The organism is Allobosea sp. LjRoot90, from assembly GCF_964254315.1.
In the GTDB taxonomy this organism is placed as follows: Bacteria; Pseudomonadota; Alphaproteobacteria; order Rhizobiales; family Beijerinckiaceae; genus Allobosea.
In genome coordinates this window covers 219561-274339 of the sequence record NZ_CAXUTF020000007.1, presented here as the reverse complement: position 1 = coordinate 274339, position 54779 = coordinate 219561, and the positions used below count along the sequence as shown (strand labels likewise).

Annotated in this window: 55 protein-coding genes, 1 tRNA gene and 1 pseudogene (2 of these 57 cut by a window edge); 28 read left to right on the top strand and 29 right to left on the bottom strand. The window is 66.1% G+C overall.

All coding sequences use genetic code 11. From position 1 onward, the window contains the following. Together gor and ACSQ3M_RS23625 are read right to left on the bottom strand one after the other, a co-directional pair. Nucleotides 1–667: the 5' portion of a glutathione-disulfide reductase gene (gene gor / locus ACSQ3M_RS23630; RefSeq protein ID WP_436152508.1), read on the bottom strand. The gene continues 707 nt to the left of window position 1, outside the view; only the first 667 of its 1374 coding nucleotides appear in the window; its start codon is at nucleotides 665–667; its stop codon lies beyond the left edge, outside the window. After that, entirely contained in the window at nucleotides 660–1937 is a 1278-nt protein-coding gene (locus ACSQ3M_RS23625; protein WP_436152507.1) for an O-antigen ligase family protein, read from the bottom strand. The genes gor and ACSQ3M_RS23625 overlap by 8 nt, the downstream gene beginning before the upstream one ends. A 293-nt stretch (nucleotides 1938–2230) precedes the next feature. Here ACSQ3M_RS23625 and ACSQ3M_RS23620 point away from each other — a divergent pair, with 293 nt between their 5' ends. From ACSQ3M_RS23620 to ACSQ3M_RS23600, 5 genes are all read left to right on the top strand, one after another. Beyond that, complete coding sequence (locus ACSQ3M_RS23620) at nucleotides 2231–3193, top strand: Bug family tripartite tricarboxylate transporter substrate binding protein (protein WP_436152506.1); 963 nt, start codon at nucleotides 2231–2233, stop codon at nucleotides 3191–3193. Between the two features lie 86 nt (nucleotides 3194–3279). After that, complete coding sequence (locus ACSQ3M_RS23615) at nucleotides 3280–3744, top strand: tripartite tricarboxylate transporter TctB family protein (RefSeq protein WP_436152505.1); 465 nt, start codon at nucleotides 3280–3282, stop codon at nucleotides 3742–3744. Nucleotides 3745–3757: 13 nt separating this feature from the next. Then, the gene (locus ACSQ3M_RS23610) at nucleotides 3758–5257 is read left to right on the top strand and encodes a tripartite tricarboxylate transporter permease (protein ID WP_436152504.1); all 1500 of its coding nucleotides are present in this window, start codon (nucleotides 3758–3760) and stop codon (nucleotides 5255–5257) included. A 170-nt stretch (nucleotides 5258–5427) separates the two neighbouring features. Beyond that, complete coding sequence (locus ACSQ3M_RS23605) at nucleotides 5428–6267, top strand: alpha/beta fold hydrolase (protein WP_436152503.1); 840 nt, start codon at nucleotides 5428–5430, stop codon at nucleotides 6265–6267. A gap of 263 nt (nucleotides 6268–6530) precedes the next feature. Beyond that, nucleotides 6531–7955, top strand: a complete 1425-nt coding sequence (locus ACSQ3M_RS23600; RefSeq protein ID WP_436152502.1) for an APC family permease — start codon at nucleotides 6531–6533, stop codon at nucleotides 7953–7955. 64 nt (nucleotides 7956–8019) lie between these two features. On the opposite strand, the gene ACSQ3M_RS23595 is transcribed toward ACSQ3M_RS23600, so the two are convergent. The 4 genes from ACSQ3M_RS23595 to ACSQ3M_RS23580 form a co-directional block, all read right to left on the bottom strand. Further along, nucleotides 8020–8514 (bottom strand): DUF2059 domain-containing protein, encoded by a 495-nt coding sequence (locus ACSQ3M_RS23595; RefSeq protein WP_436152501.1) that lies wholly within the window; start codon nucleotides 8512–8514, stop codon nucleotides 8020–8022. Nucleotides 8515–8665: 151 nt separating this feature from the next. Beyond that, complete coding sequence (gene rpiA / locus ACSQ3M_RS23590; protein ID WP_436152500.1) at nucleotides 8666–9376, bottom strand: ribose-5-phosphate isomerase RpiA; 711 nt, start codon at nucleotides 9374–9376, stop codon at nucleotides 8666–8668. Beyond that, the gene (locus ACSQ3M_RS23585; RefSeq protein WP_436152499.1) at nucleotides 9373–10824 is read right to left on the bottom strand and encodes an NAD-dependent succinate-semialdehyde dehydrogenase; all 1452 of its coding nucleotides are present in this window, start codon (nucleotides 10822–10824) and stop codon (nucleotides 9373–9375) included. Before ACSQ3M_RS23585 ends, rpiA begins: the two co-directional genes overlap by 4 nt. A gap of 136 nt (nucleotides 10825–10960) precedes the next feature. Continuing rightward, nucleotides 10961–11263: a hypothetical protein gene (locus tag ACSQ3M_RS23580; RefSeq protein WP_436152498.1), complete on the bottom strand. Its 303-nt coding sequence runs from the start codon at nucleotides 11261–11263 to the stop codon at nucleotides 10961–10963. Between the two features lie 265 nt (nucleotides 11264–11528). Here ACSQ3M_RS23580 and gph point away from each other — a divergent pair, with 265 nt between their 5' ends. The 3 genes from gph to ACSQ3M_RS23565 all read left to right on the top strand — a co-directional run bounded on the left by gph (nucleotide 11529) and on the right by ACSQ3M_RS23565 (nucleotide 13963). Beyond that, nucleotides 11529–12227, top strand: a complete 699-nt coding sequence (gph, locus tag ACSQ3M_RS23575) for a phosphoglycolate phosphatase (protein ID WP_436152497.1) — start codon at nucleotides 11529–11531, stop codon at nucleotides 12225–12227. Nucleotides 12228–12263: 36 nt separating this feature from the next. Then, nucleotides 12264–12338, top strand: a tRNA-Val gene (locus ACSQ3M_RS23570). 89 nt (nucleotides 12339–12427) lie between these two features. Beyond that, nucleotides 12428–13963 carry a patatin-like phospholipase family protein gene (locus tag ACSQ3M_RS23565; protein ID WP_436152496.1) on the top strand — a complete coding sequence of 512 codons (1536 nt, stop codon included), beginning with the start codon at nucleotides 12428–12430 and terminating at the stop codon, nucleotides 13961–13963. Nucleotides 13964–14032: 69 nt separating this feature from the next. On the opposite strand, the gene ACSQ3M_RS23560 is transcribed toward ACSQ3M_RS23565, so the two are convergent. Continuing rightward, nucleotides 14033–15466 (bottom strand): aldehyde dehydrogenase family protein, encoded by a 1434-nt coding sequence (locus ACSQ3M_RS23560; RefSeq protein ID WP_436152495.1) that lies wholly within the window; start codon nucleotides 15464–15466, stop codon nucleotides 14033–14035. A gap of 383 nt (nucleotides 15467–15849) precedes the next feature. Here ACSQ3M_RS23560 and ACSQ3M_RS23555 point away from each other — a divergent pair, with 383 nt between their 5' ends. Beyond that, on the top strand, nucleotides 15850–16593 hold the full coding sequence (locus ACSQ3M_RS23555) for an alpha/beta hydrolase (RefSeq protein ID WP_436152494.1): 744 nt from the start codon (nucleotides 15850–15852) through the stop codon (nucleotides 16591–16593). Between the two features lie 79 nt (nucleotides 16594–16672). Beyond that, a complete protein-coding gene (locus ACSQ3M_RS23550) occupies nucleotides 16673–17356 on the top strand; it encodes a lysophospholipid acyltransferase family protein (protein WP_436152493.1) in 684 nt (227 codons plus the stop codon). 153 nt (nucleotides 17357–17509) lie between these two features. Here ACSQ3M_RS23550 and ACSQ3M_RS23545 read toward each other — a convergent pair whose 3' ends face one another. After that, nucleotides 17510–18178, bottom strand: coding sequence for an EipA family protein (locus ACSQ3M_RS23545; RefSeq protein WP_436152492.1), 669 nt, complete (start codon nucleotides 18176–18178; stop codon nucleotides 17510–17512). A gap of 213 nt (nucleotides 18179–18391) precedes the next feature. Here ACSQ3M_RS23545 and ACSQ3M_RS23540 point away from each other — a divergent pair, with 213 nt between their 5' ends. Next, nucleotides 18392–19723: a sensor histidine kinase gene (locus tag ACSQ3M_RS23540; protein ID WP_436152491.1), complete on the top strand. Its 1332-nt coding sequence runs from the start codon at nucleotides 18392–18394 to the stop codon at nucleotides 19721–19723. 16 nt (nucleotides 19724–19739) lie between these two features. Here ACSQ3M_RS23540 and ACSQ3M_RS23535 read toward each other — a convergent pair whose 3' ends face one another. The 4 genes from ACSQ3M_RS23535 to ACSQ3M_RS23520 all read right to left on the bottom strand — a co-directional run bounded on the left by ACSQ3M_RS23535 (nucleotide 19740) and on the right by ACSQ3M_RS23520 (nucleotide 22023). Continuing rightward, a complete protein-coding gene (locus tag ACSQ3M_RS23535) occupies nucleotides 19740–20423 on the bottom strand; it encodes a response regulator transcription factor (RefSeq protein WP_436152490.1) in 684 nt (227 codons plus the stop codon). Between the two features lie 147 nt (nucleotides 20424–20570). Next, complete coding sequence (locus tag ACSQ3M_RS23530) at nucleotides 20571–21212, bottom strand: outer membrane protein (RefSeq protein WP_436152489.1); 642 nt, start codon at nucleotides 21210–21212, stop codon at nucleotides 20571–20573. Between the two features lie 189 nt (nucleotides 21213–21401). Then, a complete protein-coding gene (locus ACSQ3M_RS23525) occupies nucleotides 21402–21680 on the bottom strand; it encodes a hypothetical protein (RefSeq protein WP_436152488.1) in 279 nt (92 codons plus the stop codon). Between the two features lie 118 nt (nucleotides 21681–21798). Next, nucleotides 21799–22023, bottom strand: a complete 225-nt coding sequence (locus ACSQ3M_RS23520; RefSeq protein ID WP_436152487.1) for a hypothetical protein — start codon at nucleotides 22021–22023, stop codon at nucleotides 21799–21801. A 308-nt stretch (nucleotides 22024–22331) separates the two neighbouring features. Here ACSQ3M_RS23520 and ACSQ3M_RS23515 point away from each other — a divergent pair, with 308 nt between their 5' ends. Next, the gene (locus tag ACSQ3M_RS23515) at nucleotides 22332–22910 is read left to right on the top strand and encodes a L,D-transpeptidase (RefSeq protein WP_436152486.1); all 579 of its coding nucleotides are present in this window, start codon (nucleotides 22332–22334) and stop codon (nucleotides 22908–22910) included. A 97-nt stretch (nucleotides 22911–23007) separates the two neighbouring features. On the opposite strand, the gene ACSQ3M_RS23510 is transcribed toward ACSQ3M_RS23515, so the two are convergent. Both ACSQ3M_RS23510 and ACSQ3M_RS23505 read right to left on the bottom strand, forming a co-directional pair. Beyond that, nucleotides 23008–23298: a hypothetical protein gene (locus ACSQ3M_RS23510; protein ID WP_436152485.1), complete on the bottom strand. Its 291-nt coding sequence runs from the start codon at nucleotides 23296–23298 to the stop codon at nucleotides 23008–23010. A gap of 15 nt (nucleotides 23299–23313) precedes the next feature. Continuing rightward, nucleotides 23314–24234: a dihydrodipicolinate synthase family protein gene (locus tag ACSQ3M_RS23505; protein ID WP_436152484.1), complete on the bottom strand. Its 921-nt coding sequence runs from the start codon at nucleotides 24232–24234 to the stop codon at nucleotides 23314–23316. A 244-nt stretch (nucleotides 24235–24478) separates the two neighbouring features. On the opposite strand from ACSQ3M_RS23505, the pseudogene ACSQ3M_RS23500 reads away from it, so the two are divergent. Next, nucleotides 24479–24649: pseudogene (locus tag ACSQ3M_RS23500) on the top strand (L,D-transpeptidase); the annotation flags it as partial. Nucleotides 24650–24751: 102 nt separating this feature from the next. Further along, entirely contained in the window at nucleotides 24752–26599 is a 1848-nt protein-coding gene (locus ACSQ3M_RS23495; protein WP_436152483.1) for an ABC transporter ATP-binding protein, read from the top strand. A gap of 18 nt (nucleotides 26600–26617) precedes the next feature. Here the strand turns inward: ACSQ3M_RS23495 and ACSQ3M_RS23490 are convergent, their stop codons facing one another. Next, nucleotides 26618–26986: a gamma-butyrobetaine hydroxylase-like domain-containing protein gene (locus ACSQ3M_RS23490; protein WP_436152482.1), complete on the bottom strand. Its 369-nt coding sequence runs from the start codon at nucleotides 26984–26986 to the stop codon at nucleotides 26618–26620. A 169-nt stretch (nucleotides 26987–27155) separates the two neighbouring features. Here ACSQ3M_RS23490 and moaA point away from each other — a divergent pair, with 169 nt between their 5' ends. Continuing rightward, entirely contained in the window at nucleotides 27156–28157 is a 1002-nt protein-coding gene (gene moaA / locus ACSQ3M_RS23485) for a GTP 3',8-cyclase MoaA (RefSeq protein ID WP_436152481.1), read from the top strand. Here the strand turns inward: moaA and ACSQ3M_RS23480 are convergent. From ACSQ3M_RS23480 to ACSQ3M_RS23440, 9 genes are all read right to left on the bottom strand, one after another. Beyond that, nucleotides 28154–29101 carry a hypothetical protein gene (locus ACSQ3M_RS23480; RefSeq protein WP_436152480.1) on the bottom strand — a complete coding sequence of 316 codons (948 nt, stop codon included), beginning with the start codon at nucleotides 29099–29101 and terminating at the stop codon, nucleotides 28154–28156. The genes moaA and ACSQ3M_RS23480 overlap by 4 nt on opposite strands. A 142-nt stretch (nucleotides 29102–29243) precedes the next feature. Beyond that, complete coding sequence (locus tag ACSQ3M_RS23475) at nucleotides 29244–29885, bottom strand: CDP-alcohol phosphatidyltransferase family protein (protein ID WP_436152479.1); 642 nt, start codon at nucleotides 29883–29885, stop codon at nucleotides 29244–29246. Then, complete coding sequence (locus ACSQ3M_RS23470) at nucleotides 29872–30255, bottom strand: hypothetical protein (protein ID WP_436152559.1); 384 nt, start codon at nucleotides 30253–30255, stop codon at nucleotides 29872–29874. Before ACSQ3M_RS23470 ends, ACSQ3M_RS23475 begins: the two co-directional genes overlap by 14 nt. A gap of 20 nt (nucleotides 30256–30275) precedes the next feature. Beyond that, nucleotides 30276–31226, bottom strand: coding sequence for a phosphatidate cytidylyltransferase (locus ACSQ3M_RS23465; RefSeq protein ID WP_436152478.1), 951 nt, complete (start codon nucleotides 31224–31226; stop codon nucleotides 30276–30278). Then, a complete protein-coding gene (locus tag ACSQ3M_RS23460; protein ID WP_436152477.1) occupies nucleotides 31223–31861 on the bottom strand; it encodes a lysophospholipid acyltransferase family protein in 639 nt (212 codons plus the stop codon). Before ACSQ3M_RS23460 ends, ACSQ3M_RS23465 begins: the two co-directional genes overlap by 4 nt. Before the next feature lie 302 nt (nucleotides 31862–32163). Next, complete coding sequence (locus ACSQ3M_RS23455) at nucleotides 32164–32670, bottom strand: DsrE family protein (protein WP_436152476.1); 507 nt, start codon at nucleotides 32668–32670, stop codon at nucleotides 32164–32166. A 25-nt stretch (nucleotides 32671–32695) separates the two neighbouring features. Next, nucleotides 32696–33325, bottom strand: a complete 630-nt coding sequence (locus ACSQ3M_RS23450; RefSeq protein WP_436152475.1) for a hypothetical protein — start codon at nucleotides 33323–33325, stop codon at nucleotides 32696–32698. Then, complete coding sequence (locus ACSQ3M_RS23445; protein WP_436152558.1) at nucleotides 33322–34263, bottom strand: TAXI family TRAP transporter solute-binding subunit; 942 nt, start codon at nucleotides 34261–34263, stop codon at nucleotides 33322–33324. The genes ACSQ3M_RS23450 and ACSQ3M_RS23445 overlap by 4 nt, the downstream gene beginning before the upstream one ends. 153 nt (nucleotides 34264–34416) lie before the next feature. Then, entirely contained in the window at nucleotides 34417–36372 is a 1956-nt protein-coding gene (locus tag ACSQ3M_RS23440) for a hypothetical protein (RefSeq protein WP_436152474.1), read from the bottom strand. Nucleotides 36373–36857: 485 nt separating this feature from the next. Here ACSQ3M_RS23440 and ACSQ3M_RS23435 point away from each other — a divergent pair, with 485 nt between their 5' ends. From ACSQ3M_RS23435 to ACSQ3M_RS23415, 5 genes are all read left to right on the top strand, one after another. Further along, a complete protein-coding gene (locus ACSQ3M_RS23435) occupies nucleotides 36858–38042 on the top strand; it encodes an extracellular solute-binding protein (protein ID WP_436152473.1) in 1185 nt (394 codons plus the stop codon). Between the two features lies 1 nt (nucleotide 38043). Next, complete coding sequence (locus tag ACSQ3M_RS23430) at nucleotides 38044–39066, top strand: Gfo/Idh/MocA family protein (RefSeq protein ID WP_436152472.1); 1023 nt, start codon at nucleotides 38044–38046, stop codon at nucleotides 39064–39066. Next, entirely contained in the window at nucleotides 39063–40067 is a 1005-nt protein-coding gene (locus tag ACSQ3M_RS23425) for a Gfo/Idh/MocA family protein (protein ID WP_436152471.1), read from the top strand. The genes ACSQ3M_RS23430 and ACSQ3M_RS23425 overlap by 4 nt, the downstream gene beginning before the upstream one ends. A 233-nt stretch (nucleotides 40068–40300) precedes the next feature. Next, complete coding sequence (locus ACSQ3M_RS23420) at nucleotides 40301–41404, top strand: ImmA/IrrE family metallo-endopeptidase (RefSeq protein WP_436152470.1); 1104 nt, start codon at nucleotides 40301–40303, stop codon at nucleotides 41402–41404. After that, nucleotides 41401–41868 (top strand): PIN domain-containing protein, encoded by a 468-nt coding sequence (locus ACSQ3M_RS23415; RefSeq protein ID WP_436152469.1) that lies wholly within the window; start codon nucleotides 41401–41403, stop codon nucleotides 41866–41868. The genes ACSQ3M_RS23420 and ACSQ3M_RS23415 overlap by 4 nt, the downstream gene beginning before the upstream one ends. 6 nt (nucleotides 41869–41874) lie before the next feature. Here the strand turns inward: ACSQ3M_RS23415 and ACSQ3M_RS23410 are convergent, their stop codons facing one another. Beyond that, nucleotides 41875–43638, bottom strand: a complete 1764-nt coding sequence (locus ACSQ3M_RS23410) for a methyl-accepting chemotaxis protein (RefSeq protein WP_436152468.1) — start codon at nucleotides 43636–43638, stop codon at nucleotides 41875–41877. Nucleotides 43639–43863: 225 nt separating this feature from the next. On the opposite strand from ACSQ3M_RS23410, the gene solA reads away from it, so the two are divergent. From solA to ACSQ3M_RS23385, 5 genes are all read left to right on the top strand, one after another. Further along, nucleotides 43864–45003: an N-methyl-L-tryptophan oxidase gene (gene solA, locus ACSQ3M_RS23405; RefSeq protein ID WP_436152467.1), complete on the top strand. Its 1140-nt coding sequence runs from the start codon at nucleotides 43864–43866 to the stop codon at nucleotides 45001–45003. A 26-nt stretch (nucleotides 45004–45029) separates the two neighbouring features. Then, entirely contained in the window at nucleotides 45030–45932 is a 903-nt protein-coding gene (locus ACSQ3M_RS23400; protein ID WP_436152466.1) for a DMT family transporter, read from the top strand. Further along, nucleotides 45929–47104, top strand: coding sequence for a multidrug effflux MFS transporter (locus tag ACSQ3M_RS23395; RefSeq protein WP_436152465.1), 1176 nt, complete (start codon nucleotides 45929–45931; stop codon nucleotides 47102–47104). Before ACSQ3M_RS23400 ends, ACSQ3M_RS23395 begins: the two co-directional genes overlap by 4 nt. Nucleotides 47105–47214: 110 nt before the next feature. After that, nucleotides 47215–47814, top strand: coding sequence for a TRAP transporter small permease subunit (locus tag ACSQ3M_RS23390; RefSeq protein ID WP_436152464.1), 600 nt, complete (start codon nucleotides 47215–47217; stop codon nucleotides 47812–47814). Nucleotides 47815–47957: 143 nt separating this feature from the next. After that, a complete protein-coding gene (locus ACSQ3M_RS23385; protein ID WP_436152557.1) occupies nucleotides 47958–49622 on the top strand; it encodes a TRAP transporter large permease in 1665 nt (554 codons plus the stop codon). A 176-nt stretch (nucleotides 49623–49798) separates the two neighbouring features. Here the strand turns inward: ACSQ3M_RS23385 and ACSQ3M_RS23380 are convergent, their stop codons facing one another. Then, nucleotides 49799–50188, bottom strand: coding sequence for a porin (locus ACSQ3M_RS23380; RefSeq protein ID WP_436152463.1), 390 nt, complete (start codon nucleotides 50186–50188; stop codon nucleotides 49799–49801). A gap of 65 nt (nucleotides 50189–50253) precedes the next feature. Next, nucleotides 50254–50700 (bottom strand): Lrp/AsnC family transcriptional regulator, encoded by a 447-nt coding sequence (locus ACSQ3M_RS23375; protein WP_436152462.1) that lies wholly within the window; start codon nucleotides 50698–50700, stop codon nucleotides 50254–50256. 112 nt (nucleotides 50701–50812) lie between these two features. Here ACSQ3M_RS23375 and ACSQ3M_RS23370 point away from each other — a divergent pair, with 112 nt between their 5' ends. Beyond that, the gene (locus tag ACSQ3M_RS23370; protein WP_436152461.1) at nucleotides 50813–51124 is read left to right on the top strand and encodes a cupin; all 312 of its coding nucleotides are present in this window, start codon (nucleotides 50813–50815) and stop codon (nucleotides 51122–51124) included. Between the two features lie 72 nt (nucleotides 51125–51196). On the opposite strand, the gene ACSQ3M_RS23365 is transcribed toward ACSQ3M_RS23370, so the two are convergent. Together ACSQ3M_RS23365 and ACSQ3M_RS23360 are read right to left on the bottom strand one after the other, a co-directional pair. Then, the gene (locus ACSQ3M_RS23365; protein WP_436152460.1) at nucleotides 51197–52291 is read right to left on the bottom strand and encodes a TRAP transporter substrate-binding protein; all 1095 of its coding nucleotides are present in this window, start codon (nucleotides 52289–52291) and stop codon (nucleotides 51197–51199) included. A 242-nt stretch (nucleotides 52292–52533) separates the two neighbouring features. Further along, complete coding sequence (locus ACSQ3M_RS23360) at nucleotides 52534–53619, bottom strand: TRAP transporter substrate-binding protein (RefSeq protein ID WP_436152459.1); 1086 nt, start codon at nucleotides 53617–53619, stop codon at nucleotides 52534–52536. A 312-nt stretch (nucleotides 53620–53931) separates the two neighbouring features. Here ACSQ3M_RS23360 and ACSQ3M_RS23355 point away from each other — a divergent pair, with 312 nt between their 5' ends. Beyond that, complete coding sequence (locus ACSQ3M_RS23355; RefSeq protein ID WP_436152458.1) at nucleotides 53932–54351, top strand: thiol-disulfide oxidoreductase DCC family protein; 420 nt, start codon at nucleotides 53932–53934, stop codon at nucleotides 54349–54351. After that, nucleotides 54348–54779, top strand: partial view of a DUF4166 domain-containing protein gene (locus tag ACSQ3M_RS23350; RefSeq protein ID WP_436152457.1) — the beginning only. Its footprint extends 1248 nt past the window's final position; the window shows 432 of its 1680 coding nt (coding positions 1–432); the start codon lies at nucleotides 54348–54350; its stop codon lies beyond the right edge, outside the window. Before ACSQ3M_RS23355 ends, ACSQ3M_RS23350 begins: the two co-directional genes overlap by 4 nt.

The window sequence follows — 54779 nt, the reverse complement described above, 5'->3', positions numbered from 1 at the left end:
GGCCGAGGGCGTCGCGAAGACGCGAGCGCAGATCCTCGTCGAAGCCGCGCAGGACATTGTCGCCACGATGCAGCAGCGTCACCGCGACGCCGAGCCGCGCGAAGACACCCGCGAATTCGAGCGCGATATAGCCACCGCCAACGACGAGCATGCGCTTCGGCAGGCTCGGCAGATGAAAGATCTCGTTGGAGGAGATGCCGAGCTCGCCACCGGGGATCGGCGGCTCGAAGGCCGGATGGCCGCCGGTCGCGACCAGGATGTGACGGGCGCGGATCGTCTCGCCGCTCTTCTGCAGCTTGATCTCATGCGGCCCGGCGACCACCGCCCGCTCTTCCCGAATTTCGACGCCGGCGCCGTCGAGCCCCTTGCGATAGAGGCCGGAGAGCCGCGTCACCTCTTTGGCGACGGCGTCGCGCAGAGTCGGCCAGTCGAATTGCGGCTTGCCGATAGTCCAGCCGAAGCCGGCCGCATCCTCGAAATCGTCCGCGAAGCGGCTGGCATAGACGAAGAGCTTCTTCGGCACGCAGCCACGGATGACGCAGGTGCCGCCGATGCGGTCCTCCTCGGCGATCATCACGCGGGCGCCGTGGCCGGCAGCGATGCGGGCGGCGCGCGTGCCGCCCGACCCTGCGCCGATGACGAAGAGATCGACGTCGAACTCAGCCATGAGCGTCTCCCTGCCGCGGCGCGGCATCCATAGCGAACCAGAGAATGGTGGCGCCGAGCCCGGCGATCCACCAGCCCTGCCAGGCGCCGTGTCCGACAGTTGCGATCGAGAAGGCAGCCGCAAACAGGGCTAGACGAGGCGCCAGCTCCGCCGCGGGCAGTCGCCGGAGCCGAGCCAGCAACAACAGGCCGGCGAGCGTCAGCAGCCCGGCGCCGATCGCGCCAGTCTCCGCCCAGGCCTGCAAAGGCATGTCGTGAGGATGGCCCACTCCGAGCAATGTCCTGTTTCCGGGCGAAACCGCCGCAGCCACAGGGTGCTCGTGCATGGTCGCCGAGGCGCCGAAGCCGGCGCCGGCTAGCGGCCGCGCCCGCGCCACCTCGCCGAAGCTGTGCCAGATGTCGATCCGCGCACGGGCGCTGAGTACGTCGAGCCGATTGAGCACGGCGGAGGGCAGTGCCCGATCGACCGTCAGGCCGAGCACGGGCGCCAGCGCCATGGTCAGGATGAAGGCTAGCGCGGTCAGCGCCAGAGCGATGCGCGGCGCGATGGCCGAGAAGGCCCAACACACGACCAGCACTGCCGCGCCGAGCTTGGCGGCCTCGCTCTCGGAGCGGAAGACGAAGACGACGACGACAGCTGCCAGCAGAGCGGCCAGCGCACGGTCATGCCATCCAGCGGGGCGCGACCAGAGTACGTGGACGGCCGGGGCGGCGAGCAGGAGGAGGACGATGGCCGGGCGGTTGAAGACGAACGCCATCATCTTGCCGGTACCGAGCGCGGCGCGCTGCGACAGACCGGAAGCGAGCTCGATCATCAAAAGCGCTGCCGCGACGATGATCGCCAAAGCGAGCGCACGCATCACGGCCGGGCTCGGCCGCCACTGTCCCGAGGCCGCGATCGCCAATGCGAACACGATCGGCAGAACCAGCTCGCCCCACGCCTGTAGGGAGGCTGACGGCTTATGGCTCCAGCCGATCGAGATCAGCGCCCAGGCGAGGAAGGCGGCGATCGCCAATGCCACCGGCACCGTCAGCAGGCGGCGCAGGCGCGCGATGCTCGCACTGGCCGGCTCCGACAGCAGCGCTGCGCCGAGGAAGGCCGCTGCGGCGAGACCTAGCATCAGCGGCGCGGAGCGGTTCGCCAGCCACATGGCGAGCGGCATCAGCACGAGGCAGACCACGCCGGAGACGCGAAGGGCCCGGCTTGCCGCCGACTCGCCTGCATGTCCTGGCGAGGCATCGGAATGGGCTGATGGAGAGGTCTGACTCATGCGCTGGGGCTTACGCGATGGGACATGCCGCGCCTAGAGCGTGTTCCGCAGATCTGGACACCGCTTTTGCAGGGAGACTGGAACCAGCCGTGCTGAATGCGCGTCGGAGGCTTACGACCTTTGGTGACGTCTGCCGCGGTTACCTGTCGAATTTTCGTGCGCTCGCAGGCCTCTCAGGCGAAACATCTTGACTTGTGATTATGCAATCAGGCGCAATTGATCCGCGGTCCGATGCAGTGCCACTGGCGAGCGTCGACAATCGGCGCGTCAAAACGCGCCACTGGGAGGTAACTATGCTCACGTCCTTCTTCAAGCGCGGGGCTGTAGCCGCCGTCGCTCTGGCGGGCCTCACCACGGCCGCCTTCGCCCAAATGGAATTGAAGATCATGGCTCCTGCCGCGCCGGGCGGCGGCTGGGACGGCACGGCGCGCTCGATGCAGCAGGCGCTGACGGCTGCCGGGATCGCCAAGAGCGTTCAGGTCACCAACGTCACTGGCGCCGGCGGCACCATCGGCCTCGCCCAATTGATCGGCGCCAAGGGCGACGGCCACCAGCTGATGGTCAACGGCTTCGTCATGGTCGGCGCGATCCTGCTCAACAAGTCGCCGGTGAACCTGACGCAGATCACGCCGATCGCGCGGCTGACCGCCGAGGCGCTGGTCATCGTCGTGCCGACGGATTCGCCGGTCAAGAACGCCAAGGACCTCGCCGACCGCGTCAAGGCCGACCCGGCCAAGGTGACCTGGGCGGGCGGCTCGGCCGGTGGCGCCGACCACATCCTCGCTGCCCTCTTTGCGGAAGCCGCCGGCGGCGACGCGAAGAAGATCAACTACATCCCGTTCTCGGGCGGCGGCGAAGCGCTTGCCGCCATGCTCGGCGGTCGCGTTACCGCCGGCATCTCGGGCTATGGCGAGTTCGAGGGCCAGATCAAGGCCGGCAAGCTGCGCGTGATCGGCGTCAGCGCCAGCAAGCGCCTGGAGAATGCTCCGGATGCTCCGACCCTGAAGGAAGGCGGCGTCAATCTCGAGCTCTTGAACTGGCGCTCGGTCGTTGCTCCTCCGGGCCTCAGCGACGCGCAGAAGACCGAACTTTCCGGCGCCGTCGGAAAGCTGGTCAAGTCGAAGGAATGGGCCGAAATCCTCAAGGCCCGCGGTTGGGATGACGCCTATCTTGGTGCGGCTGAGTTCGACAGCTTCCTGAAGACCGAGACGGTCCGTGTCGAGAAGGTCATGAAGGATGTCGGCCTGGTGAAGTAAGGCCCTCCTGACACCTCAATCGAGGGCGGGCAGCCGCAAGGCCGCCCGCCCTTCGTCACCTTCGCTCCAGACAGACGGTCGCGCCCATGTCCCGCACCATCGACCGCCCCGCACTCATCGTCGGGTTCCTGCTTCTGGCGGTAGCGGCGATCGTCGCCTTCGACGCCTCGCGCCAGACCATCACCTCCAATTACGGTGTCGGCCCGACTGCGATGCCTTATGTCGTCTGCGCCGGGATGGTGCTGCTCGGCCTCGCGCATCTCTTCGTCGCGTTCAGGGACGGGCTGCCGAAACCGGAAGCAGCCGATGGGCGGGCGCTGCTCTGGATCGTGGGCGGGCTCGCCGGGCTGATCGCCTGCATCGCGCTGGGCGGCGGCTTCATCGTCGCCACCGCGATCCTGTTCTCCTGCACGGCGCGCGGCTTCGGGCGCGATGCGCTCCTCGTCGACATCGCCATCGGCCTCGTGCTCGGCACCGCGATCTACCTGCTCTTCCTCAAGCTCCTGACCCTGTCGCTGCCGGCCGGGCCGCTCGAAGCGCTGCTGAGCTGAAGGAGCTAAGCACATGGAAACCCTGCTCTCGCTCGCCAACGGCTTCTCCGTCGCCCTAGAGCCCTCCAAGCTGATGTTCTGCCTGATCGGGGTGTTCCTCGGCACGGCAGTCGGCGTGCTGCCCGGTATCGGCCCGGCGCTCACCGTGGCGCTGCTGCTGCCGGTCACCTTCAAGCTCGATCCGGCCGGCTCGCTGATCATGTTCGCCGGCATCTATTATGGCGGCATGTATGGCGGCTCGACCACCGCGATCCTGCTCAATGCGCCAGGCGAGAGCGCATCGCTCGCGACCGCGCTCGAAGGCTCGAAGATGGCCAAGGCGGGTCGCGGCGGCCCGGCGCTGGCCACGGCCGCGATCGGTTCCTTCGTCGCCGGCCTGATCGCCACGATCGGCCTCGCCTTCCTGGCGCCCTGGCTGGTCGAGATCGCGGTCAAGTTCGGGCCGTGGGACTATTTCGCGCTGATGATCGTCGCCTTCGTCACGGTGTCGGCGACTTTCGGCGATTCCCCGCTGCGCGGCCTGACCAGCCTGTTCCTCGGCATGATGCTCGGGCTCGTCGGCATCGACAAGCTGACCGGACAGGCCCGCCTGACCTTCGGCGTGCCCGAGCTGCTCAACGGTGTCGAGGTGACGACGCTGGCGGTCGGCCTCTTCGCGGTTGGCGAGGCGCTCTATGTCGCCTCCAAGCGCTGGCGCGAGCCGGAGGAGATCATCCCGATCAAGGGCTCGCTCTGGATGACCAAGCAGGACTGGAAGCGCTCCTGGGCGCCCTGGCTGCGCGGCACGGCCTTCGGCTTCCCGATCGGTGCCCTGCCGGCGGGCGGCGCCGAGGTGCCGACCTTCCTCTCCTATTCGACCGAGAAGAAGCTCTGCAAATACCCTGAGGAATTCGGCAAGGGCGCGATCGAAGGCGTCGCCGGACCGGAAGCCGCCAACAACGCCTCAGCCGCCGGCACGCTGGTGCCGCTCCTGACGCTCGGCCTGCCGACCTCGGCGACCGCCGCGATCATGCTGGCAGGCTTCCAGCAATACGGGCTCAACCCCGGCCCGCTGCTCTTCGCCGAGAAGCCGGACCTGGTCTGGGGTCTGATTGCCTCGCTCTTCATCGCCAACGTCATGCTGGTGATCCTGAACCTGCCACTGATCGGGCTCTGGGTTCGTCTGCTCGCGATCCCGCAGCCCTGGCTCTATGCCGGCATCCTGGTCTTCGCGACCATGGGCACGCTCGCGGTCAACCCCTCCCCGGTCGAGCTCGGCATGCTCTTCGGCTTCGGCTATCTCGGCTATCTGATGCGGCGCTACGATTATCCGGTCGCGCCGATGGTGGTCGGGCTGATCCTCGGGCCGATGGCCGAGGCGCAGTTGCGCCGGGCCCTGCAGATCAGCCTCGGCGACCCGATGATCCTGCTCGAGAATCCGATCTCGGCGACGCTGCTCGGCATCGCCTTCATCGCGCTGGTCGCGCCCTTCGTGATGCAGGGGCTGAACAAGTTCAAGGCCGCAGAGGACTAGGCTCAGGACTCATTGATCGCAACCAGAAGGCCACGGTTGCGGCGATCGGCGCTCGGCCGGCCCGATCCGGCGACGTGTGCGCTGCGCCATGTCGTTGCCGGGCTGCTCGACAGCCCGTCATCCACCACCTACGTCCTGCGTCGCATCGGCGGCGAGCTCGGAATTCAGCCATGACCCAATGGTCGACGGATCGCGCTACCTCGCGCGCCGGCACCATTATCGGCTATCGGCAGATCGGGGCCGGCCCCGGCCTCGTTCTGCTGCCGGGCGCCATGCAGAGCAGCCGCAATTTCACGCGGCTCGCCGAGCTTTTGGCCGACTGCTTCACGCTTTATTTGCCGGACCGACGCGGGCGAGGCCTCAGCGGCCCGCCGGGGGTGGACTACGGCATCGATACCGAGGTCGATGACCTTTCGGCGGTCCTAGCGCAGACCGGCGCGCGCGACGTATTCGCGCTGAGCTCAGGCGCCATCGCCACGCTGTGGACGGCGCTGCGCCATCCGCAGGCTTTCGATAGAATTGCGCTCTATGAGCCGCCGGTGCCGGTGGGTTCGCCATCGCCGCTCGACTTCGCGCAGCGCTACGAGGCCGATCTTGCGGCCGGCGACATCGCAGCCGCCATGGTCTCGGCGATGAAGGGGACCGGCGACCAACGCGACTGGTTTACCAACCTGCCCCGGCCACTGCTCACGATGATGATGCGGATGGCCCTACGTGGTACCGGCGAGGAGGCGGCGGCCATCCGCGAGTTGGTGCCGACCGTTCATTACGACATACTGCTCGTCGCCGCCACGGCGGGTAAGGTGCAGCGCTTCAGCGCCATCGGCTTGCCGGTGCTGCTGATGGGCGGCGACAATTCCAATCCCTATCTGCCTATGGCGCTCGACGCGTTGCAGCGCGAATTACCGCAGGCGGAGCGGGTCGAGCTCAAGGGCATCGGCCACATCGCGGCCGACAATGTCGGCAAGCCAAAGTTGGTCGCCAGCGAGCTGCGGCGGTTCTTCGCTTAGCTTGTCGAGAGCCTGACCTGGATTGATATCTTGATTTAGTCGCCGATCGTGCGCGCGACAGGCATGCGTGCCGCACGCGACGTCCGTGTGGGGCGCTCTAGCATCGCGCCAGTACGCCCAGGTAAACCGCTAATAGGTCCTGAGCCCAGCCTGACCACGCGGCGCGCAACCTGGAGCGCACGTTCCGGTTGCGTGTGAACAAATATGGCGTGACTGTGTTCTCCTCTTCACCGGCCTTGCGGCCCGTCGAGCGAGGATGAACCATGAGCGACACGACGCTACCTCCGTCCGCCGTCCAGACCGAAGGCGCCGAGCCCAGCCTCCATCGCGTGATGGGGCCGTGGCTGCTGCTGCTCTTCATCGTCGGCGACATTCTCGGCACCGGCATCTACGCGCTCACCGGCCAGGTGGCGAAACAGGTCGGCGGCGTCGTCTGGCTGCCCTTCCTGGTCGCCTTCGTCGTCGCGATGATCACCGCCTTCAGCTACCTTGAACTCGTGACGAAGTACCCGCGCGCCGCCGGCGCAGCGCTCTATGCGCACAAGGCCTTCGGTGTCCATTTCATCACCTTCATCGTCGCCTTCGCGGTGATGTGCTCGGGCATCACCTCGGCCTCGACCGCCTCGCGCGCCTTCGCCGCCAACATGTCGCACGCCTTCGGGCTGAACCTCACAGGCGGGATCGGCATCACCCTGATCGGGCTCGGCTTCATGGCGATCGTCGCGGCGGTCAACCTCCGCGGCGTCGGCGAGAGCGTGAAGGCCAATGTCGTGCTGACCTGCGTCGAGCTGACTGGCCTCTTGATCGTGATCTTCGTCGGCCTGTGGGCCATCGCGGCCGGCCAGGGCGACGTCTCGCGCATCACCCAGTTCAAGCCGGCCGGCGATGGCGGCATGTTCTGGCCGGTGATCGCGGCGACCACCCTCGCCTTCTTTGCCATGGTCGGCTTCGAGGACTCGGTCAACATGGCCGAGGAGACCAAGGACCCGACGCGGATCTTTCCGAAGATCCTGCTCGCCGGCCTCGTCATCACCGGCGTGATCTATGTGCTGGTCTCGATCTCGGCGATCACGCTGGTCTCGCCCGAGCAGCTCGGCGAGGGCGAGACGCCGCTGCTGAAGGTCGTCGCGGCCGGCGCGCCGAACTTCCCGATCTGGATCTTCGGCTTCATCACCATGTTCGCCGTCGCCAACAGCGCGCTGATCAACATGCTGATGGCGAGCCGGCTGGTCTACGGCATGAGCCGCGAGCACGTGCTGCCACCCGTACTCGGCAAGGTCCACCCGACACGGCGCAGCCCTTACATCGCGATCGGCTTCACCACGCTGCTCGCCTTCGCGCTGATCACCTTCGTCGGCGAGGTGCCGGCGCTGGGCGGCACGACAGCGCTGCTGCTGCTCTGCGTCTTCACCGTCGTCAACATCGCCGTGCTGATGCTGCGCAAGGACACGGTCGAGCACGAGCATTTCCGCACGCCGACGATCCTGCCGATTATCGGAGCGATCTCCTGCGCCTTCTTTGCCGGTCCCTGGACCGCGCGTGATCCGGTCCAGTACAAGATCGCCGGCATCCTGATCGGGATCGGCGTCGTGCTCTGGTTCGTCACCGTGATGGTCAACCGCGCCACCGGCGTGCGGCCGAGCGATCCGACGATGGAAGATCTCGGCGGAGGCGGGCCGGTGAACTGAACGCCAAGAAAAAGGCCGCCGGTTTCGCCGGCGGCCTTTTTCTATCGAGAGTGAGGTTTGCAGCTCAGAGCTGATGGCCGCGCTTGCGCATCTCGGATTGGAAGAGGTCGAAAAGCCGGTTGCTGGTCGCGGTGCTCCAGGGCTGCAGCAACGCGAAGATCTCGTCGATCACCTGCGGGCGATAGGAATTGTAGCGCTGGCCAACCGCGGAATTGAAGAAGGCGGCGACCTCCTTGAGGTCGGCTTCCGTCATCTTGCTGGCGAAAATCCGGGCCGAGCCGTCGACGATTTCGTCGCGGCGCAAATCGGCCTCGGCCTTGAGCGCGGTCAGAACCTCGTCCATGTCCTTCTTCAGCTCGGGGCGGGTAGCACCGAAGCTCTGGCGGACACCGGCGGTGAATTCGGCATAGATCGAGTCGAAAGACTGGGACAGGCCGGAGGAGATCACGACCTCGCGGGCGGCCTTGAGATGCTCCGGCGTCGGCGCCTGCTGCGCGAGCGCGGGCACCATGAACAACGCCAGCGAGAGAAACGCGCCTGCCAGGCTGTGACGGATCATGCGGTTACCCCTTCGTCGATCGCCCGGATGCGGCGATTTCATTCTCTTGACGCGGCAACGACCCTGACGGGACGCAGCCGCCGGCCGCTCTTAGAACATGTCCAGCCAAAGTGGAAACCACTTTTGGCCGGATCAGGTCGTCAAGCTAGTCTCAACGGCGCTCGGCGGCAGGATCGCCAAGGACGCGCACACCGTCGGCTCCTGCGAGGAACGCCGCTGTTGCGAGTCCGAGAAACAGGCCGTGCTCGACCACGCCGGGAACCTGGTTGAGCGCCAGGCCCAGCACCTCGGGCAGTTCGATCCGCCCAAGATGCGCGTCGAGGATGTAGTGGCCGCCATCGGTCAGCAGCACTCCACCATCGGGGCGCTTGCGCAGAATGAGCTCGCCTCTTGCGCCAGCCGAAGCGATCGCGGCAGCGACCGCACGACGCGTCACTTCGAGCCCGAAGGGCACGACCTCGATCGGCAGCGGGAAGCGGCCGAGCGTCTCGACCTGCTTGCCGGTATCGGCGATCACGATCATGCGCTTCGAAGCGGCGGCGACGATCTTCTCGCGCAGATGCGCAGCGCCGCCGCCCTTGATCAGCCGCAAGGCGCTGTCGAGCTCGTCGGCGCCGTCGATGGTGAGATCGAGTTCGGGCGTCTCGTCGAGCGTCGACATCGGGATACCGAGACCGAGTGCCTGCGCCTGGGTCGCCTCCGAGGTCGCGACACACAGCACATCGAGGCCGGCGGCAACCTTTGCCCCGAGCCCGTCGACGAAGAGCTTCGCGGTCGAGCCGGTGCCGAGGCCAAGGCGCATGCCCGGCCGCACCAGCTTCAGCGCCGCCAGCGCGGCGGCCTTCTTCAGATCCTCGCTCACGCGCCGAGCCCACCCATCAGCATGTATTTGATCTCGACGAACTCCTCGATGCCGTGGAGCGATCCCTCGCGGCCGAGGCCGGACTCCTTGACGCCGCCGAAGGGCGCGACCTCGGTACCGAGAATGGCCGAGTTGACGCCGACCATGCCGTATTCCAGCTCCTCGGCGACGCGGAAAGCGCGGCCGAGATCCCTGGTGTAAAAGTATGCTGCCAGGCCGAAGGGCGTATCGTTGGCCATCGCGACGACCTCGTCCTCGCTCTTGAAGCGATAGACCGGCGCGATCGGGCCGAAGGTCTCCTCGCGCGTCACCAGCATCTTGGTGGTGACGCCGGAGAGCACCGTCGGCTCGTAGAAGGTGCGGCCGAGCGCGTGGCGCTTGCCCCCAACCATGACCTTGGCACCGCCTGCGACCGCATCGGCGACGTGGCGCTCGACCTTCTCGACCGCGCGCTCATTGATCAGCGGCCCCTGCACGACGCCAACCTCGACGCCGTTGCCGACTTTCATCTTCGCGACCTCGCCGGCGAACCTGGCGACGAAGTCGTCATGGATGCCGTCCTGGACGAAGAGCCGGTTGGTGCAGACGCAGGTCTGGCCCATGTTGCGGAACTTGGCGATGATCGCGCCCTCGACTGCCTTGTCGAGATCGGCGTCGTCGAAGACGATGAAGGGCGCATTGCCGCCGAGCTCGAGCCCGACCTTCTTCACCGTCGTCGCCGCCTGCTGCATCAGGAGCTTGCCGACCGGCGTCGAGCCGGTGAAGCCGATGAAGCGCACCGCCGGGTGGCTGGTCATCACGCCGCCGATCGCGACCGCATCGCCGGTGACGATGTTGATCACGCCCTTGGGGAAGCCGGCGCGCTCGGCGAGCGCGACCAGCGCCAGCGCGGTCAGCGGGGTGTCAGGCGCCGGCTTGACCACGAAGGTACAGCCCGCCGCGAGACCCGGCGCGCATTTACGGGTGATCATCGCCGCCGGGAAGTTCCAGGGCGTGATCGCGGCGCAGACGCCGACCGGCTGCTTCGCAACGATGATGCGCGAATTCGGGAAGGGCGAGGGAATGGTCTCGCCATAGATGCGCTTGGCCTCTTCGGCGTAGAACTCGACGAAGGAGGCGGCATAGGCGACCTCGCCGCGGGCTTCGCTCAGCGGCTTGCCCTGCTCGGCCGTCATGATCTGCGCCAGATCTTCCTGGTTCGCCATGATCAGATCGAACCATTTGCGCAGGATGATCGAGCGCTCCTTGGCGCTCTTTTTCGCCCAAGGCTTGAAGGCACGCGAGGCGGCCTCGACCGCCGCAGTGGTCTCGTCAGCGCCGAAGCGCGGCACCTTGGCCAGCACCTCGCCCGTCGCCGGATTTTCGACCGCATCGACACCCTCGCCGATCCAGGCGCCGTCGACATGGCACTGCGCGCGCAGCAGCGAGGGATCCTTGAGCGTGAGCATGCGAGCCTCCGGCGTCATGAACGGGTTGCCCGGGCTCTAGCATGCGCGGCGAGCGCTTGCCGATAGCAAAACGCCGCATGCACGCGGTGCGCAGATTGCAGTTACCGTTCGGCCACCAGCCCGGCTGCGGCAGCGGCTATTTCACCATCGGCGTGCAGACGACCTTGTCGTCGAAGACGTAGCAGACGCTGAGCTCGCCGGTGCGGACATTGGCGCGGAAGATGCCGCCTTCACGCTCATGGCGCGAGGGAACGAGCACATAGTCGCTGGGCGCCTGCGGGCCGGCCCCCTCGCCCGCCGGGAAGCAGACGGTGACGCCGACGCCGCCTTCCTTGAGCTGGAACTGGCAGGCGCCGACTTCGCCCGTCGCCTTGTCGATGCGATAGACGCGGTTGAGGTCGGTCTGCGGCGCCGGCGCAAACTCGAACGGCGCAGCCAACGCCGCCCCGAGGGCGGGCAAGACGAACAGACCAGCGCCCAGCACCCGGGCAAGGGAGCGGCCAAAGGAGCTTTTGGGACAGCTCGACAGTTTCGGCACCGCTACGACCCCTTTTGACGATTCGCCCGAACCCTATCATGCCGGGCAAGCGGTACCACCGCGATTGCGGCAAGGTCACGACGAGATGAAACCGCTGTTGCCGAAGCGCCCTTGCCAAGCCGCGCCTCCCAGCCTTTATGCGGATGGCCACGCTACAGGATCGCCCATGTCCCTGCCCCCGATCGTCGTCTTCGATCTCGACGGCACCCTCGCCGAGACCGCTCCCGACATCATGCACACGCTCAACGTCATCCTCGAACGGGAGGGGCTGCCGGCGCTGCCGATCGAGCGGGCGCGCGAGCTGGTCGGAGCCGGTGCACGAGCGCTGATCGAGCGCGGCTTCAAGGTCAGCGGCCGGCCGCTCGACGCGCAAAAGCTCGAAGAGTTGTTCGAGGAGTTCCTGGTGATCTATGCCGGCTCCGTCGCGAAGGACTCTTACGTCCATGACGGCGTGACCGCCGCGCTCGATGCGCTTGCGGCCGACGGCTTCGTCTTCGCCGTCTGCACCAACAAGCCGATCCTGCACACAAGGCTGATCCTCGACCATTTCGGCATCACCCGGCGTTTCGCGGCGATTGCAGGGCGCGACAGCTTCCCCTTCTTCAAGCCCGATCCGCGCCATCTGACGCAGACCATCGCCGAGGCCGGAGCCGATCCGCAGCGCGCTGTCATGGTCGGCGATTCGCGCACCGATGTGAGCACGGCCCGCGCTGCAGGTATCCCGGTGGTTTGCGTGCCGTTCGGCTATACCGACGTGCCGGTGGAGAGCCTGGAGCCCGATCTGGTGATCCAGCACTTCAGCGAACTTCCGGACGCGGTGCGCCGGCTGACCAACCGCGAGCCGGCGCTCGCTGCGCATTCTTGACGGCGCAAGCTGTCCCCACTAGGAACAGCGCGGTCCGGGCGGCTAGCTCAGCGGTAGAGCACTCCCTTCACACGGGAGGGGTCACAGGTTCGATCCCTGTGCCGCCCACCATTTCCTCCAGAATCTCGTTACAGCCAGGCCGCGTCGCCGCACACTGAGGTGGGCTTTGCGCCAGCACCTGCACGCGGCTCATGCCTGAAGTGCAGGCTGCGCCCTTCGCGGCCATCTGCGCATCGGCTCGCCAGCGATGGCGGCAATGCTCGGACAATGAGGACTGGCGAGACGTCCTTCGCTCGCGAGGCACCAGGAGAATCGGTGTCGCGCAGCGGAGAGTGCGCGACATGGCCCTTGCTCCAACGCACAGGTCAGCCCTAGCCCACCTGCCGCTTCGGCGCGCGGCTGCCACGCTCGTACTGCTCGCCCTGCTCGCAATCTGCCTCGTCGCTTGCGCCAGCCCCGCCAACAGGCCCTCGAACCTGCGCCGCGTTCTCGCGCCGACGCCTGCCCGGTCGTTCTCGTCGATCAGCGAGGGCAGTTCCACCGGAGTCGTGGTCGCCCTCTCCGGCGGCGGGGGGCGTTCAACCGCCTTTGGCTACGGGGTGCTGTCAGAATTGGCCGAGCAGCATGTGTTCGGCGATAGCGACCGCACACTCGCCGATGAGGTCAGCGCGATAGCCGGGGTGTCCGGCGGCGGAATCCTCGCGGCGCATTTCGCGCTGCATGGGCCAGGCGGTCTGCCGGACTTTCGGCGCAATTTCCTTGACCAGGATCCCGAAGGAGCGCTGCGCACCGCGTTCACGCCGGAAAACCTACTGCGTGGCTACCGCGGAGGCGTCAATGATCTTTCCGGCCTTGCCGCCTGGCTCGACACGCACCTCTATCACGGCGCGACTCTCGGCGACCTCGAGCGCTCCGGGCGGCCAAGGCTGCTCCTGCATGCGACGGAACTCTATAATCGCGCGCCCTTTTCCTTCGATCGCGACAGTTTTCAGGCAATCTGCAGCGACTACGACACCTTCCCGCTCGCGCATGCGGTCGCCGCCTCGTCGGCGGTACCGGTCGTATTCGCGCCCGTGGTACTGGAGAATTTCAACCTCACCTGCCCTTTCACGGCCAAAGGCGCGAAACCATCGGCCGAGCCTTCGGCCTTCGCCAAGCACGTCACAGCGTCCCAGGCGCGCTATGCGAGCGAGCCCGAGCTGCAGTATCTCAAGCTGCTCGACGGTGGCCTCGTCGACAATCTCGCGATCCGCAATCTCATCAGGTCGATGAACCAGCCGGCCCCGGCTCTCGTGGCGCCTGATCTCGCACGCCGGCTGCGCCGCATCGTCGTTATCGTGGCCGACGCCTCGATGCGCGTCGGCGGCGACATGTCAAAAACTGTGAGCGGCCCGGACGCGCCAGGCGCGGTCGTCGCCGCGGTCGACGCCATGGTCGACAATGCGAGTCGCGCCAGCCTCGACGTGCTCGAGCAGGAAACGGCGCTCTGGCGAGAGCGGCTGGTCCGCTGGCGCTGCGGCGTCGCAGCACCGAATTGCAACCAGCTGCAGGTCACGGTGATACGCGTATCCCTGTCCGACGTGCAGGACTCCGAAGACAGGAGTCGCATCCTGCAATTGCACAACAAGCTGACGTTGAAGGCCGAGGAGGTCGATTTTCTTGCGGGCCTCGGTCGCCACCTGCTATCGGCGAATCCTGCCTATCGCCGGGTCGTCAGGTCTCGCCCTCGATCGTAAGGCCGCGCGCGCAAAGACCGCCGAGCGTCGGCTCGGCGGTCTCTGGAGGGGCTGTTCTGCGAGAATGGGTCAGGCTGCGGCGTAGCCGACCGTGCCCTTGATCTCAAGGAACTCCTCGAGGCCGAAATCGGCATATTCGCGGCCGTTGCCGGATTGCTTGTAGCCGCCGAACGGGGCACCGGCGTCCCAGGCGGGGTAGTTGATATAGACGTTGCCGGAGCGCATCTGCGCCGCGACCTTGCGCGCCCGCTCGAGCGAGCCGGACTGGACATAGGAGGCGAGCCCGTACGGCGTGTCGTTCGCCCGCGCGATCACCTCGTCTTCGCTCTCATAAGGCAGGATCGAGAGCACGGGCCCGAAGATCTCCTCGCGCGCGATCGTCATGTCGTCGGTGACGTTGGCGAAGACGGTCGGCCGGACATAGTAGCCCCGATTGAGATGTTCCGGCCGGCCCGGCCCGCCGACGACCAGCGTCGCACCTTCGCTGACGCCGCTCTCGATGAGGCGCTGAATCTTGTCGAACTGGATTTCGCTGACGACCGGGCCGAGGAAGGTATCCGCCTCGGAGGGCGTCCCGATCTTGAGCGGCTCGGCCGTCGATCTGGCGATGGCGATCGCCTCGTCGTGCAGCTGGGCCGGCACGAACATCCGCGTCGGCGCATTGCAGGACTGGCCGGAGTTGCGCATCACGCTCTCGACGCCGAGCTTCACCGCCCGCTTCAGGTCGACATCGTCGAGCAGGATGTTGGCCGACTTGCCGCCGAGCTCCTGATGCACGCGCTTGACCGTGTCGGCAGCCGCCTTGGCGACGAGAATGCCGGCGCGGGTCGAGCCGGTGAAGGAGACCATGTCGACGCCGGGATGGCGCGAGATCGCTTCGCCGACCGTCGGGCCGTCGCCGTTGACGAGATTGAACACGCCCTTGGGCACGCCGGCCTCGTGCATCACCTCGGCGAAGATGATCGCATTCATCGGAGCGATCTCGGAGGGCTTCAGCACCATGGTGCAGCCCGCGGCGAGAGCCGGCGCGACCTTGCACATGATCTGGTTCAGCGGCCAGTTCCAGGGCGTGATCATGCCGACGACACCAATCGGTTCCTTGGCGATCAGGGTGGTGCCGCGCAGCTCCTCGAACTCGAAATTCTCCAGCGTCTCGATCATCTTGGCGAGATGCCCGGTGCCCATCGCGGCCTGTGCCCGGTGCGCCAGCTCCTTCGGCGCGCCCATCTCCTGCGACAGCGCGTCCGCGATATCGGCATGGCGCGCCTTGTAGGCTTCGAGCAGGCGCCGCATCAGCGCCAGGCGCTCCTGCTTCGAGGTTGCGGCGAAGGCAGGAAAGGCGGCGCGCGCCGCCGCGACGGCCTTGTCGACATCGGCCTGGCTGCCGAGCGCGATCTGCGCGAAGGCCTCCTCGGTCGAGGGATCGATCACGTCCAGGGTTTTCAACCCGGCGGCGGGGTCGACCCACGCGCCATCGATGTAAAACTGGAGAGCATGAGACATGGTCGGGTTTCCTTCCTTCTGCGCGACGCTCGGCCGGACATGTGAACCGGCCTGCCCCTGCGCTGTGTCTTGTCAGATACAGCGTAGCAGCCCGGAGGCGCCTGTCATCGCGCGGTGAGCGAATGGGGGGAATACCCTGCGCGGGAGCGGCCAAAGGCAAATTGCTGCAAACGGACGCTCCTCGCTCCGATAGCAGCAATTTTCAGGCGCCATGCAGCAACTGCAGCGCCCATCCGATCGAACGGGGGTAGCCGGAGCGCCAGCGAGAAGCAGGCTGCACTCCTCGTGCAATGTAGCCACCGAATCCTGGACGGAGGGCGCAAGCGCGACATCGTCGAGTCGCGAGATCCTGCGCCGCTTCAGGTGAATGGGTGACAGATAACATGTTCGGATTTCAGCAGCGTGCCTCGCGCGCCCTCGGCGCCCTCGCGATCGCCTTGTGGCTCACCGCCCCGACGGCCCGGGCCGAGACGCCGGTCACGGTTAAGGGCGGCGAGACCGTTACGATCGCCGGCGTCCGCAGCATTCTCATCCGCTCCCCGAACCCAAAGGGCAGCGTGATCCTCCTGACCGGCGGCGATGGCCGGCTCGATGTCGGCAATGGCGGTCGCTTCGGGAAGGCCGGAGACAACGTCCTGATCCGCAACCGGGATGCCTTCGCCATACAGGGCTACAACGTGCTTCTCGCCGAGTTCGGGACAAACCTCTCCGCGGCAGTCGACCATATGGCGGCGATCAAGCGCCCGGTCATCGTGATCGCCACCAGCAAGGGCACGCAGCGTGTCGCCCAGGGGCTCGTGGAGGGCGCCATGCCGGACAGGCTGGTGCTGACCTCCGGGTTCCTCAGCAAGGCGTCCGGGCCCGACGACACCGTTCAGAGCATTCTGGGGACGCCGAACCGGCTGCCGCGCACGCTGGCGCTGCATCATCGCGAGGATCGCTGTCGCTGGACGCTGCCTGCCGGCGTCGTTCCCTTCAAGGCCTGGGCGGGCGGCCGCGCCCAGGTCGAGTGGATGAGCGGCGGTCAAGCTGACGAGGACAATCCTTGCCGCTCCAGCGCTCATCACGGCTTCGCCGGGCAGGACGAGGAGTTCGTCGCCCGCATCGTCAAGTTCATGATGCGCTGAAGGTGGCTGCACAGCCGCGCAATGTTCGAGCAAGCCGACGCAACGACCACTCCACCGGGGCCACCGTGGAGATCGGATCATGCGATTCGGCAATGGGCAATCCGTGGCAATCGCCGGCCGCGCCTTGCACGCCTATCTCGGCTTCGTCCAGCGGACGACCCGTTTCAAGCCGGCGATCCCGGGCGCCAGGCCGTGGGAGCGTAGCCGCGAGCCTTTCATCGCCCTGACCTGGCACGGCCAGCAGATGCTGAGCCTGGCGGCGCTGGACGGCGCATCGCAGGTCGCGATCCTGGCGTCGCTGCATTTCGACGGATCTGTGGTGGCCTCGGTGGTCGGGCGGTCCGGCTTCCGCGTCATCCGCGGTTCGGGCACGCAGAGCCGCACCAAGATCCAGGCCAAGCGCGCCATTCCCGCCTTCTTCGAGATGCGTGAGGCTCTGCGCGGCGGCACCAGCCTCCTGCTCACCGCCGATGTCCCGAAGGTCGCGCGCGTCGCCGGCCAGGGCGCGGTCCAGCTCGCGCGCGCCACCGGCCGGCCGATCTACCTCTTCGCCGCGGTGACCAGTGCGTGCGTCGAACTCGATAACTGGGACAAGGCCAGCATCGCCCTGCCCTTCGGCCGTGGCTGTGTCCTCTGGTCAGAGCCGCTCTACGTCCGCCGGTCGGCCGATGAGCGCGAGATGGGCCTGATCGCGCTCGATATTTCGAGCCAGCTCGACGAGCTGCACGCCACGGCGCGTCGCCTTCTCGACCGGCGCCGCTAGAGCCGGATGATTTCAGATGGAAGCGCTTTGCGGTTCCATCTGAAATCTGAATCCGTCTCTCATCAAAGAGTTAGAGCAGGATCGATGCGAAAAACCGGTTCCCACTTTTTCGCATCCTGCTCTAGGATCGGAGCCCTGTTTATCCGAGACGTGTCAGCGGCCCGGCGGGGGGCAGTCGGCCGGCGTGGGGCAGATCCTGCCGGGCGGACGCAGCTGTTCCTGCACACCCGCCGGCTCGATGACGATGCGGCTGAGATCGCCGGAAAGGCGCAGGCCGAGGCCGGAGGAGATCAGAACGATTCGGGCGCGCGTGGACGCCAGGATGGTGGCGTTGGCACCGGCGAGAAAATGGGCGCTGCCGCCGAGGCTGGCATAGGTACCAAACACGTCCTCGTAGCGGTCGAGCCCGTAGACCAGCATGATCACCCGGCCATAATCGGCGCCGAGGCCGATACCGACGGAGAGCGCCGACCAGCTCACCGGCATCGGAATCCCGTCGGAGAAGCGCAATTCGCCGCTGCCATGGCGGCCGCCGAGCACGAAGGAACCGCTGAGCTCGCCGCCAACGATATAGGCGTTCGGCTCGCCGAAAAGCGCGAGCGAGCGTTCGATCGGGATGCTGACCGTCTTGGAAGCGGTATCGAAGACGCCCTCGACGATCCCGAAGATATCCTGGCGCGAAGTCGTCGGCAGTTGGCCAGCCCGGACATCCCCCTTCGTGACAGCCCCCTGCGCGAGCGCGAGGCTCGGCACGAAGGCCAGCAACGTGGCCAGCACGAGGCGCAGTGCAGGCCAACTCCAGATGACGCGGACCGCAGACATCAGGCCAGCAGCTCCAGGAGAGAGTTGAACGGCAATGGCGATACGGTCCATGCAGAGACAGGAAGAGGCGAGCGCCCCGCTCCGCAAGCCATACCCCGATCGAGGTTCCGTGACGACTCGCAACGCCGCATCAATCTCCAGCCGATCGCAAGCGGCAGACCTGCTCTCCCGAGAAGCTCGTCGCGCAGCCCGGCGTGATAGCGGAGACCGGCCATGATCTCACTGTCGCGCGCCCTCACCCTCCGTCTGTCGCTGCTCGGCATCGTCCTGTTCACCGCCTTCATCGGCGCTGTCATCGCGTTTGCCCTGATCACCGAGGATCCAGGTGCCCTGCGCAACGACGTCACCTCCCAGATCATCCGGCAAGGCGTGCGCCAGCAGCCCGGCAACGCCTTGCAAGTCGAGAAGACCGCAGACCTGACCCGGATCGAGCGCGCCAGCCCCGGGCTCTGGTACCTGGTCTCGGATGGACGTTCCGTCGTCGAGTATGCGCCAGAGTTGCGGCCGGGCCTGCCGATCGACATTCGGCTCGACGGCCCGACCATCGCCGCGCAGATGCGGGTCGGCGGTGACAATGCGCTCGCCTTCGACGTGATCGAGAAGGAGGGCAACCGCTTCATCGTTGCGACCGGCGGCGGCCGACCGGGCTGGGATCTGATCCTCGGCTTCTACTTGCGGGCTATCGCGGGCTCGGCGCTGGCGATCTCGGTGGTCTTCGGCCTGCTGATCGCAGGCGCGATCGCCATGTCGGTCTCCTATATCGGCGAGCGGCTGCGCAGCGCCGCAGAGGCCGCTGCCCGGATCGACCCGAGAGCGCCGCGCGGCCTGCTGCCGACCGAGGAAACCCCGATCGAGCTGATGCCGCTGACCACGGCGCTCAATGCCGCGCTCGACCAGATCGCCGGGAACATGGAGGTACAGCAGCGTTTCATGAACAACGTCGCGCACGAGCTGCGCACCCCGCTCACCGTGATGCGCGGCCGGATCGACGCATTGCCAAACGATCAGATGCGGCTGGCACTCACCACCGATGTCAGCCGGCTGACCGCCATCGTCTCGTCGATATTGCAGCTCGCGCGCCTGCACAGCACGGAGCTCCCCTTCGAGCCGCTGCAGCTCAACGGCACGGCCCGCGCGGTGCTGGCCGATCTCGCACCCTTGATCCTGAGCAACGGCGCCGATATCGCGCTGGAGGAGGAAGGCGATCGCCGATCGCTGATCCAGGCCAACGAGCCCACGGTTCGGGCGGCCATCGCCAATCTGGTCGACAACGCCCTGCGCCATGCCCAGGCGAAATCGACGATCCTGGTGAAGGTGATTGACGGTGCCGTGATTGAAGTCGCCGATGACGGGGTCGGCATCGAAGCCGCCGACCGCTCGCAGGTGACCGAGCCGTTCAACCGGATGTCGCCGAACTCCACCGGTGCCGGGCTCGGCCTGACGATCGTGCGCGACATCATGGCCGCGCATGGTGGGACGCTCGCTATCCTCGGCAGGCCGGGCGGCGGCACCATGGTGCGGCTGGTCTTCCCGCCGTCCGAGTAACGCCTGAACCGCAGCGCTATTGCGCCAGCTCCACCACCCTCAGCATATAGCCGATGCCGCGCAGCGAGGTGATCTCGACCCGGGCGCCGGCATCCTTGAGCTTGCGCCGCAGCCGCGAAATCTGCGCCTCCAGCGTGTTCGACTCGATCAGGTCGTCGAAGCCGTAGACGGCCTCGATCAGGACGTCGCGGGTGACGACGCGGCCGGTACGCTGGACCAGCGCTTCCAGGATCAGCCCCTCGCGCCGGCGCAGATCGAGCAGTTCCGAGCCGACGGAGGCAGAGCGCCCCTCGAGATCGAGCGAGAGATTGCCGGCGGTGATCACCAGCGAGCGCTTGGGATTGCGCCGGCGCATGATGACCCGCAGGCGCGCCAGCAGTTCCTCCGGCTCGAAGGGCTTGATCAGGTAGTCGTCCGCCCCGCCGTTCAGGCCCTCGATCACGTCCGCCTTGGCGTCACGGGCGGTCAGGATCAGGAAGGCGGGCCGCGTATCGGAGTTGTTCAGCGCCTTGACGATCGACAGGCCGTCGCCATCGGGCAGGCGCCGATCGACGATGACGATGTCGAAAGGCGTCGAGCGCAGGGCAGCCAGCGCCGCATCGATCGTGGTCGTGCGATCGGCGATCAGCCCGGCATTTGTGAGGAGCGAGGACAGGAAAGCCATCAGCTGAGGCTCGTCCTCGACGATTAGTGCGCGCATTAAGGGGTCGATTCAGGGTGCACGGATGGAACGTGATGCCGGAATAGGGGCGAAATATCCAGACACATCACGCTCCATCCATGCCTTGGCGCGGCAATAAGGCCGCAAGGCGATCCAGGCCGGTCAACCGGCCCGGGATTTCAGGATTCAGAACCGGTAGTTCAGGCCGGTCTTGACGATATGCTCGCTGACGCCGACGCGGGCGCGGCCGCTGGCGAACTGGAAGTTCTGCTTGCCGAGCGAGACATAGTTGTACTCGACCTTGGCGGAGAGATTGTCGGTGATGCCGTATTCGGCGCCGGCGCCGATGACATAGCCGATCTTGCTCTTCTCCTTCGAGACCAGGCCGTCGCTCGCCTTCAGGTTGCCATAGGCGACACCGCCGAGGCCGTAGACCAGGAGGCGGTCGAAGGCGACGCCAGCGCGGGCCTTCAGGGTGCCGACATAACGCATGTCGGCGCTGGTGCCGCCGGTGCGCTTGGCGCCCTTGCCGAAGCCGTTCATCGACATGTCAGCTTCCAGACCGGTGACGAGGCCGCCCATCTGGAGGTTGTAGCCAACCTGACCACCGAGCAGGATTTCGTTGCGGCTCTTCTTGGCAGTTCCCTCGAAACGATCGAAGGCGGCGCCAGCATGCACACCGGCGTAGATGCCGTTCCAGTTATAGGGGCGCGGCTGGGAATAAGCCGGCTGGTATTGCTGCACGCGCGCGGGACGATCGGCCGCCATGGCCGGGACCGCGAGCAGGGCCAGCAGGCCGAGGCCCACGATCGGAATGAGACGCTTCATCAAAGGCTCCTTGCGGCGGCATGATCGCCGCCGACGCATCAGGTTTGCGACCGCAGGTCCGTTCATCGGACCGGGTCAGCACGGTGCAGATTGCGGGCGAAGATTACGGCAACGTTGCCCGCCATGCGGGCACCGGCCTGAATCAGGTCCGTTGGAGCTGTAAGGCCGTGAGGATCGTGAGCGGAGCGCTCAGCCGTGGCCGATGCGCTCAGGGCGCCGCTGCGCGCCTTGCGTGCTGCTCGCCCATTCGGCCAAAGGCGAGGTCGCCTGGAATTGCTCGATCGCGAGCAGCGTGATGTCGCCGGAATGGCCGGAGCGGCGCAGGCCGAGAATCAGGCGCGCGAGCCATTCGCGATGGGGATTCTCGAACGGCCCGTCGATGGGGCCGACATGCCGCCACGCCTCATGGAAGGCCGTTCCGAGGGCAGCGAGTTCATCGGGCCCAGCATTGAGTTGGCACGCAGGCATGGCGAACCTCCCGGCGTTTCGCAGAAGCGGACCAGAGCCGGCCCGGCTTTGCAATCGGAAGTTGCCCCTTCATCTGAATATTAGGCGAACGGTCGGTTAACGACAACCGGAGAAGCCGTCAGAGGCTGCTCACAATCTCGCGCGGATGACGGGCGGCGAAAGCACGAGCCGAATCGCGGAAGGCAACCCACGCAGGCAATGACTCGACCGGCGAATGATAAGCTGCGCGGATAAGGGGACGCGTACGTTCGTCGATCGCCGCATCGGGGTCGATGCGCGCCGAGCGGCAGAGCGCCCGCGCGATCCTGATGATGCGCTGTTCTTCGCTGTCTTCGGGAATCATGGTCGGCAGGCCTCGACATCGTCATCGCGCATACGGCGCGATGAGAACGCGCCGCCAGCTGCCGGGTTCCCAAAATTACCCGCCTCGCTTTCGCCCGAAAACCGCCCAGATCGAGCCAAGCAGCCTCCAGACGCCTACGCCTGTTGCACACCGGCAACGGGCGCCTTCAAAGCTTGGAAGGTCGCGCCGATGTGAACGCCGATCGATTGAACGACAGCCCACGCTCTGCCAGAGATTTGGGGAATTGTTGACGTTTTTCCGTCACCTTTCTTCGCACCCGCCACCCTCCAATCCCCTCCGAGGCCGCCATGCTCCGCTTCTTCCGTTTGGCCCTGATCGCCGGTACGGCCATCGCGGCCACGGCGACCGCCGCTATCGCCGAGATCGACCCGCTCACCCGCCAGCCCCTCGTCACCTATGTCGACCCTGCCAAGGCGCAGGCGACCGCGATCCCGCGCGAGGTCGTCTCCTTCAGCGGCACCTATCGCCCCGGCACGATCGTGATCAACACGAGCGAGCGCCGCCTCTATTTCGTGCTGCCCGATGGCAAGGCCGTCCGCTACGGCGTCGGCGTCGGCCGCCCGGGCTTCGACTGGGCCGGCTCGCAGACCGTCACCCGCAAGGCCGAGTGGCCGGGCTGGACCCCGCCGTCGCAGATGCTGAAGCGCCGCCCCGATCTGCCGCGCTTCATGCCCGGCGGGCCGGAGAACCCGCTCGGCGCCCGCGCCATGTATCTCGGCTCGACCCTCTACCGCATCCACGGCTCGAACGAGCCGGAGACGATCGGCCAGGCAGTCTCTTCCGGCTGCATCCGCATGCTGAACGAGGACGTGATCGACCTCTACGAGCGCGCCAAGGTCGGCACCCGCGTCGTCGTCGCCCGCTGAGCCCCCGCTGCATCGCGAATTACGAAAGGCCGGCCTCGCGCCGGCCTTTTTTTGTTTGCTTCGATTCATGCCGGAAACAGCGCAAGGCGCGGGCCGATCAGAACGGGGCCGCGGCGTAGACTCGGGCGGCCACGACGCCGGCCAGCAGGAGCAGCAGGACGAGGCACTGCAACAAGTCCCGGGCGATCTCGCTGGACCGCGTATCGGACAGCTCGTTGCGAGGTCCGGTCCGATGCGCAGCCGCGCGCCGTTGTCTCTCCGAGGCTTCATAAGTGGTCATGGCGACCTCCATCACTTGATGGCGGATCATCGGCCAGGTCCGCGTAAGCTCGCGATGCCGGCCATGGGTCGGCAGCATCAAGCCCGCATAAGCGCGGGACGCGCTCATGCGGGCTGTTGGAAGTCAGGCCGCTGAACGATGGTCGATCGCGTGACCATTGCTCGGTCGCGGCAGGTCATCGAGCGCGTATTTGAGTTCCTCGGCGAGCGAGGGCTGCGCCGCGACCAGGGGCAACCGGCAGACGGAGCCGACGCCCGGATGCTGGAACGACAAGGCCAGCTTGACCGCGACGGGATCCGGCTCCCGGGAAAGCAGGTCATGGAGCGGGATCAGTCGCCGCTGCAGGGTCTGGGCCTGCTCGAATGCACCGGCGCGGCAGGCCTCCCTGATCCGGCGCAGCAGGCGCGGCGCGAGGTTGCCGATGCTGGTGATCGCGCCGCAACCGCCCGCAACAAAATAGGACGGGATGGTGTCGCCGGCTCCGGTCAGGCGCAGGAAGTGCCGGCTGCAATTGCGCATGATGCGGTCGCAACGGGCGATATCGCCGCGCCGCTCGAGGATGCCGACGATGGTCGGATGTTCGGCCATCTCGGTCAGGGCCCCGGGTGCAAGGTCGATGACGCAGCGATCGGGGTCGTTGTCGATGATCACAGGGAGCGAGGTGACCTCCGCCACCGACAGGACGTGCCGGACGAGACCGGCCTGCGTCGGTCTGCTGTAATAGGGCAGCCGCAGGAGAATGGCGCTCGCCCCTGCCGCAGTCGCCTCCCTGACCTCCGCGATGCTGTCCGCGGTCGAGTACGACCCGGCAGCGGCCAGGATCGGATAACCGGGCCCGGCCGCGGCGCGCGCAACCCTGACAAGCTGGATGCGCTCCTTGCCGGACAGCGTCGAATACTCGCCGCTGGCGGAGCCGAGCACGATGCCGTCGGCACCCTCCTGGACCTGCCAATCCACCAGCCGAGCCAGGCTTGGCTCGTCGAGAACGCCGGCCCTGAAGGGCGTGACGAGCGCGGTGAACATCCCATGAAGCCAGTGATCCATGTCGACCTCGGCAGAGTGGATTGATGATGAAGGCGCAGCGGAGCGTTGTGCTCTGCTGCGCCTCGGCCGAACTCGGGATAACCAGCGAAACAGAAGCCGAGGACCACCGACCCCCGCGGGGCGGCCGGGGTTTGATGGCGCCTCTGGTTCCGAACGTGCCCGAGCACGACACTGAGCCCAAGGCTAGGCCGGTCGGCATAAGGGTTCGATGCGGATCGAGGCGGATAGCGTGAAGCCGGAATCAGGGGCGCGTCCCAGGTATCTCGGCTCGACGCTCTACCGCATCCACGGCTCGAACGAGCCGGAGACGATCGGCCAAGCGGTCGCCTCGGGCTGTATCCGCATGCTGAACGAGGACGTGATCGACCTCTACGAGCGCGCCAAGGCCGGCCCCCGCGTCGTCGTCGCCCGCTGAGCCCGCGCTGCATCGCGAATTACGAAAGGCCGGCCTCGCACCGGCCTTTTTTGTTGGCATAAGATGTGGACCGTCACGGCGCGCCCGCTGCAATAAGGTGCGATGTTCAGGTTCTTCGATTCGATTGTCGACCCGACCGCATCGCCTCCGGGCCAGCCCCCTGGCGGCCTCCTATCGTTCTATTGGCATTTCGTGCGCCAGGCGAAGGGCCTGTTCGCTGCGCTGTTCCTGATCGGCTTCACGCTCGCCGTCATCGAGGCGGTGGTGCCCTATCTGATCGGCCGCCTCGTCTCCGTGTTGTCCTCGGTACCACGCGAGAGGGTTTTCGACGCCGCCGGCCAGCTGCTTCTGATCATGGCGGCGATCGTGCTCCTGGTCCGGCCGCTCGGCACCATCCTGTTTCGCCTGCTCGTGAACCACTCGATTGCGGTGTCCTTCACGACGCTGATCCACTGGCAGAACTATTGGCATGTCGTCCGCCAGCCGCTCGCCTTCTTCCAGGACGACTTCGCCGGACGGCTGGCCAGCCGGGTGATGCAAACGGCCCGGCCGCTGCGGGAAAGCATCGTCGCCTTCGTCCGGGCGGTCTGGCAGATACTCGTCTTCGGCGCGACCGCGATCGGTCTTCTCGGCACGCAGGACCTTCGCCTGGCGGCGCCGATGCTGGTCTGGTTTCTGTTCTATGGCGGGCTCCTCGCCTACACGCTGCCGAAGGTGCAGGACAGGTCCCGCGAGACCTCGGAGACGCGCTCGGCGATCTCCGGGAAGGTCGTCGACACGTTCACCAACATGATGACGGTCAAGCTGTTCGGGCGCCGCACCGATGACGACGCCTATATCCGCGACGGCTTCCTTCGCTTCCAGACCGCGTTCGCCCGCCAGCAGCAGCTCAATACCGTCTACGTGTTTTGCCTGATCTGCCTCAACGCGGTCCTGCTGGTCACGACCGGCGGTATCGGCGTCTGGCTTTTCTCCGAGGGACGCGTCGATGCGGGGACGCTGACGACCGCCCTTCTCCTCACCACCCAGATCATCGCCATGTCGGGCTGGGTGGCGTTCGAGATCGCGGGGATATTCGAGAACATCGGCATCGTGCAGGAGGGCATGAAAACCATCGCGCAGCCGCTCAGCCAGCTCGACAAGCCCGACGCGCGTCCGCTCGAGGCCCGGCATGGCGAGATCCGGTTCGAGAATCTGCATTTCCACTACAGCATGCCGCACCGCGTGGTGGACGGGCTGTCTTTGACCATCGGCGCCGGTGAAAAGGTCGGCCTCGTCGGACGCTCCGGCGCGGGCAAGTCGACGCTCATCAATCTGCTGCTGCGCTTCTATGAGTCGCAATCGGGCCGCATCCTGATCGACGGGCAGGACATCGCCCATGTCACCGAGGAATCGCTGCGCGCCCGGATCGCGGTGGTGGCTCAGGACTCTTCGCTTTTGCATCGCTCCATTGGCGAGAACATCCTCTATGCCCGCCAGGAGGCCGACGAGGGCATGATGCGCGATGCCGCCCGAAAGGCGCAGGCAGATGCCTTCATCGACAAGCTCGTGGACGGCAAGGGACGCCAGGGCTTCGAAGCCTTTGTCGGCGAGCGCGGCGTCAAGCTCTCCGGCGGCCAGCGCCAGCGCATTGCCATCGCCCGGGTGATCCTGAAGGACGCCCCGATCCTCCTGCTCGACGAGGCGACGTCATCCCTCGACTCGCAGGTCGAGGCTGCGATCCAGGAAGCGCTCGCGGAGCTGATGCGTGGCAGGACTGTCATCGCCATCGCCCATCGGCTCTCCACGCTTCAGCTCATGGACCGCCTGGTGGTGATGGACGCCGGTCGCATCGTCGAGCAGGGCACCCATGCGGACCTGCTCGCCGCCGGCGGGCTCTATGCCGACCTCTGGGCGCATCAATCCGGAGGTTTTATCGTGCCGCAGCGCCCTCAGCGCGCGGGAGGATGAGCAGAGTCTGCTGCGCGGTCAGCCTCTCCGGACCCGCTCCCGCGACAGCCCCTTCGCCGCCAGCTCGTCGAGATAGGCCTGCAGCTTCGCCTCGCCATCGCGGCCGAGCTCGCGCAGATAGTCCCAGCCATAGATGCCGGTGTCGTGCATGTCGTCGAAGGTCAGCCTGACGGCGTAATGACCAACCGGCTCGACCTTGAGGATCTCGACCTCGCGCTTGCCCGGCACGGTCTGCTTTTGCGTCGGGCCATGACCCTGGACCTCGGCCGAGGGGCTCTCGACGCGCAGCAATTCGGCGGCGAGCGCGTGGCTCTCGCCGCTCTCGAAGGTCACATGCAGGGTGCGGCGATCCTTCGACAGACGGATCTCGCTCGGCCAATCTGACATCTTCGTGTTTCTCCAGAGCGCCTTGCGACCTTGGGCCTGCTTGACCGCGGCCTTGCCGCCGCCGATGCTCGCTTCCTATATCAGAGTGGAGGCGGGCGTACCGCGCCGCTAAGCCGCCATCGTCCAAGGATGTAAAGCCGTCGTGCTCCACGACCCCGTCAGACCCTTGATGCGTGCGCCGCTGACCGACCCGTTCGGCCGCGACATCTCCTATCTGCGCATCTCGGTGACGGATCGTTGCGATTTTCGCTGCGTCTACTGCATGTCCGAGGACATGGCCTTCCTGCCGAAGCGCGACCTCTTGACGCTCGAAGAGGTCGACCGCGTCGCCACCGCCTTCGTTTCGCGCGGTACGCGGAAGCTCCGCATCACCGGCGGCGAACCGCTGGTCAGGCGCGACATCATGAACCTGTTCCGCTCGCTCTCGCGCCATCTCGCCTCGGGCGCACTCGACGAACTGACCTTGACCACCAACGGCTCGCAGCTTTCCCGCTATGCGCAGGAGCTGGCCGATTGCGGCGTGCGCCGCGTCAACGTGTCGATGGATACGCTCGATCCGGAAAAATTCCGCAAGATCACGCGCTGGGGCGATCTCTCCAAGGTGCTCGCCGGCATCGAGGCGGCGCGTGCGGCGGGGCTGCGCGTCAAGATCAACGCGGTGGCCCTCAAGGGCGTCAACGAGGACGAGATCGAGGGACTGATGCACTGGGCCCACGGGCTCGGCATGGATCTCACCCTGATCGAGGTAATGCCACTCGGCGATATCGAGCCGGCACGACTCGACCAGTTCCTGCCGCTCTCGATGGTGCGGGCCAAGCTGATGGACCGCTACACGCTCGACGACGATCCGTACCGGACCGGCGGTCCGGCGCGCTATGTCCGGGTCCGCGAGACCGGCGGGCTGATCGGCTTCATCACGCCGATGACCCATAATTTCTGCGAGAGCTGCAACCGCGTGCGCCTGACCTGCACCGGCACGCTCTATATGTGCCTCGGCCAGGAAGACGCCGCCGATCTGCGCGCGCCGATCCGCGCCTCCGGCGACGACGCCCTCCTCTACCGGGCGATGGAAGAGGCGATCTCGCGCAAGCCCAAGGGCCACGACTTCGTCATCGACCGGCGCCAGCCACGCGCCGCGGTCGGCCGGCATATGAGCGTGACGGGGGGCTAGTCACTTTCCTCGTCTGGAGCCCGCCACCAGACATAGCCATCGGCCGGGGCTGGAACCGGAAAGATGCGGGTCTCGATCGCATCAACGGAGCGCTGCTCGCCACCCGCCTGCCACTCCGCCAAGATTTTCTCGACCGAATGGCGGCTCTGGGCCGCGATGCCAATATACCTGCTCGGTTTCCAATCTGCTGGAGCTTGCTCGTCATCATGGCGATGAGGCAAGCCATAGCTGCACTTCAGACAGATATAGGCGAGCGACTCCGTCCAGTCTTCGAGGTAGGCAACACCTGGTGCCCGAGACTTCAGCAGCGGCTCAAGATTATCCTGGTCCGGGCAGGTCACAAAGGCTGTGAAAGTCTGGAAAAGTGAAGGTTCCCAGCGTTCCAATGCGTTGAAGACGGGAACGACTGCACCTTGCAGATTTCGCTGCCCTGTCGCTGCTCCGTCATGCAGCACGATATCGTCGAAACAATAGCCGCTTTCCGGAAGTGGAATGTTCAGGAGCTGCGCGCGCACCGGGTCGATACGCTTCGCGAACAGTGTCTCGCCGTCACCCCAAGCGTTCAGACGAATACTGACGACACCAAAATCTGCCTGGATCGGCCCCTCTTGGCCAGGCAACGCGATACCGCATCTGGCCCATTGATTGCGCGCTTCGTCCCAGTCCCTGATCGCGGTTGCCGCGATCCCCGCGTTCCAGGCGGAAGCTTCGTCAAATTCGTCTTGCAGCAATTGGGACGCAAGATTGTGACGTAGAGACTCAGGCCAATGTCGGAGGTATTTTTGTGCCAGCCCTCGCATGTAGCGAAGGCGTGCGATTTTTGGGTATCGCCGGCTCAACTCGTCAAAATACAGCAGAGCCAGGTTGAGTTCGCCTTTTCCGACAGCTTCATAAGCAAGTTTGTCGAGATCCAACGTCTCGATAGACTCGACTTCCTCGCCCATCTCGCTCTCTCGCTCGGCTGCGTCTCACACCGTCCGCCAGTAGCTGAACGCCGTCAATTTCTCATCCTGATGCGCAGACAAAGAGCTGCTCGCGACTGCGATGCAATGCAGCCGGCGGCCTGTGCGCGTGCCTCGAGCCAGCTCAGCGGGCCCGCAAACCGCGTACGATATTCGCCGCCCGTCTGATGGCGGTCACGGCGGCCCCCACTGCGATCAGCCAGAGCGCGACGACCAGCACCTCGTTCTGGCCCCGCCACAGCGGCTCCAGCAGCGACAGGAGTGCCGCCGCGGTGATCGCCGCCATGCGGTGCTGCTTGGCCATCGGGCCGGAGAAGTCGGCCGGCAGCCCGCAATTGCGCCCGAGCTCGCGGGTATAGGCCGTCAGCACGGCAAGAGCCGCCGCCGCCCAGCCTAGGGCCGGCACGCCGGCTCCGTATCCCGCGCCGGTCAGGATAAGGATATCGGCGATCCGATCGGGAAACTCGTTCCAGAACGGCCCGTCGGCAGCCTGCTTGCCACCCTCGATCGCGACCATTCCGTCGAAAAGATTGCAGAGCAGCCTGAGCTGACAGAACAGGGCCGCGGCAAGAAGCAGCGCGGCACGCGGCCCGGAGTGCACAGTGCCCGCGAACCAGAAGGCAGCGCCGGCGCAAGCTGCCATCACCATGCTCGCCATCGAGATCTGGTTCGGCGTGATACCGGTGGCGCTCAGCCGGCGAGCGATCGCCCGGGCCCAGCCGGAATCGCGGCTCGAGAGCGGCCGTCGATCGCTATCCTGCGCCATGGTTCATCGCCTTCCTGCTCCGCCACAGCGAGACATTGTAGAGCGCCGCATAGCTGGTCGCGACGGTCAGCGGCACGGCGATGGTCCTGCCGATTTCGGGCGTACCGCCGACCGTATGGATTATGGTCAGCACGCTCGCGGAGACCAGCCCGGCGATCACCGGCGGAGCCAGAAGCGCGGCCAAGCCGGTAAAACGGCGGGCGAGATATTCGATGCCCCGCTTCAAAAGCAGGGTGATGAGCGCGGAAAGCGTGCCCTGGATCAGCCCGGCGAGGAGCGGTGCCGGCATCGGATGGGTGCGGTTGGCGAACGCCGCCCAACTGCCCATGGCGATGAAAGCGAAGGCGACATGCACGATGCTGCTTCGCATCAGGCGCGCGAGCGGCAGGCTCACGTGGTCGACCAGCCGTAACGGACGAGGTGGAAGAAGATCGGGGCGGAGAACACCACCGAATCGAGCCGGTCGAGGAAGCCGCCATGGCCGGCGATCAGGTGGCCCCAATCCTTGATGCCGCGATCGCGCTTGATCGCCGACATGACGAGCCCGCCGAAGAAACCCATCACCACGATGACCAGCGCCAGGAAAGCGGCCTGCAGCGGCGTGAACGGTGTCATCCAGGACAATCCGGCGCCGACTGCCGTAGCGCTGAGCGCACCGCCGACGAAACCCTCGACCGTTTTGGACGGCGACAGCCTGGGCGCGATTTTGGTGCGGCCGAGAAGCTTGCCCCAGACGTACTGCAGCACGTCGCTCATCTGCACGACGATGACGAGAAAGGCTATCAGGAGGACGTTGCGCCCTTCATAGCCGGGAATGTCGAGGCTCAGCAGCGCCGGCACGTGCGAGGTGCAGAAGACGCAGATCATCAGCGCCCACTGCACCTCGGCGATGCGCACCAGAAAATGTTCGGTGTCGCCGCGTGCCGCCGCGATGATCGGCATGAGCAGGAACGCGTAGACCGGGATGAAGATCGAATACAGGCCGTACCACTCGATCCAGATCAGGTAGTACTGCACCGGCAGCATGATGAAGAAGCCGGCCGCCAGCGCCCAATGGTCAGCGCGCCGCGTGTTCGTCAGCGTGATGAACTCGCGCAAGGCTGCGAAGGAGCAGAAGGCGAAGAGCAGCGTCACGCCGGTCTTGCCGCCGATCAGCGCCAGCCCCATCAGCACGACCATGATCCACCAGGCGCGGATCCGGTCGTTCAGGTTCTCGACCACGGCATTCGAGCCGTCAGGCGACAGCCGGCGCTGCAGCACGTAGCCGACCGCGGAAGCCAGGACCAGCACGGCGAGCAGACAGGCCAGCACGGCGACGAGATCGGGATGCGGCATCGTCATGGCGCGCTCGCCTTCGGTGACAGGGCGAGCAGGGCCGCTTCGGCTCTGGCCAGGAATTCCTGCTTCGTCTCGGTCTCGGCGATGGCGATGGGGGCGCCGAAGGTGACGGTGCAGATGAGCGGTACCGGCACGAACTCGCCCTTGGGCATGACCCGGTTGAGATTGTCGATCCACACCGGCACGAGCGCCACATTCGGCCGCGCTTGCGCCAGATGGAACAGCCCGCTCTTGAACGGCAGGAGCCGCGCATCCGTGGTGTTGCGCGTGCCTTCCGGAAACACGATGAGAGAGGCGCCGGCATCGAGCGCTTCCGTCATCTGGGTGACCGGGTCACTCGCTCGGCTCTCACGATCCCGATCGATCAGGACGGCATTGAAGACATCGCGGCCGATGAAGCGCCGAAGGCCGCTCTTCAGCCAGTAATCGCTCCCGGCGACCGGCCGGGTCGCAAATCGCATGCGGCGCGGCAACACGGTCCAGATCAGGACGAAATCGCCGTGGCTGGCATGGTTGGCGAAATAAATTCGCTGCTCGTCGGTCGGCGCGACCCCGTCCCATCGTCCGCGGACCGCCGTGATGAAGCGGGCAAAGAACACAATGAGCGTACCAGCCAAGCTGATCCCTGCTTCGCGCATTCCCATACCCGGTTGCCGCCCCTGTGATGACGTAGCGTTCATCTCGAACGCTGTCGACATTGCAGGGGTCTGTGGCAAATTCGAAAGCTGCCACGATGTGCCAGCCCGCGCCGCGGACGGTCGGCATATGAGCGTGAGGGGCGGCAGAGGGCGAGACGGGGCCTGCGGCTGACGGCATCGCACAGCCTGTCCGAAACCGAGGGCGTTGCGACCTTGGCTAGAGTCGCAACTGCTCGTGGCCCATTCCGGGTCTTCCAGATGTCCGCTTCAAGTGCGCGGGCGCTTGGTTGGGCCGTGACAGGTTACGGCCTGACATAGGCCCAGCCGCGCTCCTGCAACTCCATGACCCGGACGACGCCGGATTTCACCACGGATGCCTCGGGAACAAGGGCAATGTCCTTGTTCTCGGCCTTGCTCATATTGCCCTGGGTGTTGCCGCAGGCCTTGAAGGAGATCGCCGGGGTGCTCGCGGTGATCGCCTTGATCCGCGCCTTCACCGGCGAGGTGTCGTCGCGCAGCATGTGCAGGCCGGGGCCGAAAGTGACGACCTCGATCTCAACCTTCTCGCCGAGGTCCTGATAGTACTGCGCGACATTCGTCGCATTGTTGAGCGCGAGATTCATCATCGCAGCATCGTTCGTGTTCACCTGCAGGATGAGGCGATGCGGCTTGCGTTCGACCACGGGCGGCTTCGGCGCCTGCACCGAGCTCTGCTTCGTGCCTTGTGCCGTCGAAGGCGAAGCGGCGATGGATAGCGCGGCACCAGTCGCCAAGGCGGCGCAGATGAAGTCTTTGAGCCTGATCGTCATCACATCCCACCCATGAGTTCGAGGTCTATTCGCTACGTGGTTTGGCGACGGTGCGCGGCCATTTGCAGGCTGCTGCGACCCGGTCCCGCGCTGCCTTCAGGCCGGCGAGGGAAAAATGCCCGTCATGGACTGCGCCGCCGCGGGTCGAGAGGCGGATGCCGATGCTGCCCTCTGCGGGGAGCGACAGCAGCAGGCCCGCGACATCGCCCCTGAAGGCGACGCCGCCCCCGAACGAGGGCCGGCCCGCTGCGACCTGCACGGGCGGGTTGTCATCGAGGCGGTACGATAGGGCGTAGTCGGCGCCACCTTCGGAGACGGCGGGTCCGCCGACGACCATCTCGGTCCGGCCGCCGCGGCAGTGAATCGAGAGCTGCTTCAAGGAGCCGTCGGCACCGCCCTGGGCGAATGCGGTGGCGGTTACGATCGGCGTGTAGTCGACCGGCGAGGTGGTCTCGCTGATCACCCAGGCTTCGCCGCTGCCCGCCGGTCGATCAGGTACCTTCATCGGCTGCGGCAGCTTGTTCAGGCAGGCAGGGCGTTCCGCCGGATCGAGCAGCGAGCAGGCGCGAAGCTGCGCCATGGGATCGGACGCGCCCTGCGCGAAGGCGATCCGGCTCGCGATCTCAAAGGCGACGGAGAGCATGATCAGCTTCATTGGCTCGCACGTTGCGTCTGTCCCTTGCGATCCAGCCATTCCTGCGCCGCCGGGAAGCGGTCGAGGCCGGGGACGGTCGCAGCGAGATTGATCGACTTCCATTTCGCGTCGAAGCCAGGGGCCTGCAGCTTCTCGATACGGCTGAACAGGGTGTCGACGAAGCGGGCCACACGCTCATAGCGGTTGGTCTGCGGCGCCCAGTTGAATGCGACCAAAGCAGTCGGCACCGCGATCGTCGACACACGCTCGCCCGCCTTGATCAGGCCGGGATATTCGCCGGCCTCCAGCACTGCCGGCAGATAATAGTCCTCGAACTTGCTGTCATACTGGACCGGAAGGAATTTGAAGCCGGGCTCGAAGCGCCCGCGCACGAAGGCATCCACCGGCTTCGAGGTGATGAAGACAACGGCCGCCATCTCGCCCTTGCGCATCTGTTCGAGCGCGACCTGATGGGGAATGAAGGTGTTTTCGGCGTTGACGCCGAGACGGCTGAAGATCAGCGGACCCGAATAAGCGGCAGCCGTGCCGAGTGTGTTGAAGTTCACCTTCTTGCCGGCAAGGTCCTGCAGGCTCTGGATCTCGGGCCGCACGAAAACATGCAGTTCCGAAGGGAAGAGATTGAGCACATAGGTGATCTTGCGCCGGATCTGCGGCATCTGGCTTTTGTACTCTTCCAGCGCATCGGAGTTGATGATCGCCGTGTCGATGCCGCGCAGATAGAGCAGCGAGTTCAGGTTCTCGGTGGCCCCGCGGGTGACGATCGGCAGGACATGCAGGTTCGGCCCATCGTCGACGACGCGGGCCATCTCCGCCCCCAGACGCAGTGGCGCGCCTTCGAGCAGCCCCGCGGCAAGTCCGACCGTCCAGGCGTTGATCTTGTCCTGTTCCGTCGCAGCCGGACGGGCGCGCCGCGGCGGGGTGGCGCTCGCAGCGCTCATCTGGGGTGTCTGCGCCTGCAGGCCGGCCGGCTCGAGCGCTGGAACAAGCCCGGCCAGCCCGATCAGCAGCAGCAGATGCCGTCCCGAAGGCGTGTTCATCCCCTCATCTCCTCTTGGCCTGATCATTGACCCGCCGGTCGGCGGCCTCAGGCGTCACTGTGGCAACGCATCGACGCGATCCTTGGCCTCGCGGATGCCGCCGACCTGTGCCCTCGCATAGAGCTCGCGCGCCCTCGTCACTTCGCCGCGTGTGCCATAGGTGCCCCAGGCGGACAGGATGCGGGGATCGTAGGTCTCCGCGAGCATGAAGCTCGCCCGGGCGCTACCCGTTTCAACCGCGCGCTCGAGCACGATCCGGGCAGAACCGATATCCCCCTGACCGAGCAACGCGCTGGCCCGGGCGATCAGTCGCGCTGCGTCCGGGCTGCTCTGGATCTCTGCGCCCACCAGTTGTGGCGTGGCAACGATAGCCGCTTGAACCGGCTTCTGTTCAGCCGGAGCAGGCCTTGTGCTCAGGGCACGCACCGAAGCGAGTTCCTCGGCAATGGCCGCAGACCGATCGCGCTCCTGCTGCAGGGCCTGGCGCGCTTCTGCGATCATGGTCTCTGTCGCCTGCCTGACCTGATCTGTTTCGCCGTTCGCCTTGCGCAACTGCGCCGACTGGGCCGCAACCTCGCGCTGCGCCGCCGACAGCTCGGCGGCCAGCGCGGTACGCTGCTTGCGCTCGTCATCGAGAGCTTGACGGTTCTGCACCATGCTTGCGGTCAATGCCTGTCGCACCGCTGCGGCCTGTTGCGCGAGAGCGGTCGTCTTCTGCCTCTCCAGCTCCAAAGCCTGCTCGGCCTTTGCGGCCTCTGCCTGCCTGAGCTGGCCGGCCTCGTCGCTGGCCTTGCGCAATTGCGCAGCCTGCGCCTCGACGTCACGCCGCGCCGCCGCCAGCTCGACGACGAGCGCGGTACGCTGCACGCGCTCGTCGTCGAGGGCCTGGCGATATTGCGCTACGTTCAAGCTCAACGCCTGCCGCGCCGCCGCGGCCTGTGCGAGGGCAGCCGTCTTCTGCCGCTCCTGTTCCAGTGATTGCGCCGTCTTCGCCGCCTCCGCCTGCCTGAGCTGGCCGGTCTCGTCGCTGACCTTGCGCAATTGCGCGCCTTGAGCCGCAACCTCGCGCTGTGCGGTCGAGAGCTCGGCCGCCAGCACCGCACGCTGCCCGCGTTCCTGGTCGAGCACCTGGCGATGCTGCGCGGCGCTCGCAGCCAGTTCCTGTCGCGCGGCTGCGGCTTCCTGCACGAGGGTGGCCGTTTTCTGCCGCTCCTCTTCCAATGGCTGTCCAGTCCGCGAGGTCTCCGCCTGCTTGAGCTGACCTATTTCGTCGCTGGCCTTGCGCAGCTGCGCCGCCTGCGCCTCGAAATCGCGCTGCGCCGCCATCAGCTCGACCGCCAGAGCGGTACGCTGCGCGCGCTCCTCGTCGAGCGCTTGACGATGCTGCGCCGTGCTTGCGGCCAGTTCCTGTCGCACGGCGGCGGCCTCCCGCATCAAGGCCGCCGCTTTGCTGCGCTCCTGGCTCAATGATTGCTCGGTCTTCGTGGCTTCGGCCTGAAGTTGCGCATTCAGGATTCCGATGGTGCGCCGGGCCTCAGCCAGCTCTTGCGCGCCGGCTCCGGCCTGCTCTCCCTCCAGCGATCGCTGGGCTTCCGGTCCTGGGTTGCCCTGCCGGAGCATTGCAGGGGCGATCGCCGGGGCCGAGGTCGGCGGCAAGGTGGCCCGCGCCATGACCTGCTCTCTGATCTCGACGGGGTCCGGACGGCCTGCATCGCGGGTCGCGAGGATAAGCAGGAGTGACACGGTCGCGACGCCGCCCAGCAAGGACATATAGCGCCGCCGACGCGGTGGCTGCCTACCCTGCGCGGATTTGCGCGACGCATTGCTTTTCGCAAGGGGCATCTGCCGGGCGCCGGAGCCCGCTGGCGTCTCGGCAGGGCCAGGCCAGACAGGCGGTTTTCCCCCTACCCACGGGCCCGACCAGTGAGCGGGGTCAAAAGCCAGGTTCTCGCCATCCCTAACGATGACGACTTTTCCATCTTTCGGTGCGCTCTCGATCGCCTCGCGCATGTAACAGACGCCCATTCGGTCGGCGGCATGGATCGGGGCCGACAACGAGCCAGATCACAGGCGAGATCGCTCCGGCCGCCACACGAGTGGAGCCATCTACCTCGATATGGTTCGCGAGATCATCGACCACGCCCTCATCAAGATCGACCTGACCTCAGATCGGAAGCGACCAGAAGACGAGCATCCGGGCAGGAGATTGCCCGGACGGGGTACTCCGGCTCCTGGAACGGTACGCCGTCGCCCGGAAGCCAGGAGTTGACGCTCGCGAGATCAGAAATGCAGTCCGCGATGTCGCATTCAGCAGACGTCCTGATGGGCCGGCGACCGGGCCGAGCCGCAGCTCGAATCGCGCATCCCTGTCGACCCCATGTCCCTCCCCGGCCCGAAGCCGCCCGCCCCTGCTTTCGTCGCTGTTGCCTGCTGGCTCTGGTGTACTAGTATACATGGCAAGGCCGCAGCAAAGCAGGCCAGCACAGGGAGGTACCATGAGCCATCTGACACGGCGCGGCGTCATCGCCGGCGCTTCCAGTCTCGCCGCGCTCTCCGCCGGCGGAGCCTTCGCCCAGGGCGCGATGCCCGCAAGCCCGGTCGCGCTCAACATCATCGACGTCGCCGGTAATCTGCAATTGACGCAAGCCGCGATCGAGAAATTCGCCAAGGACAATCCCAAGCTGATCTCGCGCCTGAACTTCTCGCGCGCGCCGTCGCCGGAACTGCCGGCCAAGCTCAAGGCCCAGCAGGACGCCAACCGCGTCGACATCGACATGGTGCTGACCGGGCCGGGCGCGATGTCGGACGGCATCCAGCAGGGCCTGTGGATCGACGTCTGGAAGTCGCACACCGCCGCCCTGCCGAAGGCCGAGGAGGTCTATCACGAGCAGGCGCTGATGATGCAGCGCAATTTCGGCCAGAACGAAGGCGTCGCCGTCGTCTACTCGCCGTCCGGCCCGCTGTTCGAATATGCGGCCGACCGGCTGAAGACCGTGCCCAAGACGGCAGAGGAGTTCCTCGCCTACGTCAAGCAGAACAAGAACCGCTTCACCTATGCCCGCCCGCTCAATTCCGGCCCCGGCTGGACCTTCCTGCAGGGCCTGCCCTACATCCTCGGCGACAGCGACCCGAGCGACCCGATGAACGGCTGGGCCAAGAGCTGGGCCTATCTCAAGGAGCTCGGCACCGGCATCGACTACTATCCCGGCGGCACCACACCGACGATGAAGGAGCTCGGCGAGGGCACGCGCGACGTCATCGTCTCGACGCTGGGCTGGGACATCAACCCGCGCGCGCTCGGCATCGTGCCGAAGGAGGCCAAAGTCTTCGTCCTCGCCAACACGCACTGGATTCCCGACACCCAGTTCATGTGCATCCCCAAGGGCGTCGCCGCGGCGAAGGTCCCGGTGATCCTGGCGCTGATGTCCTACATGCTGAAGCCGGAGGCCCAGGCCGCGACCTATGACAAGGGCTATTTCTATCCGGGTCCGGCGGTGAAGGGCGTGACCCTCGCCATGGCCCCGCAGGACAGCCAGGACGTGATCAAGGAGTACGGCCGGCCCGAATATGACGGGCTGATCGGCAGCCTGCCGACCCGTCCGCCGCTGACGCCCGAGCGTCTGGTCGCCGCCTTCCGGCGCTGGGACCAGGAGATCGGCGTCGGCCACGCGCCGAAATAGCATGCGTTTCGCAGCTATCGGCCTCGACCACCGCCATATCTTCCATATGGTCGGCGGTCTCCTGGAAGCCGGCGCGGAATGCGCCGGCTTCGATCCCGCGACCAGCGATCCACGCGTGCTCGACGGTTTCCGCGAGCGCTTCCCACAGTTGCGGGAAGTGGAAGGCGAGCGCCTGCTCGACGATCCCTCGATCGACCTCATCGTCTGCGCCGGCATCCCCTCGGAGCGGGCGGATCTCGCGGTACGGGCGATGCGGGCTGGCAAGGACGTCATGGTCGACAAGCCGGGCGTCACCAGCTTCGAGCAGCTCGCCGAGGTCGAGCTGGTCGTTGCGGAGACCGGGCGGATCTTCTCGGTCTGCTTCTCCGAGCGCTTCGTCGTTCCCGCCACCATCGTCGCGGGGAAGCTGATCGCCGACGGCGCGATCGGGCGGGTGGTGCAGACGGTCGGCCTCGGCCCGCATCGGCTCAACCGCACGATCCGGCCGGACTGGTTCTTCGACAAGCGCTATTTCGGCGGCATCCTCACCGACATCGCCTCGCACCAGATCGACCAGTTTCTACATTTCACCGGCTCGCAGGACGCCGAGATCGCAACCTCCGGCATCGGCCATTTCGGTGTGCCAGACCTGCCCGATTTCGAGGATTTCGGCGAGATCCTGCTGCGCAGCGACCGGGCGAGCGGCTTTATCCGCGTCGACTGGTTCACCGCCGACGGCCTGCCGACCTGGGGCGACGGACGGCTCACCATCCTCGGCACGGAAGGGACGATCGAGCTCCGCAAATATGTCGACATCGCCGGCCGGCCCGGCACCGACCATCTCTTCCTGGTCGACAAGACCGGCACCCGCCATGTCGACGCCTCCAGCGAACCGTTGACCTATTTCCGCGCCCTCATCGCGGATATCGGCAACCGCAGCGAAACGGCGGCGACACAGCAGCACATGTTCACGGTCTGCCGGCTCGCCTTGCATGCGCAGGACCGGGCCGTGCGCCTGCCGATCAGAGGAACCGACGCCAAGTGACACGCAAGATCGGCATCGCCATCATCGGGCTGGGACCGGCCGCCCTGCCCCATTCGCGCAGCCTGGTCGATCTGGCCGACCGGGTCGATGTCCGGCACGTGGTCAGCCGCTCGCAGGAGCGGCTCGATGCCTATCGCAGCCAGTTCCCCTTCCCCGGCACGACCGATATCGACGCCGTCCTTGCCGATAAGAGCGTCGAGGCGGTGATCGTGCTGACGCCACCCTCGAGCCATCGCGATGTCGGGGCGCTTTGTCTTGCCGCCGGCAAGCATATGCTGGTCGAGAAGCCCTTGGAGCTGACCGTCGCCCGCGGCGAGGAGCTGGTCGCGGCGGCGCGGGCCTCTGGCAAGGCCTTCGGCGTCGTGCTGCAGCACCGCTTCCGGCCGGCGAGCCTGCGCCTCAAGGCGGCATTGGACAGCGGCGAACTCGGCACAGTCGAGGCGGCGCTGCTGCAGGTGCCGTGGTGGCGGCCGCAAAGCTATTATGACGAGCCCGGCCGTGGCACGATGGCGCGCGACGGCGGCGGCGTCCTGCTGACCCAGGCGATCCACTCCTTCGACCTGTTCCGCTCGCTGGTCGGCGTCTCCAGGGTCGTCGCGGCGCAGGTGCGCACCACCGGCCTGCACAAGATGGAGACCGAGGACTACGTCGGCGCCCTGCTCGAGACAGGCAATGGCGCGCCGGCGACACTGGTAACCACCACCGCCGCCCATCCCGGCCATCCCGAGCGCATCGAGATCATCGGCAGCAAGGGCCATGCGGCGCTGGTCGGCGGGCGCCTGCAGCTCTCCTTCCTCGACGGTCGGTCCGAGGTGGTCGAGGCCGAGGGCAATACCGGCAGCGGCGCCAACATCATGGACTTCCCGCACGACGCCCACCGCGCCGTGATCGCCGATTTCCTCGATGCGATCGAGGCCAATCGCGATCCCGTGGTAACCGGCGAGGAGGCCCTGACCTCGCAGCGCTGGATCGATGCGATCCTCGCCGCGGGACGGAGCTGATGCTAGCTATTACTATTTTGTGGTAGTTGGGCAGCGAGCCAATTTCAGCCTAATAACTCGGCTTAAAGCACCGGATTTTGGGCTGCCCGTTGGCTTCTAAAGCTCAGGCTTGTGCATAAGATGCCATCAATGGCGGCTCCGAGTCGCCAAGGGGGAGAGCAGTCATAGCCAAGCCGTCGCCAGTCGTAGGCCTCACGCCCGCCGTGCTGAAATGGGCGCGCGAAAGCGCGAACATGACGACGGCTGACGTTGCCGACCGGCTGAAGAAGACGGTCGCGCTTATCGAAGCATGGGAAGCCGGGGACGATGCTCCGAGCTACCCCCAGTTAGAGACGCTGGCCTATGACATCTACAAGCGGCCTCTCGCACTATTCTTCATGCCGGCCGCGCCCGATGAGCCGCGCCCGCGCGCCGAGTTCCGGTCGCTGCCCGACGCCGACCTTAGCCATCTCTCACGCGATACGACCCTGATCATCAGGAAGGCCCGCGCGTTTCAGGCTGCCCTGATCGAACTCTATGGCGACCGAAGCCCGGTAGCCGCTCCGATATGGCGGCAGGCGCGCTTGAATCCCCGCGCCGATGTCGCCGAGCAGGCTGCGCGCGTTCGCGAGGCACTAGGCGTCAGCCTGGAAAACATTAGGCAACGGCCGGATGCTGATGCCGCCTTGAAACTCTGGCGACGAGCGGTCGAGCGTGGCGGTGTGCACGTCTTCAAGGACACGTTTAAGCAGCGCGAACTGTCCGGGTTCTGCCTTTGGCACCCCGAGTTTCCTGTCATCCTCATCAACAACAGCACGACCAAGACGCGGCAGGTATTCAGCCTCGTCCACGAGCTGGCGCATGTGCTGTGCGATCGAAGCGGGATCAGCCGTTTTGACAGTCGCGGCATCGAAGAATTGCCGCCGGCCGACAGGGCCATTGAACGCTTCTGTAACGCCGTAGCTGCCGAAATCCTCGTGCCCATGGCGGATTTCGAAGCTGCCGCGCGCGGCATTGACCCAGAGCGCGCATCCGATGACCAGTTCGCGGCGTTGGCCGGACGCTATCACGTCAGCCGAAGTGTCGTTCTTCGCCGCTTTGTTGAGCGCGGCGAAGTGGCCGTAGATCGATATCTCGCGAAAGATCGGGAGTGGGCTGATCAACGGCGGGACGGAGGCAGCGGCGGCAACTATTATGCGACGCAAGGCGCATATCTCAGCGAGCAATTCCTGCGCGAAGTGGTATCCCGCTATTCGCGGAGGCTGCTGACTAGAACTGAGGCTGCGGAGCTAATCGGCGTAAAGCCGAAGAACTTTGAGCAATTTGAAGAAATGGTGCTGCGAGGTGCGGCAGCATGATTTATGTCTTCGATGCCAATTCATTTTCTGAGATGAGCCCGTATTTTCCAGATATTTTTCCAACGTTCTGGACCAGATTTGAAGAAGCTTTGGAAGATGGGGAGATAACCTCGACGCGCGAAGTGTTACGTGAGTTGATCGACGGGCCGCAGCATCATGTCTTGGATTGGTGCAATCGAAACAAGGCGATATTCGCCACTCCCGACGCGCAAGAAACGGCTTTTGTTGCGAAGATTTTCGCAGTTCCGCACTTTCGAGGCCTCATCGGCGAGAAGCAGCGCCTGCGCGGAACTCCGGTTGCGGACCCCTTCCTGATTGCTCGGGCGTCCGTGCTCAACGGCACCGTCGTCAGCGAGGAAAGCCCCAAGCCTAACAAGCCCAATATCCCAGGTGTCTGCCAGCATTTCGGCGTGCCGTGCATAAAGTTGGGCGACTTTCTCAGGGCGAAGGGCTGGTCCTTCTAACCGAGACTACACCATGCGATAGGCCATGCGCACGCCGCCCCAATGCCGGCCGGCGACGCGCAGCGGCGCGTCGATCTCGCGCATCAGCTGGATGCCCGAGCTGCCCATGTCACGCTGGTAGGACTGGATAATGAACGGCCGCGCCGAACGCGCGGCCGTGATACCGGCGCGGTCGTCGAAGATGCGGCGGTCGCGACTATAGGCGGCGTCCCAATCGGGGTCACCCGGCCGCTGTGGCTGTGAATACTCGGGGTGATGCACCGGGACATAGCCGTTCCGGTCGATCGGCAAGGTGAAGACGAGGCGCGGATCGCTCGCCTTGGCCTGCTCCATCACCGGCGGCAGGATCGTCTGCAGAGCGGGCAACGCCCGATTGGCGAACTGGCGCGGATTGGACTCCGGGACCGGGATGTAGTCGGTGTCGAACAGGTCGTCCTCATTCAGGCGACCGGTACGCAGCGCCGCTTCGAGCAAGGCAGCGACCCGGTGCGCGAACTCCTGCGCCTGCTCGATCAGCGGACGGTAACCTTCCTCGATCTCGGCGAGCCGCCGGTGCAGCGCGGCGTGCGCCCCCTCGTCGCCGCGTTCGAACGCAATGTGGAGCCCGAGATCGCTGCGCGCCATTACCCGGCAGGGCAGCGGCGGCATGTTCTCGACGGCGATCGTGCCCCGCGCCCGCGCCTTAAGCTCGGTGTCGGCGACCGACAGCAACGCGCCACCGAAGCCGAGGTCGATGGTCTGACCAGCGACGACGCGCCCGGCGATCTCCAGCCGGACCGGACACTCGGCTGGAAAGCGGTCATGCTGGCGCCGATCGGCGAAGACGGTGTGGCGCAGGGTCGGCACGAAGCGCTCCAGCAACCCCTCCGCCTGGCGCGCACCTTCGGCCAATGCCCGCCTGGCATCGACATTCTCCTGAGCGGCGGCGAGCGCGACGCGATCGACCTGCGTGACGCGATCGCGCACCGTCTCGATGAAGCGGGCGGTGGCTTCGGCGCTGCGCGATAGCTCTGCCGCGGCGGCCGCCTGCTCCTGCGAGGCCTCGCCCACGGTCGCCATGACCGGATTGACCTCGCCGACGAGGCGGAACGCGTCGGTGACCACGGCAGCTGAACCCTGGGCCGCCTGGTTCAGCCGATCGACCTGGTTGCGGATATGGTCCGCCGCCTCGCGCACACCGAGCGAGAGCGACTTCACCTCTTGGGCGACGACACCGAACCCCTTGCCGGCCTCGCCGGCGCGGGCTGCCTCGATGGTGGCGTTGAGCGCGAGCAGATTGGTCTGGCGGGCAATGTCGGCGATGGCATCGACGATCGAGCGGATCTCGCCGGTCGCCGCTGCGAGCCCGTTGATCATCGCCGTTGCCTCAGCGGCGCGCTCGGCGGCGTTGTCGAGCATGTCGCGGGCGCCGGACATGGCGGCGCCGACCCGTTCGGCAGCCTCCGAGACCTGCAGGGTCGCGGTCGCCAGCGACGAGGAGTTCTCGCTTGCCAGCACGGCCGCGTCGCGCAATTCGGCCATGCCGCCGCGGATTTCCTGGGAGCGGACTTCCGAGCGCTGGGAGCAATCCTCAGCCTGATCGAGCCCGTCATTGAGGCGGCGCATCGCAGCGACGACATCGCTTTCCAGCTCGTTGATCGCCTCGCTGATCGAGGTCTCGGCAGGAACGGGCAGTGGCGATTGAGGCGTCTCGACCACGGCCTGCGACGCAGCCGGCGCGGCAGCGGGGCCGGCGCGGCCCAACAGGCGCCAGACGGAGCGAGCAAGCATAGGCATTCCCGAGGCGAAACAGGATGCCGGACTATGCCGCCAGCAGGGTTAACAAAAGCCTGAAGGCAGCCGCTCGAGGCGCAGTTTTCCATTGCGCCGGCTCCCGCCCTGCCCGCTGCGCGTATGCGCTCACCCACCAGGCGGGATGGACCCGAACCGCCCGCCCGCCTAGATTGCAGGCAGAACCGACCGGCGGATGAAGTCGGCCTCCTCCAGGACCCTTCCATGAGCTCTTCGCAATACGACGTGATCGTCGCCGGCGTCGGCGCGATGGGCTCCGCCGCCTGCTGGCACCTGGCCAAGCGCGGCCTCAAGGTGCTCGGCCTCGAACGCTTCGACCTTGGCCATACGATGGGCTCGTCCCACGGGCTGACGCGGATCATCCGCCTCGCCTATTTCGAGGGCTCGCACTACGTGCCGATCGTCAAGCGGGCTCACCAGCTCTGGAGCGAGACCGGCGAGGCGGCCGGGCTGAAGCTTCTTCACGTTACAGGCTCGCTCGACCTCGCGCCGGAAGGGCTCGGCCCGGTCGAATCATCGCTGAAATCCTGCATCGACCATGGGCTCGAGCACGAGGTGCTCGATCGCGACGAGATTTCCCGGCGCTTCCCGGCCTTCCAGCTGCCGGAGGGGCATATCGGCCTGTGGCAGGCGGGCGGCGGCTTCGTCGCCTCGGAGAAGGCGATCTACGCCCATGTCGGGCTGGCGCAGTCCAGGGGCGCCGATATCCACACCGGCGAGCCGATGCTCGACTGGCAGCCGACCGCCGATGGCGGCGTCACCGTCAAGACCGAGCGCGGCACCTATTCGGCTGGGCGACTGGTGATCACCTCCGGCGGCTGGATCGCCGATGCCGTCCCCGCGCTGAAGCAGCGGGTCAGGACGGTGCGGCAGGCGATCGGCTGGTTCACCACGCGCCGGCCGGAGCTCTTCCGCGAGGGCGCCTTCCCGGTCTTCATCCTTAGCGTCGAGGAAGGCAATTTCTACGGCTTCCCGCTCTACGAACATCCCGGCTTCAAACTCGGCGGACCGCATTTCGGGCGCGAGCCGATGGATCCGCGCGAACCCGACCGGACGCCGAGCCCAAACCAGCTCCGGCTGATCCGCGAATGCCTGGCGCGCTATATCCCCGATGCCGCCGGCGACCCGCTGACGGTCAAGGGCTGCGTCTACACCGTCTCGCCCGACGAGGGTTTCATCATCGACGCCGTGCCCGGTGTTCCACAGGCGGTGTTCGCCTCGGCCTGCTCCGGCCACGGTTTCAAATTCGCCAGCGCGATCGGCGAAATCCTGGCCGACCTGTCGACCAGCGGCCGTCCGGCTTTCGACCTCTCCGCCTTCTCCCTTTCCCGCTTCGACGCCTGAGCCTACCGGGCTCGACAGGAAACACCTTGGCCACCGCCGCCCAGAACCGCCGCGGAATCATCGCCATGACGGCGGCGATGTCGCTTTTTTGCTGCAACGACGCCCTGATGAAGCTCGCCCGCGAAGCCTTCCCGACCGGGCAGGCGGTGGCGTTGCGCACCTGTTTCGCGATAGTGGCGGGTCTCGCCATGGTCGTGGTGATGGGCGACTGGCGCAAGCTGCCGCTCGGGCTGAAGCCCGTGGTGCTGGGGCGCGGCGTCGTCGAAGCGCTGTGCGCGCTGACGTTCATCTGGGCACTCGGCCTGCTGCCGCTCGCCAACATCACGGCGATCGTGATGGCCTCACCTTTGCTGATCATCCTGCTGGCGGTGCTGCTGCGGATAGAATCGGTCGGCTGGCGTCGGACGGTAGCGCTGACGGTCGGCTTCATCGGCGTCCTGATCGTGATGCGCCCGAGCGCGGACGGCTTCAGCTTGGCTGCGCTGATCGCGCTCGCCGGCGCCTGCCTCGTCGCCATCCGCGACCTGATGACCCGTTTCATCAGCAGCGACGTCCCGTCGACTGTCATTTCCCTGGTCTCGACGATGATCGTCGGGCTGCTGGCCTCCGGCATGGGCGCTCTGGAAACCTGGCAATCGCCCTGGCGGATCGAGATGCTCTATCTCGGACTTGCCGCCATCCTGGTCACCGCGGGCAGCTTCTGCATCATCAGCGCCTTCCGTGACACCGATGTCGGTGTGGTCGCGGGCTATCGCTATTCCGTCGTACTCGTCGCCGTCCTGATCGGCTGGCTGGTCTGGGGCGAGACGCCGGACAAGATCGCCTTCGCCGGCATCGCCCTGATCGTCGGCAGCGGCCTTTACACCTTGCACCGCCAGCGCATCCGACCCGATTCGCAGCTGAAGCCTGAGGGCGACAAGCCGCTATGACCCCCAAACCGTCCCTCACCGTCCTCGTCGCGATCTCGACGCTGCAACCGATCGCGCTCAACATGCTGGCCCCGGCGACGCCGGCGCTCGCCCGCAACTTCGCCACCAGCTATGCGACGATCCAGCTGACGCTGACGCTCTTCCTGGTAGCGGTCGCGCTGACGCAGCTCATCGTCGGCCCGCTCTCCGACCGTTTCGGGCGCCGCCCCTGCGTCTTGGCCGGCACCGCAGTCTTCATGGCCGGCTCGGTGCTCGGCGCGCTGGCGGACAGCGCGGGATTCCTGCTGTTCGCACGCGTGCTCGAGGGCGCCGGCTCCGGCACAACCTTCGCTTTGGCGCGCGCCATCATCCGCGACACGGCGAGCCGCGACCAGGCGGCCCGCCAGATCGCGACGGTGACCATGGTCATGGTCGTGGCGCCGATGATCACGCCCTATCTCGGCGGCCATATCGAGACCAATCTCGGCTGGCGCATGATCTTTTGGGCGATGGCGGCCGCTGCCGCGATCGTGCTGGTGCTCGTCGGCCTGCGCCTGCCCGAGACGGCGCCGAATGTCGGCGTGCGGACCTCGCTCATCGGCATCTTCCGGGCGTTCCCGGAGCTGGCGCGCGACCGCAGCTTCATCCGCAATGTGATCGCGCTGGCGATGACCTCCGCGGCCTTCTTTGCCTTCATCGCCGCGGCGCCGTTCATCGTGGTCGAGACCATGGGGCGCGGCTCCGACACCTATGGCGCCTATTTCATCATCAACGCGCTCGGCTACATGGTGGGCAATTTCGCGATGTCCCGATTGGTGCTGCGGCACGGCACGGCGCGAATGGCCTGGATCGGCCTGATCATCTCGTTCGTGGCGACGACGGCAGCGTTCGCGGTCGCGCTGACACCTTATTGGACGCCGCTGACCCTGTTCCTGCCGCTCGCAATCAACGCAATCGGCAACGGACTGACCCTGCCAGGAGCAACCGCCGCGGCGCTCTCTGCGAGGCCCGAACTCGCTGGCTCGGCCGCCGGACTCGCGGGTGCGATCCAGCTCGGCTCGGGCGCGCTCGCGACCGTGCTGATCAGCTCTCTGGTGGCACATTGGCCGCCGGCGCTGATGGCGATGATGTGGCTGATGCTCGTCGTCGCCCTGCTTGCATTGCGCAGCGAGCCCCGGCAGCGCAACGACTGATCCACAGCGCCTTGCGCCGCGCAATCTTGTACGGCATGTAGCATTGGTATAACCGCCCTTCGCTAACCGCATGGTGCGGCCACAATCCACGAGGTTCAGGGAGGACTGAGGTGGAAGGACCACTGGCTTTCAGCCGCGCGATCGACACCCTCAACCGCAAGATCGGTCAATGGGTCGCTTGGCTAATCCTCCTCGCGGTCATTGTCTCGGCCGTGAATGCGATCATCCGCAAGCTGTTCAACGTCTCGTCGAATTCCTGGCTCGAGCTGCAATGGGTGCTGTTCGGCGCGGTCTTCCTGCTCTGCGCCGCCTGGACGCTGCAGCTCAAGGAGCACATCCGCATCGACATCGTGAACAATTTGCTGCCGAAGCGCGTCCAGCAATGGATCGACCTCGTCGGCCATCTGCTGTTCCTTTTGCCGTTCTGCGCGCTGATGATCTACCATTCCGGCCCGTTCTTCATGCGCTCCTACCAGGTCAACGAGCAGTCGCTCTCGGCCGGCGGCCTGCCGCAATGGCCGGCCAAGGGGCTGGTGATCATCGGCTTCTCGCTGCTGCTGCTGCAGGGCATCTCCGAGGTGATCAAGCAGATCGCGATCATGCGCGGAAAGCTCGACGACGACGAGACGGTGCGCGGCCATGCCGCTGCCGCCGAAGCCGAAGCGCAGCGCCTGCTCGATCAGGCCAAGGCCGAAGGTCTCGCCCCGTGAGCCAAGCTGCCGTTTCCCGGACCCGCTCCATGACCCTCGCCCGCTCCGCCGCGCTGCTGTTCGCGCTCACCGCCGCCGCCCTGTTCAGCCTGCACACCGGTGACGCGCATGCCGCCGGGATTGGCGACTTCCTGCGCGTCAACATGGCGCCGGTGATGTTCGTTGCGCTCGTGCTCTTCCTGCTGCTCGGCTATCCGGTCGCCTTCGCGCTCGCCGCCAACGGCCTGTTCTTTGCCCTGGTCGGCATCGAGCTCGGCATGTTCCAGGAGAACTTCCTGCAGGCGCTGCCGGAACGCATCTACGGCACGATGAACAACGACGTGCTGCTGGCGATCCCGTTCTTCACCTTCATGGGGCTGGTGCTGGAACGTTCGGGCATGGCCGAGGACCTGCTCGACACCATCGGCCAGCTCTTCGGGCCGATCCGTGGCGGCCTGGCCTATGCGGTGATCTTCGTCGGCGCGCTGCTCGCCGCCACCACCGGCGTCGTCGCGGCTTCCGTCATCTCGATGGGCCTGATCTCGCTGCCGATCATGCTGCGCTACGGCTATGACCGACGCCTCGCCTCGGGCGTGATCGCAGCGTCCGGCACATTGGCGCAAATCATCCCGCCCTCGCTCGTGCTGATCGTGCTCGCCGACCAGCTCGGCCGCTCGGTCGGCGACATGTACGAGGGCGCCTTCATCCCTGGCCTGGTGCTGGCCGGTCTATACGCCGGCTATGTCTTCCTGACCACGATCATCAATCCGACGCGCGCGCCCGGGCTGCCGCCTGAGGCGCAGACGCTGCGCGACGCAGACGGCGTGACACGCCGCCGCTCGCTGCTGGTGGTGACGATCCTCGCCTTCGCCATCGCCATTGGCTACATGAAGTTCTTTACCAAGGTCGGTGGCGGTGCGGATTTCGTCATCCTGACCATGTCGGTCGCGGTCGCGGTCTCCTTCGTGATCGCGCTGATCAACAAGTTCCTGAAGCTCAACCTGCTGTCGCGCATGACCGAGCAGGTGATCTTCGTGATGGTGCCGCCGCTGGCGCTAATCTTCCTGGTGCTGGGCACGATCTTCATCGGCGTCGCGACACCGACCGAAGGCGGCGCGATGGGCGCCGCCGGCGCGATCCTGCTGGCTTTGGGCAAGAAGCGCATGACCTTCGACCTGCTCAGGCAGGCGACGGAATCAACCGCCAAGCTCTCGGCCTTCGTGCTCTTCATCCTGGTCGGCGCGCGCGTGTTCTCGCTGACCTTCTACGGCGTCAACGGCCATGTCTGGGTCGAGCACCTCCTCGTCGGGCTGCCCGGCGGCGCGACGGGCTTCCTGATCGTCGTCAACGTGATGGTGTTCCTGCTCGCCTTCTTCCTCGACTTCTTCGAGCTCGCCTTCATCATCGTGCCGCTGCTCGGACCGGCGGCGGAGAAACTCGGGATCGACCTGATCTGGTTCGGCGTCATCCTCGGCGTGAACATGCAGACCTCGTTCATGCACCCGCCCTTCGGCTTCGCCCTGTTCTTCCTGCGCTCGGTCGCGCCGAAGAACCCCTATCGCGACAAGATCACCGGCAAGATGATGGAGCCGGTGACGACCGGGCAGATCTACTGGGGCGCCGTGCCCTTCGTGGTGATCCAGTGCATCATGGTCGCGCTCGTCATCGCCTTCCCGAAGATGGTGACGCACTACAAGAGCTCGGGCGTTCAGCTCGACCAGCAGCAGATCAACAAGCAGCTCGACAGCATCACCATTCCGGGGCTCGGCGGCTCCGGCGGGCTGCCGGGGCTCGATCTCAACGCCCCACCGACGCTGAACCTCAAGTAGGGCGGCAAGCCAGAATGACGAAGCCCCGGATCGATCGATCCGGGGCTTTTGTTCTGTTCATCCATCATGCTCGGGCCTGCCCCGAAGCATCTCAGGCCGGATGAGGTTCCGGTCGGCGCCTTCTCGTCATGAGATTCTCGGGTCTGCGCTTCGCTCCGCCCGAGAATGACGTCGGCCTACCAGCGCTGCCAGCCCTGGTTCAGGTTGTCGTCGCGCTGGACGCGGCCGCTGACCACGGCCCGCATCTCGCCGAAGGAGGTCGGACTCCGCGCCTCGCCATAGACCATCGCCTCGGCATTGGAGCCGTAGCGGCGGTTGCTGGAACTCTTGCCGAATTCGACACGGACACCACCGCCGACGCGGACACAGGCCGAAGAGCCTTCGACGCGGACGAAGCCCGGCCCATACTCCGGACAGGGGCGCATCGCCTGCGCCGGCGCGGGGCGAGCTGCCGTCGGCTTGGCCTTGGCGGGCCCGCGGCCGGGAAGCGGCTCGCCGATCGATTGGGCAGCGGCGAGCGCCGGCAATCCCAAGGTCGCGAGAATGATGGCGAGTGGCAGCTTCATGAGCGCCCCGATTGCGATGGATTTACAGCCTAACGCCTCGAACAAGGCCAGGCTAGGGCACGCCGCTAGCCTGCCCTCACGCTCTCGGCCAGGATCGGCGCCGTCTCGATCTCGCCGACGCCGGGCACGGCGCTCAACCTGTCGACCAGCTGCGACAGCGCTGGCGCATCTTGCGTCTCGACGATCAGCATCGCGTCGACGGGACCAGCCAGCGAATAGCAGGCGACGATCTCCGGCCAGTACCTGAAGCGATCGAGCACGGTTGCGCAGGGCCGCGTCCGGATACGCAGGGAGAGCATCGCGCGCGTGATCGGCGCCTTCGGCAGATCGGCGAGCCGCACTGTGTAGCCGAGGATGACGCCGTCGCGCTCGAGCCTTGCCATCCGTTCCTGGATCGCAGTGCGCGAGAGCCCGGCATCGCGGGCCAGCCCCGTGAAGGAGGCGCGGGCATCGACCCGGAGCAGCGCGAGCAGCTTTCGGTCGATGGCGTCGAGCTCACCGTCGTTTCGCAAGCGAGACCTCCCGCAAACCACCGATCGCAACCACTGCCGGCGTCTTGCCTATGGCACGGGTGGCCCCGCCGGTGAAGATTCAGGGTCTCTTGAACGAACCGGAGACATCAGGATGAGGACGATCAAGCCGCGGGACTTCACCGGAAGCCGCGCCTGGGAGGCGCTCGACATCGAACGGATCGACGACGCCACGATCCGGCTGCACTGGACCGACCAGCCCTACAAATGGCACGTCAATGACGGGCCGGAGGTCTTCGTCGTCCTCGACGGCGAGGTCGACATGCACACTCGGACCGGCGGCGTCGAGAGCGTGCAGCGGCTCGTGTCCGGCGACATCTTCCATGCGCAGGACGGCGATGCCCATGTCGCCCACCCAGTGGGTCCCGCGCGGGTTCTGGTGATCGAGCGCGCCGGTAGCGTCTGACATGAAAAATCCCCGGCCTTACGGCCGGGGATGTACGACGAGTTGGCCGGCGAACCGGCTATTGCCCTCTTCTCAGAGCATGTTCGCGGCGCGGGCGCGGATCATGAAGTTGTCGTAGGTGTATTCGGCGATCTGGAACCAGAGATACTCGTCGCCGCGGAACGCCGACATCGCCTCATAGATCTTCTTGAAATCGGGATTCTTGGCGCTGGTCTCGGCATAAACCTCCTTCGACGCCTTGAGGCAGGCCTCAAGGATCTCCTGCGAGAACGGCCGAAGCTGCGCGCCGCCGCCAACGAGACGCTTCAGCGCCGCCGGGTTGCGGGCGTCGTACTTGGCCTGCATGTCGATATTGGCAAGGCCTGCCGCCGTGGTGAGGATCGACTTATAGGTCTTCGGCAGAGCGTCCCATTTCGCTGTGTTCAGGAAGAAGTGCAGCGAGGCGCCGCCTTCCCACCAGCCGGGATAGTAGTAATAGGGCGCGACCTTGTTGAAGCCGAGCTTCTCGTCATCGGCCGGCCCGACCCATTCGGCCGCGTCGATCGTGCCCTTCTCCAGCGCTGGGTAGATGTCGCCGCCACCGATCTGCTGCGGCACGACCCCAAGCTTGCTCATCACCTGGCCGGCAAAGCCGCCGATCCGCATCTTCAGGCCCTGAAGGTCCGCGACCGTCTTGATTTCCTTGCGGAACCAGCCGCCCATCTGGCAGCCGGTATTGCCGCCCGGCAGCGCATAGATGTTGTACTTCTTGTAGAACTCGTTGAGCAGATCCATGCCGCCGCCATGGTAGAACCAGGCGTTCTGCTGGCGGGCATTGAGGCCGAAGGGCACTGCCGTGCCGAAGGCGAAGGTCGGATCCTTGCCGACATAGTAGTACGAGGCGGTATGGCACATCTCGACCGTGCCGTTGGTCACGGCATCGGCCGCCTGCAGCGCCGGCACGATCTCACCCGCAGCGAAGACCTGGATCTGGAACTTGCCGTCGGTCGCTTCCGAGACCGCCTTCGCCAGCACTTCCGAGGCGCCGAAGATCGTGTCGAGCGATTTCGGAAACGAGGAGGTGACGCGCCACTTCACCTCCGGCATCGACTGGGCGATGGCCGGCGCGGCGATGACGCTGGCAGCGCCGCCAGCACCGGCGACTTTCAGAAACTGACGACGCTTCATTCGATACGCTCCTCCCAAAGCTTTCTGAGGCGCGCCGGTGTTTTCCGGTTCGCGCACAAGAGCGCCAGCAAAGGCCATCTGCGAAGCGAGCGCAAGCTGTGCACATGACCCCCATGCAATTTCCGCATAGGTATTTGGTCTAACCCATCTTGGCATTGGCGCACAGGTCGGGCGATCCCGGCCAAACGAAAAAGCCCGGCCTTGCGGCCGGGCTTCGTCGCTGTCGCAATGCTCTACGGCTGTTACTTGCCGCGATTGCGGACCTGGAAGATGTCGAAGGTCAGCTCCGCCACCTGCCACCAGAGATACTGGTCGCCGCGGAAGGCGACCATCGAGTCGATCGCCTTCTTGAAGTCGGCATTCTTGGCCGAGATCTCGGCATAGAGCTCGTTGGAGGCCTTGAGCGAGGCTTCCATCACGTCCTGCGGGAAGGGGCGCAGCTGCGTGCCGGCGCCGACGAGGCGCTTCAGGGCGGCCGGGTTCTGCACATCGTACTTCGCCGCCATCTGGGTGTTGGCGTAGGTGCAGGCGGCGGTCAGCGCAGCCTGATAGGCCTTGGGCAGCGAGTTCCACTTCTCCAGGTTGACGAAGGCGTGGACGCAGGGACCACCCTCCCAGAAGCCCGGATAGTAGTAATACGGCGCGACCTTGGCGAAGCCGAGCTTCTCGTCGTCATAGGGGCCGACCCACTCGGCGCCGTCGATCGTGCCCTTCTCGAGCGCCGGATAGATGTCGCCGCCGCCGATCTGCTGCGGCACGAGGCCGAGCTTCTGCAGGACCGAGCCGGCGATGCCGCCGATGCGCATCTTCAGGCCGTTGATGTCGGCGACACTCTTGATCTCCTTGCGGAACCAGCCGCCCATCTGGGCACCGGTGTTGCCGCAGGGCAGACCGTAGATGTTGAACTTCTTGTAGAACTCGTTGAAGAGCTCGTTGCCACCGCCCTGGAACAGCCAGGCATTCTGCTGACGGGCATTGAGGCCGAAGGGCACCGAGGCCGCGATCGCGAAGGTCGGGTCCTTGCCGACATAGTAATACGAGACGGTATGCGCCATCTCGACCGTGTTGTTGCTGACCGCGTCGGCCGCCTGCAGGGCAGGCACGATCTCGCCGGCGGCGAAGACCTGGATCTGGAACTTGCCGTCGGTCAGGTCGGAGACCATCTTGGCCATGACTTCGGCGCCGCCATAGATGGTGTCGAGCGATTTCGGGAAGCTCGACGCCAGGCGCCACTTCACCTCGGGATTCGACTGCGCGACCGCCGGCATGGCGACAGCGGACACGGCCGCACCGGTACCAGCGACCTGCAGGAACTGACGACGCTTCATATGGGGCATCTCCTCGTTTCGACGTTCATCGCCGCGTCCGGGCAGCAATAGCACCGGCACAGGCGACATTTGTAGGACGACCTTGGTGTTATGCAGCGGTGATCGGAAGCGGCGGCCCGGGTTGACCCACGGTTAATCGGCTCACCTCGAATCTATACTTGCACAAGATTTGCGCAGCACTCCCCCCAATCGTTGCAAGATCGTCAACTGTCGCAGGCCGCTCGACAATTGCACGCAGAGCATGGCACGGCTGCGCAGGAAGCGCATGAAACTTTTCCCCCGCCCGGTCAACCTCTGCGCGAACGAGGTCCGATGACCAGCCTAGCTGCCCCGATCTGGCTCTATGACGGCGTCTGCGTGCTCTGCTCCGGCGGCGTGCGCTACACCCTGCGCCACGAGCGCGACCACGCCATCCGCTTCGTCGCGATCCAGTCGCACGAGGGGCGTGAGCTGGCCCGGACCCATGGCATCGATCCCGACGAGCCGGACAGCTTTCTCTTCATCGAGAACGGTGAAGCTCTCGCCAAATCCGATGGAGTGCTCGCGCTGACCCAGCATCTGAACGGGCCGGCCCGCCTGCTGCTCGTCGGCCGGGCGTTACCGAAGCGCTGGCGCGACTGGCTCTATGACCGCGTCGCGCGCAACCGCTACCGGCTCTTCGGCAAGAAGGACACCTGCGAGATACCGGATCCGGCGACGCGGCACCGCTTCACCCTGCCGGACGGGTCATGAAGCGCGTCGTGCTGATCGGCGCGACCGGCGTCTTCGGCCGCCGCCTTGCGCGCCATCTCTCGCGGATGGACGGCCTCGATCTGGTGCTGACCTCACGCAGCGCCGACAAGGCCGAAGCCCTCGCAAAGGAGCTGGCGATAGAAGCGAGCGTGCCGGTCAGCGGCGTCGCGCTCGATCGCGACAAGGACCTCGTGGCTTCCCTCGCTGCATTGCAGCCCTGGCTGGTGATCGACGCCTCCGGGCCGTTCCAGCACCAGGGCTACGAAGTGCCGACCGCGGCACTCCTGCTCGGCGCCCATGTCGTCGATCTCGCCGATGCGCGCGACTATCTGACCGGCTACGGACCGCAGCTGGACGAAATCGCCAGACAGCGCGGCCTCGTCGCGCTCGCCGGCGCGAGTTCGACGCCGGCCCTCTCGGCTGCGGCG

Bases quoted from the DNA above. Each gene is read 5' to 3' on its own strand.
- ACSQ3M_RS23515 (WP_436152486.1), top strand. From the start codon at position 22,332: ATGCTCCGCTTCTTCCGTTTGGCCCTGATCGCCGGTACGGCCATCGCG.
- ACSQ3M_RS23475 (WP_436152479.1), bottom strand. From the start codon at position 29,885: ATGGCGCAGGATAGCGATCGACGGCCGCTCTCGAGCCGCGATTCCGGC.
- ACSQ3M_RS23455 (WP_436152476.1), bottom strand. From the start codon at position 32,670: ATGACGATCAGGCTCAAAGACTTCATCTGCGCCGCCTTGGCGACTGGT.
- ACSQ3M_RS23365 (WP_436152460.1), bottom strand. From the start codon at position 52,291: ATGAAGCGTCGTCAGTTTCTGAAAGTCGCCGGTGCTGGCGGCGCTGCC.
- ACSQ3M_RS23585 (WP_436152499.1), bottom strand. From the start codon at position 10,824: ATGCTCACGCTCAAGGATCCCTCGCTGCTGCGCGCGCAGTGCCATGTC.
- ACSQ3M_RS23615 (WP_436152505.1), top strand. From the start codon at position 3,280: ATGTCCCGCACCATCGACCGCCCCGCACTCATCGTCGGGTTCCTGCTT.
- ACSQ3M_RS23495 (WP_436152483.1), top strand. From the start codon at position 24,752: ATGTTCAGGTTCTTCGATTCGATTGTCGACCCGACCGCATCGCCTCCG.
- ACSQ3M_RS23395 (WP_436152465.1), top strand. From the start codon at position 45,929: ATGACCCCCAAACCGTCCCTCACCGTCCTCGTCGCGATCTCGACGCTG.
- ACSQ3M_RS23445 (WP_436152558.1), bottom strand. From the start codon at position 34,263: ATGAGCGCTGCGAGCGCCACCCCGCCGCGGCGCGCCCGTCCGGCTGCG.
- ACSQ3M_RS23450 (WP_436152475.1), bottom strand. From the start codon at position 33,325: ATGAAGCTGATCATGCTCTCCGTCGCCTTTGAGATCGCGAGCCGGATC.
- ACSQ3M_RS23530 (WP_436152489.1), bottom strand. From the start codon at position 21,212: ATGAAGCGTCTCATTCCGATCGTGGGCCTCGGCCTGCTGGCCCTGCTC.
- ACSQ3M_RS23540 (WP_436152491.1), top strand. From the start codon at position 18,392: ATGATCTCACTGTCGCGCGCCCTCACCCTCCGTCTGTCGCTGCTCGGC.
- ACSQ3M_RS23470 (WP_436152559.1), bottom strand. From the start codon at position 30,255: ATGCGAAGCAGCATCGTGCATGTCGCCTTCGCTTTCATCGCCATGGGC.
- ACSQ3M_RS23505 (WP_436152484.1), bottom strand. From the start codon at position 24,234: ATGGATCACTGGCTTCATGGGATGTTCACCGCGCTCGTCACGCCCTTC.
- ACSQ3M_RS23385 (WP_436152557.1), top strand. From the start codon at position 47,958: ATGGCGCCGGTGATGTTCGTTGCGCTCGTGCTCTTCCTGCTGCTCGGC.
- ACSQ3M_RS23550 (WP_436152493.1), top strand. From the start codon at position 16,673: ATGCGATTCGGCAATGGGCAATCCGTGGCAATCGCCGGCCGCGCCTTG.
- ACSQ3M_RS23520 (WP_436152487.1), bottom strand. From the start codon at position 22,023: ATGATTCCCGAAGACAGCGAAGAACAGCGCATCATCAGGATCGCGCGG.
- ACSQ3M_RS23360 (WP_436152459.1), bottom strand. From the start codon at position 53,619: ATGAAGCGTCGTCAGTTCCTGCAGGTCGCTGGTACCGGTGCGGCCGTG.
- ACSQ3M_RS23555 (WP_436152494.1), top strand. From the start codon at position 15,850: ATGTTCGGATTTCAGCAGCGTGCCTCGCGCGCCCTCGGCGCCCTCGCG.
- ACSQ3M_RS23610 (WP_436152504.1), top strand. From the start codon at position 3,758: ATGGAAACCCTGCTCTCGCTCGCCAACGGCTTCTCCGTCGCCCTAGAG.
- solA (WP_436152467.1), top strand. From the start codon at position 43,864: ATGAGCTCTTCGCAATACGACGTGATCGTCGCCGGCGTCGGCGCGATG.
- ACSQ3M_RS23510 (WP_436152485.1), bottom strand. From the start codon at position 23,298: ATGAGCGCGTCCCGCGCTTATGCGGGCTTGATGCTGCCGACCCATGGC.
- ACSQ3M_RS23605 (WP_436152503.1), top strand. From the start codon at position 5,428: ATGACCCAATGGTCGACGGATCGCGCTACCTCGCGCGCCGGCACCATT.
- ACSQ3M_RS23440 (WP_436152474.1), bottom strand. From the start codon at position 36,372: ATGCGCGAGGCGATCGAGAGCGCACCGAAAGATGGAAAAGTCGTCATC.
- ACSQ3M_RS23625 (WP_436152507.1), bottom strand. From the start codon at position 1,937: ATGAGTCAGACCTCTCCATCAGCCCATTCCGATGCCTCGCCAGGACAT.
- ACSQ3M_RS23430 (WP_436152472.1), top strand. From the start codon at position 38,044: ATGCGTTTCGCAGCTATCGGCCTCGACCACCGCCATATCTTCCATATG.
- ACSQ3M_RS23620 (WP_436152506.1), top strand. From the start codon at position 2,231: ATGCTCACGTCCTTCTTCAAGCGCGGGGCTGTAGCCGCCGTCGCTCTG.
- ACSQ3M_RS23595 (WP_436152501.1), bottom strand. From the start codon at position 8,514: ATGATCCGTCACAGCCTGGCAGGCGCGTTTCTCTCGCTGGCGTTGTTC.
- ACSQ3M_RS23525 (WP_436152488.1), bottom strand. From the start codon at position 21,680: ATGCCTGCGTGCCAACTCAATGCTGGGCCCGATGAACTCGCTGCCCTC.
- ACSQ3M_RS23415 (WP_436152469.1), top strand. From the start codon at position 41,401: ATGATTTATGTCTTCGATGCCAATTCATTTTCTGAGATGAGCCCGTAT.
- ACSQ3M_RS23465 (WP_436152478.1), bottom strand. From the start codon at position 31,226: ATGACGATGCCGCATCCCGATCTCGTCGCCGTGCTGGCCTGTCTGCTC.
- ACSQ3M_RS23490 (WP_436152482.1), bottom strand. From the start codon at position 26,986: ATGTCAGATTGGCCGAGCGAGATCCGTCTGTCGAAGGATCGCCGCACC.
- ACSQ3M_RS23420 (WP_436152470.1), top strand. From the start codon at position 40,301: ATGACGACGGCTGACGTTGCCGACCGGCTGAAGAAGACGGTCGCGCTT.
- ACSQ3M_RS23545 (WP_436152492.1), bottom strand. From the start codon at position 18,178: ATGTCTGCGGTCCGCGTCATCTGGAGTTGGCCTGCACTGCGCCTCGTG.
- ACSQ3M_RS23370 (WP_436152461.1), top strand. From the start codon at position 50,813: ATGAGGACGATCAAGCCGCGGGACTTCACCGGAAGCCGCGCCTGGGAG.
- ACSQ3M_RS23600 (WP_436152502.1), top strand. From the start codon at position 6,531: ATGAGCGACACGACGCTACCTCCGTCCGCCGTCCAGACCGAAGGCGCC.
- moaA (WP_436152481.1), top strand. From the start codon at position 27,156: ATGCGTGCGCCGCTGACCGACCCGTTCGGCCGCGACATCTCCTATCTG.
- ACSQ3M_RS23480 (WP_436152480.1), bottom strand. From the start codon at position 29,101: ATGGGCGAGGAAGTCGAGTCTATCGAGACGTTGGATCTCGACAAACTT.
- ACSQ3M_RS23560 (WP_436152495.1), bottom strand. From the start codon at position 15,466: ATGTCTCATGCTCTCCAGTTTTACATCGATGGCGCGTGGGTCGACCCC.
- ACSQ3M_RS23380 (WP_436152463.1), bottom strand. From the start codon at position 50,188: ATGAAGCTGCCACTCGCCATCATTCTCGCGACCTTGGGATTGCCGGCG.
- ACSQ3M_RS23410 (WP_436152468.1), bottom strand. From the start codon at position 43,638: ATGCTTGCTCGCTCCGTCTGGCGCCTGTTGGGCCGCGCCGGCCCCGCT.
- ACSQ3M_RS23355 (WP_436152458.1), top strand. From the start codon at position 53,932: ATGACCAGCCTAGCTGCCCCGATCTGGCTCTATGACGGCGTCTGCGTG.
- ACSQ3M_RS23435 (WP_436152473.1), top strand. From the start codon at position 36,858: ATGAGCCATCTGACACGGCGCGGCGTCATCGCCGGCGCTTCCAGTCTC.
- gph (WP_436152497.1), top strand. From the start codon at position 11,529: ATGTCCCTGCCCCCGATCGTCGTCTTCGATCTCGACGGCACCCTCGCC.
- ACSQ3M_RS23535 (WP_436152490.1), bottom strand. From the start codon at position 20,423: ATGCGCGCACTAATCGTCGAGGACGAGCCTCAGCTGATGGCTTTCCTG.
- ACSQ3M_RS23460 (WP_436152477.1), bottom strand. From the start codon at position 31,861: ATGCGCGAAGCAGGGATCAGCTTGGCTGGTACGCTCATTGTGTTCTTT.